The 57,671-nt window shown below is 56.6% G+C and carries 51 protein-coding genes (2 of these 51 cut by a window edge); 20 read left to right on the plus strand and 31 right to left on the minus strand.

What is annotated here, in order from left to right:
- A protein-coding gene (locus tag NR177_RS00485; RefSeq protein ID WP_096011406.1) for a glycoside hydrolase family 28 protein crosses the window boundary here: on the plus strand, positions 1–1,117 show its 3' portion. 215 nt of this gene lie to the left of the window's left edge; 1,117 of the gene's 1,332 nt are visible here — the last part of the coding sequence; its start codon lies beyond the left edge, outside the window; it ends in the stop codon at positions 1,115–1,117.
- A 1-nt stretch (position 1,118) separates the two neighbouring features.
- Here NR177_RS00485 and NR177_RS00490 read toward each other — a convergent pair whose 3' ends face one another.
- A complete protein-coding gene (locus NR177_RS00490; RefSeq protein ID WP_063878046.1) occupies positions 1,119–2,189 on the minus strand; it encodes a tartrate dehydrogenase in 1,071 nt (356 codons plus the stop codon).
- Between the two features lie 135 nt (positions 2,190–2,324).
- Between NR177_RS00490 and NR177_RS00495 the strand changes: the two genes are divergently transcribed.
- Positions 2,325–3,257 carry a LysR family transcriptional regulator gene (locus tag NR177_RS00495; RefSeq protein WP_063878047.1) on the plus strand — a complete coding sequence of 311 codons (933 nt, stop codon included), beginning with the start codon at positions 2,325–2,327 and terminating at the stop codon, positions 3,255–3,257.
- A 155-nt stretch (positions 3,258–3,412) separates the two neighbouring features.
- Entirely contained in the window at positions 3,413–4,849 is a 1,437-nt protein-coding gene (locus NR177_RS00500; protein ID WP_145394226.1) for a methyl-accepting chemotaxis protein, read from the plus strand.
- Between the two features lie 182 nt (positions 4,850–5,031).
- Here NR177_RS00500 and NR177_RS00505 read toward each other — a convergent pair whose 3' ends face one another.
- Both NR177_RS00505 and yghU read right to left on the minus strand, forming a co-directional pair.
- Entirely contained in the window at positions 5,032–5,322 is a 291-nt protein-coding gene (locus tag NR177_RS00505) for a DUF1330 domain-containing protein (protein ID WP_063878049.1), read from the minus strand.
- 11 nt (positions 5,323–5,333) lie between these two features.
- Complete coding sequence (gene yghU, locus NR177_RS00510) at positions 5,334–6,197, minus strand: glutathione-dependent disulfide-bond oxidoreductase (protein ID WP_256852044.1); 864 nt, start codon at positions 6,195–6,197, stop codon at positions 5,334–5,336.
- A gap of 230 nt (positions 6,198–6,427) precedes the next feature.
- Between yghU and NR177_RS00515 the strand changes: the two genes are divergently transcribed.
- Complete coding sequence (locus NR177_RS00515) at positions 6,428–7,345, plus strand: aminoimidazole riboside kinase (protein ID WP_145394227.1); 918 nt, start codon at positions 6,428–6,430, stop codon at positions 7,343–7,345.
- 186 nt (positions 7,346–7,531) lie between these two features.
- Here NR177_RS00515 and NR177_RS00520 read toward each other — a convergent pair whose 3' ends face one another.
- Entirely contained in the window at positions 7,532–7,738 is a 207-nt protein-coding gene (locus NR177_RS00520) for a hypothetical protein (protein WP_256852045.1), read from the minus strand.
- A 131-nt stretch (positions 7,739–7,869) separates the two neighbouring features.
- Between NR177_RS00520 and NR177_RS00525 the strand changes: the two genes are divergently transcribed.
- From NR177_RS00525 to NR177_RS00550, 6 genes are all read left to right on the plus strand, one after another.
- Entirely contained in the window at positions 7,870–10,956 is a 3,087-nt protein-coding gene (locus tag NR177_RS00525) for a beta-galactosidase (protein ID WP_256852046.1), read from the plus strand.
- Between the two features lie 49 nt (positions 10,957–11,005).
- Positions 11,006–12,250: an MFS transporter gene (locus NR177_RS00530; protein ID WP_109716740.1), complete on the plus strand. Its 1,245-nt coding sequence runs from the start codon at positions 11,006–11,008 to the stop codon at positions 12,248–12,250.
- 238 nt (positions 12,251–12,488) lie between these two features.
- Positions 12,489–14,006, plus strand: a complete 1,518-nt coding sequence (locus NR177_RS00535) for a carbohydrate porin (protein WP_256852047.1) — start codon at positions 12,489–12,491, stop codon at positions 14,004–14,006.
- A 66-nt stretch (positions 14,007–14,072) separates the two neighbouring features.
- The gene (locus NR177_RS00540; protein ID WP_109716738.1) at positions 14,073–15,443 is read left to right on the plus strand and encodes a sucrose-specific PTS transporter subunit IIBC; all 1,371 of its coding nucleotides are present in this window, start codon (positions 14,073–14,075) and stop codon (positions 15,441–15,443) included.
- Positions 15,443–16,852 (plus strand): sucrose-6-phosphate hydrolase, encoded by a 1,410-nt coding sequence (locus tag NR177_RS00545; RefSeq protein WP_256852048.1) that lies wholly within the window; start codon positions 15,443–15,445, stop codon positions 16,850–16,852. Before NR177_RS00540 ends, NR177_RS00545 begins: the two co-directional genes overlap by 1 nt.
- 29 nt (positions 16,853–16,881) lie before the next feature.
- Entirely contained in the window at positions 16,882–17,898 is a 1,017-nt protein-coding gene (locus NR177_RS00550) for a substrate-binding domain-containing protein (RefSeq protein ID WP_063878057.1), read from the plus strand.
- A 6-nt stretch (positions 17,899–17,904) separates the two neighbouring features.
- Here the strand turns inward: NR177_RS00550 and dsbG are convergent, their stop codons facing one another.
- From dsbG to NR177_RS00575, 5 genes are read right to left on the minus strand one after another with little or no spacing between them, the layout of a single operon-like run.
- Positions 17,905–18,657, minus strand: coding sequence for a thiol:disulfide interchange protein DsbG (gene dsbG / locus NR177_RS00555; RefSeq protein WP_256852049.1), 753 nt, complete (start codon positions 18,655–18,657; stop codon positions 17,905–17,907).
- A gap of 21 nt (positions 18,658–18,678) precedes the next feature.
- Positions 18,679–19,107 carry a DUF6691 family protein gene (locus NR177_RS00560; protein ID WP_256852050.1) on the minus strand — a complete coding sequence of 143 codons (429 nt, stop codon included), beginning with the start codon at positions 19,105–19,107 and terminating at the stop codon, positions 18,679–18,681.
- Positions 19,108–19,122: 15 nt separating this feature from the next.
- Positions 19,123–19,548 (minus strand): YeeE/YedE family protein, encoded by a 426-nt coding sequence (locus tag NR177_RS00565; protein ID WP_145394235.1) that lies wholly within the window; start codon positions 19,546–19,548, stop codon positions 19,123–19,125.
- 24 nt (positions 19,549–19,572) lie between these two features.
- The gene (gene blh / locus NR177_RS00570; RefSeq protein WP_256852051.1) at positions 19,573–20,868 is read right to left on the minus strand and encodes a bifunctional sulfur transferase/dioxygenase Blh; all 1,296 of its coding nucleotides are present in this window, start codon (positions 20,866–20,868) and stop codon (positions 19,573–19,575) included.
- 17 nt (positions 20,869–20,885) lie between these two features.
- The gene (locus tag NR177_RS00575) at positions 20,886–21,677 is read right to left on the minus strand and encodes a sulfite exporter TauE/SafE family protein (protein WP_063878062.1); all 792 of its coding nucleotides are present in this window, start codon (positions 21,675–21,677) and stop codon (positions 20,886–20,888) included.
- 185 nt (positions 21,678–21,862) lie between these two features.
- On the opposite strand from NR177_RS00575, the gene NR177_RS00580 reads away from it, so the two are divergent.
- Entirely contained in the window at positions 21,863–23,098 is a 1,236-nt protein-coding gene (locus tag NR177_RS00580) for an FAD/NAD(P)-binding oxidoreductase (RefSeq protein WP_256852052.1), read from the plus strand.
- Between the two features lie 10 nt (positions 23,099–23,108).
- Here the strand turns inward: NR177_RS00580 and NR177_RS00585 are convergent, their stop codons facing one another.
- Together NR177_RS00585 and NR177_RS00590 are read right to left on the minus strand one after the other, a co-directional pair.
- The gene (locus NR177_RS00585) at positions 23,109–23,429 is read right to left on the minus strand and encodes a hypothetical protein (RefSeq protein WP_256852053.1); all 321 of its coding nucleotides are present in this window, start codon (positions 23,427–23,429) and stop codon (positions 23,109–23,111) included.
- A gap of 220 nt (positions 23,430–23,649) precedes the next feature.
- On the minus strand, positions 23,650–24,159 hold the full coding sequence (locus tag NR177_RS00590) for a phenolic acid decarboxylase (RefSeq protein ID WP_256852054.1): 510 nt from the start codon (positions 24,157–24,159) through the stop codon (positions 23,650–23,652).
- A gap of 98 nt (positions 24,160–24,257) precedes the next feature.
- Between NR177_RS00590 and NR177_RS00595 the strand changes: the two genes are divergently transcribed.
- Entirely contained in the window at positions 24,258–25,127 is an 870-nt protein-coding gene (locus NR177_RS00595) for a LysR family transcriptional regulator (protein WP_063878066.1), read from the plus strand.
- Between the two features lie 183 nt (positions 25,128–25,310).
- Here NR177_RS00595 and NR177_RS00600 read toward each other — a convergent pair whose 3' ends face one another.
- Together NR177_RS00600 and NR177_RS00605 are read right to left on the minus strand one after the other, a co-directional pair.
- On the minus strand, positions 25,311–26,201 hold the full coding sequence (locus tag NR177_RS00600; protein WP_256852055.1) for a siderophore-interacting protein: 891 nt from the start codon (positions 26,199–26,201) through the stop codon (positions 25,311–25,313).
- Between the two features lie 15 nt (positions 26,202–26,216).
- A complete protein-coding gene (locus tag NR177_RS00605; RefSeq protein WP_145394241.1) occupies positions 26,217–27,428 on the minus strand; it encodes an MFS transporter in 1,212 nt (403 codons plus the stop codon).
- A gap of 132 nt (positions 27,429–27,560) precedes the next feature.
- Here NR177_RS00605 and iucA point away from each other — a divergent pair, with 132 nt between their 5' ends.
- The 6 genes from iucA to NR177_RS00635 all read left to right on the plus strand — a co-directional run bounded on the left by iucA (position 27,561) and on the right by NR177_RS00635 (position 37,369).
- Positions 27,561–29,285 (plus strand): aerobactin synthase IucA, encoded by a 1,725-nt coding sequence (gene iucA, locus NR177_RS00610; protein WP_256852056.1) that lies wholly within the window; start codon positions 27,561–27,563, stop codon positions 29,283–29,285.
- Positions 29,286–30,233: a GNAT family N-acetyltransferase gene (gene iucB / locus NR177_RS00615; protein WP_096011423.1), complete on the plus strand. Its 948-nt coding sequence runs from the start codon at positions 29,286–29,288 to the stop codon at positions 30,231–30,233. It begins immediately after the preceding gene.
- Positions 30,233–31,966: an aerobactin synthase IucC gene (gene iucC / locus NR177_RS00620; RefSeq protein ID WP_256852057.1), complete on the plus strand. Its 1,734-nt coding sequence runs from the start codon at positions 30,233–30,235 to the stop codon at positions 31,964–31,966. The genes iucB and iucC overlap by 1 nt, the downstream gene beginning before the upstream one ends.
- Positions 31,967–31,969: 3 nt before the next feature.
- Positions 31,970–33,304, plus strand: a complete 1,335-nt coding sequence (iucD, locus tag NR177_RS00625; RefSeq protein WP_096011425.1) for an NADPH-dependent L-lysine N(6)-monooxygenase — start codon at positions 31,970–31,972, stop codon at positions 33,302–33,304.
- Between the two features lie 27 nt (positions 33,305–33,331).
- Positions 33,332–35,527 carry a ferric aerobactin receptor IutA gene (gene iutA, locus NR177_RS00630; protein ID WP_372340324.1) on the plus strand — a complete coding sequence of 732 codons (2,196 nt, stop codon included), beginning with the start codon at positions 33,332–33,334 and terminating at the stop codon, positions 35,525–35,527.
- 180 nt (positions 35,528–35,707) lie between these two features.
- On the plus strand, positions 35,708–37,369 hold the full coding sequence (locus tag NR177_RS00635; RefSeq protein WP_256852059.1) for a methyl-accepting chemotaxis protein: 1,662 nt from the start codon (positions 35,708–35,710) through the stop codon (positions 37,367–37,369).
- A gap of 46 nt (positions 37,370–37,415) precedes the next feature.
- On the opposite strand, the gene NR177_RS00640 is transcribed toward NR177_RS00635, so the two are convergent.
- The 13 genes from NR177_RS00640 to NR177_RS00700 form a co-directional block, all read right to left on the minus strand.
- Entirely contained in the window at positions 37,416–38,489 is a 1,074-nt protein-coding gene (locus NR177_RS00640) for an acyltransferase (RefSeq protein ID WP_256852060.1), read from the minus strand.
- A gap of 266 nt (positions 38,490–38,755) precedes the next feature.
- The gene (locus NR177_RS00645; protein ID WP_063878076.1) at positions 38,756–39,274 is read right to left on the minus strand and encodes a DUF1440 domain-containing protein; all 519 of its coding nucleotides are present in this window, start codon (positions 39,272–39,274) and stop codon (positions 38,756–38,758) included.
- Positions 39,275–39,313: 39 nt separating this feature from the next.
- Positions 39,314–40,012, minus strand: coding sequence for an L-ribulose-5-phosphate 4-epimerase (gene araD / locus NR177_RS00650; RefSeq protein ID WP_256852061.1), 699 nt, complete (start codon positions 40,010–40,012; stop codon positions 39,314–39,316).
- Positions 40,009–40,869: an L-ribulose-5-phosphate 3-epimerase gene (locus NR177_RS00655; RefSeq protein ID WP_063878078.1), complete on the minus strand. Its 861-nt coding sequence runs from the start codon at positions 40,867–40,869 to the stop codon at positions 40,009–40,011. The genes araD and NR177_RS00655 overlap by 4 nt, the downstream gene beginning before the upstream one ends.
- Positions 40,866–41,522 (minus strand): 3-keto-L-gulonate-6-phosphate decarboxylase UlaD, encoded by a 657-nt coding sequence (gene ulaD, locus NR177_RS00660; RefSeq protein WP_096011430.1) that lies wholly within the window; start codon positions 41,520–41,522, stop codon positions 40,866–40,868. The genes NR177_RS00655 and ulaD overlap by 4 nt, the downstream gene beginning before the upstream one ends.
- Entirely contained in the window at positions 41,519–43,000 is a 1,482-nt protein-coding gene (locus tag NR177_RS00665; protein ID WP_256852062.1) for an FGGY-family carbohydrate kinase, read from the minus strand. The genes ulaD and NR177_RS00665 overlap by 4 nt, the downstream gene beginning before the upstream one ends.
- Complete coding sequence (locus NR177_RS00670) at positions 42,997–44,292, minus strand: MFS transporter (protein ID WP_063878081.1); 1,296 nt, start codon at positions 44,290–44,292, stop codon at positions 42,997–42,999. The genes NR177_RS00665 and NR177_RS00670 overlap by 4 nt, the downstream gene beginning before the upstream one ends.
- Positions 44,293–44,307: 15 nt before the next feature.
- Complete coding sequence (locus tag NR177_RS00675; protein ID WP_096011432.1) at positions 44,308–44,775, minus strand: YhcH/YjgK/YiaL family protein; 468 nt, start codon at positions 44,773–44,775, stop codon at positions 44,308–44,310.
- A gap of 10 nt (positions 44,776–44,785) precedes the next feature.
- Positions 44,786–45,784 carry a 3-dehydro-L-gulonate 2-dehydrogenase gene (yiaK, locus tag NR177_RS00680; RefSeq protein WP_063878083.1) on the minus strand — a complete coding sequence of 333 codons (999 nt, stop codon included), beginning with the start codon at positions 45,782–45,784 and terminating at the stop codon, positions 44,786–44,788.
- 251 nt (positions 45,785–46,035) lie between these two features.
- The gene (locus NR177_RS00685; protein WP_256852063.1) at positions 46,036–46,866 is read right to left on the minus strand and encodes an SMP-30/gluconolactonase/LRE family protein; all 831 of its coding nucleotides are present in this window, start codon (positions 46,864–46,866) and stop codon (positions 46,036–46,038) included.
- A gap of 14 nt (positions 46,867–46,880) precedes the next feature.
- Positions 46,881–47,981: a substrate-binding domain-containing protein gene (locus NR177_RS00690; RefSeq protein WP_063878085.1), complete on the minus strand. Its 1,101-nt coding sequence runs from the start codon at positions 47,979–47,981 to the stop codon at positions 46,881–46,883.
- Complete coding sequence (locus tag NR177_RS00695) at positions 47,978–49,078, minus strand: ABC transporter permease (RefSeq protein ID WP_063878086.1); 1,101 nt, start codon at positions 49,076–49,078, stop codon at positions 47,978–47,980. Before NR177_RS00695 ends, NR177_RS00690 begins: the two co-directional genes overlap by 4 nt.
- A 22-nt stretch (positions 49,079–49,100) precedes the next feature.
- The gene (locus tag NR177_RS00700) at positions 49,101–50,627 is read right to left on the minus strand and encodes a sugar ABC transporter ATP-binding protein (RefSeq protein ID WP_109716723.1); all 1,527 of its coding nucleotides are present in this window, start codon (positions 50,625–50,627) and stop codon (positions 49,101–49,103) included.
- Positions 50,628–50,946: 319 nt separating this feature from the next.
- Here NR177_RS00700 and NR177_RS00705 point away from each other — a divergent pair, with 319 nt between their 5' ends.
- Complete coding sequence (locus tag NR177_RS00705) at positions 50,947–51,759, plus strand: IclR family transcriptional regulator (protein ID WP_256852064.1); 813 nt, start codon at positions 50,947–50,949, stop codon at positions 51,757–51,759.
- Positions 51,760–51,806: 47 nt separating this feature from the next.
- On the opposite strand, the gene NR177_RS00710 is transcribed toward NR177_RS00705, so the two are convergent.
- From NR177_RS00710 to NR177_RS00730, 5 genes are all read right to left on the minus strand, one after another.
- Positions 51,807–52,334: a GNAT family N-acetyltransferase gene (locus tag NR177_RS00710; RefSeq protein WP_256852065.1), complete on the minus strand. Its 528-nt coding sequence runs from the start codon at positions 52,332–52,334 to the stop codon at positions 51,807–51,809.
- 187 nt (positions 52,335–52,521) lie between these two features.
- Positions 52,522–53,061, minus strand: a complete 540-nt coding sequence (locus tag NR177_RS00715) for an AAA family ATPase (RefSeq protein WP_256852066.1) — start codon at positions 53,059–53,061, stop codon at positions 52,522–52,524.
- Between the two features lie 87 nt (positions 53,062–53,148).
- Positions 53,149–53,460 carry a hypothetical protein gene (locus NR177_RS00720; protein WP_063878091.1) on the minus strand — a complete coding sequence of 104 codons (312 nt, stop codon included), beginning with the start codon at positions 53,458–53,460 and terminating at the stop codon, positions 53,149–53,151.
- A gap of 238 nt (positions 53,461–53,698) precedes the next feature.
- Positions 53,699–55,033: a carbohydrate porin gene (locus NR177_RS00725; RefSeq protein ID WP_256852067.1), complete on the minus strand. Its 1,335-nt coding sequence runs from the start codon at positions 55,031–55,033 to the stop codon at positions 53,699–53,701.
- A gap of 213 nt (positions 55,034–55,246) precedes the next feature.
- Complete coding sequence (locus NR177_RS00730; protein ID WP_256852068.1) at positions 55,247–56,209, minus strand: aldo/keto reductase; 963 nt, start codon at positions 56,207–56,209, stop codon at positions 55,247–55,249.
- 403 nt (positions 56,210–56,612) lie between these two features.
- Here NR177_RS00730 and NR177_RS00735 point away from each other — a divergent pair, with 403 nt between their 5' ends.
- On the plus strand, positions 56,613–57,671 hold the 5' portion of the coding sequence (locus tag NR177_RS00735) for an endo-1,4-beta-xylanase (protein ID WP_256852069.1). 60 nt of this gene lie beyond the right edge of the window; 1,059 of the gene's 1,119 nt are visible here — the first part of the coding sequence; it begins with the start codon at positions 56,613–56,615; its stop codon lies beyond the right edge, outside the window.

The raw sequence follows: 57,671 nt of genomic DNA on the forward strand, positions 1-57,671 counted from the left end.
TGACTATCAACAGTGCAAAACGCTCAGCTGTGCAGAAAAATCCCACAATGTCCTGCTGTATGCCCTGGGGCAGCGTAACCTGACGGTGAGTGGTAAAGGCCGTATTGAAGGGGACGCCGAAGCGTGGTTTGCGGTGGACCCTGACGAACAGGGCTACCGGGTGCCAAAACCCGACAGGCCGCGCATGATTGTGTTTGAAGATTGCGAGCAGGTCACGCTGAAGGACATCAGCGTTATCCATGCGCCGATGTGGACGGTGCATCTTGTCAGCTGCCGCCATGTGCACATTGACCATTTGACCATCGATAACGCCATGACGCTGCCCAACACCGACGCACTGGATATCGACAGCTGCGAGGCGGTTTTTATCAGCAACAGCTACTTCAGTGCCGCCGATGACGCGATTTGCATCAAAACCACCTTTAAGCCTGCAGGCCTGCGCCGACCGGCCCGACGGATAGCGGTCAGCAACTGCCTGCTACGCAGCGACAGTTGTGCCTTTAAGATTGGTACGGAAACCTGGGACGATATTGAAGACATTACCGTTTCAGGCTGTACCCTGTTTGATTCCAACCGCGGTATCGGCATTGTGTCACGCGATGGTGGGGCGATTCGGCGCGTGCTGTTCAGCGCTATCACCTTTAACTGTCACCATGTTGCCGCCTGCCACTGGGGCAAAGCCGATCCGCTGTTTATCTCGGTGCGCACCCGCGATCCGCTGGTGCCGCCAGGGATCGTTGAACAGATCCAGTTTACTCATCTCAGCGGTGTGGCAGAGGGGGCGATCAACCTGCATGCGGCGCAGCCCGGCTGGATACGTGATATCACTATCAACCATTTACAGCTGCGACAAGGTGTCGCGCAGGGTGTGCAGGGACAGTACGATGTGCGTCCACCCTGTAACCCGGATTCCCCGACGGGGATGGGGCTGGATAACGCTTACCGGCTGGATAAAACCACCGGCGACGCTTACGGTGTTGAGCGCTATCCCGGCGGCCTGCCGGGACTGTTTGCACGAGGCGTAGAGAACCTGCAACTGAACAACCTGACGATTCAGCGGCCTGAGCCGCTGCCGTCAGGCTGGCATCCGGACAGCGTCGTGCTGCTGGCAGAGTAAGTTACAGCGCCGCCGCGATCGCGGCACCCAACTGCTGCGTGTCGGCGCTGCCACCGAGGTCGCGGGTTAAGTGCTCACCAGCGGCCAGGGTACGCTCAATGGCATTCAGCACAGCATCACCGGCCTCTTTGTAGCCGAGATGCTCCAGCATCATGGCACCACACCAAATCTGTCCAATTGGGTTGGCGATATTTTTACCGGCGATATCGGGCGCGGAGCCGTGTACGGGTTCAAACAGGCTCGGGAATTTGCCTTCCGGATTGATATTGGCGGAAGGGGCGATGCCGATGGTGCCGGTACAGGCCGGGCCTAAATCCGACAAGATATCGCCGAACAAATTGCTGGCGACCACCACATCAAACCAGTCGGGATGCAGGACAAAATTGGCGGTAAGAATATCAATATGATACTTATCGACCCGGATATCAGGATAATGCTCACCCATCGCCTGAACGCGGTTGTCCCAGTACGGCATGGTAATCGCGATACCGTTCGACTTGGTGGCAGACGTCAGGTGTTTTTTGGGCCGACGCTGGGCAAGCTCGAAGGCAAACTTCAAAATACGATCGACGCCCACGCGGGTCATGACGGTTTCCTGAATGACCACTTCCCGCTCTGTGCCAGGGAACATGGTGCCGCCGACGCTGGAGTACTCGCCTTCGGTGTTTTCGCGCACCACATAGAAGTCGATATCGCCCGGTTTACGGTTAGCTAACGGCGCTTTAACGCCGGGCATCAGGCGCACCGGACGCAGGTTAACGTACTGATCAAACTCACGACGGAACTGCAATAGCGATCCCCACAGCGAAACATGATCCGGCACCACATCAGGCCAGCCTACCGCGCCAAAATAGATCGCATCGAACGTTTTCAGCTCAGCAAACCAGTCATCCGGCAACATTTTGCCATGCTGCTGCCAGTAATCGGCGCTGGCATAATCAAACCACTCCCAGCGCAGCGGAATGTTGAATTTTTCGGCCGCCGCGTTCATCACGCGCACGCCTTCTGGCATCACTTCTTTGCCAATACCGTCACCGGGGATCACGGCAATACGATGGATCTTCTCTGTCACAGGGCACCTCTGAGGTTGGTCGGGTTGGCCCGCCGGGGTTCAGTATGCTGTCTTTATGCAGCTTGATTTATAGCCGGGCGTTAGCGCAGTATAACTCTCCACCTGAGGTAAACAATTGGCCTGAAAGTTAATCCCATGTTAAATCAAAGTAGAGAATCACGAACCTCAAGCGACGATTTAGCGTTTTTTCTGCGCGTGGCATCTTTGGACAGTTTAACGGCGGCGGCGCGGGAGCTGGGGCTTTCTCTGGCGGCCGTCAGTAAACGCCTGAGCCTGCTGGAACAGCGGCTCGGTGTCCAGTTGCTGCGCCGCACCACGCGCAAGCTGGAACTGACGCCGGAAGGCCGCCGTTACCTGGAAGGCGCCCGTCCGCTGCTGGAGCAACTGGTGGCGCTGGAAGACGCGGTCAGTGGCGAAACGGCCCAGCTACGCGGCACGCTGAATATCAATGCCTCTTTCGGCTTCGGTCGCCGTCATATCGCGCCCTGCGTTTCTGCCTTTGCTGCCCTGCATCCTCATCTGGCGCTTTCCCTGCAGTTGAGCAGTCAGCCGCTGAATTTTCTTGATGCCCATGTGGATATCGACATTCGCGTCGGCGAACCGCCGGATTCGCGGCTGGTCGCGCGCAAGCTGGTGCAGAACCCACGTGTACTTTGCTGCTCGCCGGCTTACGCAGCAAAACATGGGCTGCCGGACAGTATCCGGGCGCTGGCGCAGCATAACTGCATTTTGCTGAGACAGCATGACAGCGACTTCGCCCTGTGGCGCTTTGTCAGCGATGCAGAGAGCCTGAGTCAGAAAGTGCGCGGAAACCTGGTGACCAACGATGGCGAAGTGGCGATGCGTATGGCGCTGGATGGCCATGGCATTTTGCTGCGCTCGTGGTGGGATGCGAAACACAGCATCGGCGCAGGGGCGTTACTGCACGTGCTGCCGGAATGGCGCTCGCCGGACGGCGATATTTATGCGGTCTGGCAGGCGCAGCGTCAGCAACCGGCCCGCATGATGGCGTTTGTCACCTTTCTGCAGGAGAACCTGCAGCTTGATACCGCATCAACCAACCTGTGATGATTCGCACAAATCCTCCACCTAAAACATCACCATCAGTAAAGTATTTTGACGCTTTGTCGATAGCGATCTGAGGTGTCTGCGCCCGTTGCGCCGACCATAATTGCCCGCGTTTCCGTCCGGAGGCGCGGTTTAACCTCTGGTGGAAGCGTAGCATGGATAAAAACCGATCACGCGCGGGGGAGGGCGTTTCGCTCCAGCGTATTGCACAGCAGGCCGATCGGCTGATGGTGGTGCTGTGTTGGATATTGTTGGTGATTTCAGTCATTGTGGGCAGCCTTTATCAGGCAACTCTGCTGGCGGTCATCGTGGGGGCTGGCCTGGCCCTGGTCGCCACGCTGGTGGGATGGCTGGCAAATGGCACGCTGTTTTCACGATTATGGCTGGCCTTCACGCTCATCGGTTTCGCGGGCTTACTGATTCAGCTGGGCCAGGGGGAAACTGAATTTCACTTCTCGGTGTTTGTCTTGTTGTCAGTGCTGCTGGTTTATCGCGACAGCAGACCGCTACTGATGGCCGCCGCGACAGGTGCAGTGCATCATCTGCTGTTCAACTATCTGCAGGAAAACGATCTATTTGGCATCGTGGTCTTTCATCATCCCGGCCTGAATATGGTGTTATTTCACGGGTTGTTCGTGGTGGTACAAACCGCGATGCTGGTGGTGATTGCGCGTCAGATGGCGGCAGACATGCGTTCGGCGAGCGAGGTCGCCCAACTGGCCGCCTGGATCAACCGTGAACCGGGTTGCCTGACGCTGTCGGCGGATACGCAACAGAGTCAAACGCCGTTCGCCAAAACCTTCAGCCAGACGCTGGGCACCATGCGCGGTACGCTAAATCAGGTCAGCCACGGCGTCTCCGCACTGCTGCAGGAATCCGACAGCATGCTGTCGCGCAACGCCGCCCTGTCGCAGCGCACCGACGAGCAGGCGCAGGCGCTGGGCGTTGCCACTGCAGCAATGTCGCAAATCAGCGTCGCCGCCAGTCATACGCGGGATAAAGCGCAAACGGCCTGCGACCTGGCCCGTGAAACCTGTCAGGTTACCCGCCAGGGACAACACAATATTCAGCAGGCAATGGCCTCCATGGCGCAAATTAACGTGGAGTCCGGGCGGGTCAAAACCATCCTTGAGCTGATCGACGGCATCGCGTTCCAGACCAATATCCTGTCCCTGAATGCCTCGGTGGAAGCCGCCCGCGCCGGGCAGGAAGGCCGTGGCTTTGCCGTGGTCGCCAACGAAGTACGCACCCTGGCGCAACGGTGTGAAAATGCCGCCCGTGATATTCGCCAGCTCATGGATATGTCCAGTTCCAGTGCCGAGCAGGGCACCGTACAGGTTGATCAGGCCGCCCAGACCATGCAGGCCATTCTCGTCAGTATCGACAGCCTTTCCCGGCTTGTGAACGAGCTGTCGGAGATGAGCGTGCAGCAGAATCAGAGTATCGAACAGATTCAGCACAGCATTAACAGCATTGACGACAGCGTGCATCACAACGTTAAACACGTGACGGAAACGCTTCAGGTGGCGCAGCAACAGCGTCAGCAGGCCAGTGCATTACAGCAGGCTATCTCACTGTTCCGTTTTAGTTAAGCGGGGCAGGCAGAAACGCGGTCGTGGGAGCGCGCGGCTGAGGGCTCAGGTGCAAACCCGGCCATTGCCGCGCAGAGTGGCGCGGGCGCGTCACTGACGTCGTATTGAGCCGCCGTAAATCAGCAGGCCAGCCAGCTTCACGGGCTGGCCTGCTGGACGACGGCTGTTTTCAGGGCAAACGGTTATTCGACGCCTTTCACCAGCAGAACACGGTAATTAGCGCCTTTCAGGCGGTGCTGTTTCGCCTCCTGATATTCTGGACTGTCATACCAGGCGTGGGCGGCGTCGGTGCTTGGGAATTCAATAATCACCACACCTTCCGCTTCAGGCCCTTCCAGGGTTTCCAGCTCGCCATAAAAGGCTAAAGGCTTGATGGGATGGTTGCCATGGGCCTTACCCGCTTTCTCAGCGTAGATGGCCATTTCATCCTGATTCAGGGTATTGTCACGAATAAATACAACGTAAGCGCTCAACGTGTTTCTCCTCAGGCTTTTTTATCTTGGGTTTGTGTATCAAAGTCCGATGCGTCATGACGCTCGCGCAGCTGATCGGCTGGATCGCCCATCACACGGTTTACTTTGCGGCCGCGTACAACGGCCGGACGCTGGGCGATCTCTTTGGCCCAGCGCACCACATTTTTGTAGGACTGCAGGTCAAGGAACTCTGCCGCATTGTACTGGTTGTAGAGCACCATGCTGCCGTACCACGGCCAGGTCGCGATATCCGCGATAGTGTAATCATCACCTGCCAGATAACGGTTGTCAGCGAGCTGACGATCCAGCACGTCAAACTGACGCTTCGCTTCCAGCGAGAAGCGGTTGATCGCGTATTCAATCTTTTCCGGTGCGTAGTGATAGAAGTGGCCAAAGCCGCCGCCAAGGTAAGGGGCAGAGCCTTGCAGCCAGAACAGCCAGTTCAGCGTTTCGGTACGTTGAGCCGGATCTCGCGGCAGGAAATAACCATATTTTTCCGCCAGATAGAGCAGGATGTTGCCGGATTCAAATACGCGAATGGGCGGGGTAGCGGAATGATCGCACAGTGCCGGGATTTTGGAGTTGGGGTTGATCTCAACAAAACCGCTGGTGAACTGGTCACCTTCACCAATATTAATTAACCAGGCATCGTACTCTGCATCGTTCACGTTCAGCGCCAGCAACTCTTCCAGCAGAATCGTCACTTTCTGGCCGTTAGGTGTGCCAAGAGAGTAGAGCTGCAACGGATGCTTACCCACTGGCAGGGCTTTTTCATGGGTAGGGCCCGCGGTAGGACGGTTTGTGCTGGCACCATTACCTTTCGCTTCCGGGTCCCACTTCCAGACTTTAGCGGGCTGATAGTGTTGTTCAGACATGATGAGGTTCGCCTTTTTGTGTTTGGAGTTTTCACGAGTGTAGCAGTTGCCAGCGCGCCGGTTTAACCCTGATGGCGGTGACTTTGTATCGCTTTACTACCGTGCTACAGACAGCTTTACCGCTTTTTGGCGTGCATTTTCCTGGCGCAAATCACATTCATTACGCCCGAGCGTTGCTATGCTAAAACGGTTTAGTAAACTTTTAGCTGCATCTGAGTAGGGAGAATAATATGTCAGCGCGAGTCTGGTGTCTGGGTGACGCCGTGGTGGATCTGCTTCCGGATGGGCCGGGGCATTTAATACAGTGTGCCGGTGGGGCGCCGGCGAATGTGGCGGTCGGGATTGCCCGTTTGCAGGGCAGCAGCGGCTTTATTGGCCGGGTCGGGGACGATCCTTTTGGTCACTTTATGCAACATACGCTGGCGACTGAGCAGGTTGATACCCGCTATATGACGCTCGACAGCGCCCAGCGTACCTCAACGGTGGTGGTGGCGCTGGATCATGAAGGTGAGCGGACTTTTACTTTTATGGTACGGCCCAGCGCAGATCTGTTTCTGGAAGACGGCGATCTCCCCACCTTTCAGCCGGGTGAATGGCTTCACTGCTGCTCGATTGCCCTGGCGGCGGAACCCTCGCGTTCCACCACTTTTTCTGCCATGCAGCAGATAAGTGATGCCGGCGGTTTTGTCAGCTTTGATCCCAATATTCGTCACGATCTGTGGCGTGACGACGTCCAGTTACGGGACTGTGTGAACCGGGCGTTGCAGCTGGCTGATGTGGTCAAGCTGTCTGAGGAAGAGCTGGTGTTTCTGACCCAGGATGCGCAAGGCGATGACAGTATGCAGGCGCTGGCTGAACGCTTTGCGATTCCGCTGCTGATGGTTACCCAGGGCAAAGCCGGGGTAAAAGTCTGGCATCAAGGGCAGCATTATCACTATCCCACGCTGCCTGTAGTCAGCGTAGATACCACCGGCGCAGGGGATGCGTTTGTCGCCGGGCTGCTGTGGGGCCTGGCGGAAAAAGGGATGCCGGCCAATGAAGCTGAGCTGGCGGCACGGCTCAGCAGCGCCCAGCAGTGCGGCGCGCTGGCGACCACGGCGAAAGGGGCCATGACTGCGCTGCCTTATCGTCATCAAATTGAAGGATAATTAGTCGATAACACCGCGATTCATGGACGAACCGCCATCGCCCGCATCAGGTCAGCCTGCGGGCGGTGTCCCGGTCAGCGTCAACCGGTCGCACGACGAAGATATTAACGGGCCAACCATTCCGGGTGGCTATGCAGCCTGTCGCGTCAGGCTACGGTTAACCGCGCTGCCCCTGGCTGTGCTGAATCACCGGCCGCTGGCGATAGGCAGCGTTAAGGCTGGGATTGCCAGCGCCAGGGTTCGCCCCTTTGCCTGTTGCAGGTCGCCAGGCGCCAACGGCGCAGCGCGACCGGTTTTAACCGCTGTCAGTCTGTTTCCCCGCCCATTTTTGGCCGCCCCCGCTTGTGGACGGCCCGTGCAGTCCGGTTCCGCAAGGACAGCGACACGGATCATAAACTTTATCGCCAGTCACGCTTTGCTGTGAGGCAGTTCACTCATTCGCCCTTCCTTGCTTTACATCCCCATCCCGGCCTCGTAATGTCAGCTTAATGTGAGCGGATAACAATTTTACGCAGGAGACTGCCATGACCCTGGATACACATTCACTAGCGGCCGTACTGGCCCGGCGCGACTGGGAAAACCCCGGCGTCACCGAACTGAACCGACTGGACGCCCATCCCCCATTTTACAGCTGGCGCAGCGCGGAAGCGGCGCACGAGAATGCACAATCTGCACAGCGAAAAAGCCTGAGCGGCGAATGGAGATTTGCCTTTTTTCCTGCGCCCGAGGCGGTGCCGGACAGCTGGCGCACCCACGACCTGAGCGATGCGGTTACTCTCGCCGTGCCGTCAGTCTGGCAGATGCAGGGCTACGATGTGCCGGTTTATACCAATGTGACCTATCCCATTCCGGTTGATCCGCCGCGCGTTCCAGCTGAAAATCCCACAGGATGTTATTCGCTCACATTTAATGTCGATGCTGACTGGCTGCAAAGCGGGCAAACCCGAATCGTGTTTGACGGCGTGAATTCCGCCTTCTATCTCTGGTGCAACGGACGCTGGGTGGGATACGGCCAGGACAGCCGCTTGCCATCTGAGTTCGATCTGAGCGAGTTTCTGATCGGCGGTGAAAACCGACTGGCCGTTATGGTGTTGCGCTGGAGCGATGGCAGCTACCTGGAAGATCAGGATATGTGGCGCATGAGTGGCATTTTTCGCGATGTCTCCCTGCTGCATAAGCCCGCCAGCCATATCCGTGACCTGCGCATTCGTACCCACTTTAACGACGATTTCAGTCGTGCCCGGCTGGAAGCCGAGGTGCGCGTAGCCGGGGCGCTGGATGACGACTTACGGGTTAGCGTGCAGCTCTTCGCGGCTGACCAACTGACCGGCGAAGCGACCTCGCCACTGGGCAGTGCAATTATTGACGAACGCGGCGCGTGGAACGACCGGGCCACGCTGTGTATCAAGGTCGATAACCCCGCGCTGTGGAGCGCCGAAACCCCGCATCTCTATCGGGCTGTTGTGCAGTTACATCGGGCAGACGGCACGTTGATTGAGGCGGAAGCCTGCGATGTAGGATTCCGTCACGTCAGCATTGAAAACGGCCTGCTGTTGCTGAACGGTCAGCCATTGTTAATCCGCGGCACCAACCGGCATGAACACCATCCTGAACGCGGTCAGGTGATGGATCGCGACACCATGGTGCAGGACATTTTGCTGATGAAGCAAAACAACTTCAACGCGGTGCGTTGCTCCCATTATCCTAACGATCCCTTGTGGTATCGCCTGTGTGACTATTATGGCTTGTACGTAGTCGATGAAGCCAACATCGAAACCCACGGCATGGTGCCGATGAATCGCCTGAGCGACGATCCCACCTGGCTGCCTGCGATGAGCCAGCGCGTCACGCGTATGGTGCAGCGCGATCGTAATCATCCCTGCATTATTATCTGGTCACTGGGCAACGAATCGGGCCACGGCGCGAACCACGATGCCCTGTACCGCTGGCTGAAAAGCGAAGATCCGTCCCGTCCGGTACAGTACGAAGGCGGCGGTGCGAATACGGCAGCCACCGATATTATCTGCCCGATGTATGCGCGGGTCGATCAGGATCAACCTTTCCCGGCCGTGCCGAAATGGTCCATTAAAAAATGGCTGTCTATGCCGGGCGAACAGCGTCCGCTTATTCTCTGCGAATACGCCCATGCTATGGGGAACAGTCTTGGCGGCTATGCAAAATACTGGCAGGCATTTCGTCAGTATCCGCGTCTGCAGGGCGGTTTTGTCTGGGACTGGGTCGATCAGTCATTGATTAAACATGACGATAACGGCGAACCCTGGTCCGCTTACGGCGGCGATTTTGGCGATACGCCCAACGATCGTCAGTTCTGTATGAACGGACTGGTTTTTGCCGATCGTACGCCCCATCCTTCGCTTTATGAAGCCCGTCACGCACAGCAGTTTTTCCAGTTCAGACTGCTAGCGGGCAGCGAACGCACGCTGGAAGTGACCAGTGAATACCTGTTCCGTCACAGCGATAATGAAATCCTGCACTGGTCGGTTACCCAGGACGGCAATCTGCTGGCCTCCGGTGACGTCACGCTGGATATCGCCCCGCAGGGCAGCCAGCAGATCAGGCTACCGGACGTGCCGCTGCCTGCATCCGCAGGCCAGCTCTGGCTGACGGTGCGGGTGGCGCAGCCTCAGCCGACCGCCTGGTCAGAAGCCGGTCATATCAGCGCCTGGCAACAGTGGCCGCTGGACGAAATTCTGAGCATCGCCGTACCCTCTCCGGCGGCGAACGCGCCTCAACTCAGCAGCAGCGAAGCCAGCTACAGCATTGCGCTCAACAACCAGCGCTGGGAATTTTGCCGTCATCAGGGCGCACTGATGCAGTACTGGATTGACGATAAGCCGCAGTTACTGACACCGCTGCTCGACCAGTTCACCCGCGCGCCGCTGGATAACGATATCGGTGTCAGCGAAGTCACCCGCATCGATCCCAATGCCTGGGTAGAGCGCTGGAAAGCGGCGGGCCACTATCAGGCTGAGATGATGAACCTGCAGTGCAGTGCTGAAACGCTCTCCAGTGCGGTCGTGATCACCACCGCCCATGCCTGGCAGTTCCAGGGCAAAACCCTGTTTATCAGCCGTAAAACCTACCGCATTGATGGATTTGGCGAGATGGCGGTAACGGTCAATGTGGAGGTGGCGAGTGGCACGCCTGATCCGGCCCGCATCGGTATGAGTTGTCAGCTGACCGAGATTGCCGACCGGGTGAACTGGTTAGGCCTGGGGCCGCATGAAAACTACCCGGATCGCCTGACCTCGGCCTGCTTTGATCGTTGGGATTTACCGCTGAGTGAGATGTACACCCCGTATGTCTTCCCCACCGAGAACGGGCTGCGCTGTGGCACGCGAGAACTCAGCTATGGCGCGCATCAGTGGCGCGGCAACTTCCAGTTCAACATCAGTCGCTACAGTCAGAAACAGCTGATGGAAACCAGCCATCGCCACCTGTTACAGCCTGAAGCGGGCACGTGGCTCAACCTTGATGGCTTCCATATGGGCGTCGGCGGAGATGATTCCTGGAGCCCGTCGGTATCACCAGAATTCCTGCTCAGCGCAGGACGTTATAGCTACCAGTTTATCTGGGGGCAGCAAAAATAATGCGCGGGCAGGCTCGCGCCTGCCTGATGCTTGCCTGAGGACGTCCGTTATGTACTATTTAAAAAATTCGAATTTTTGGCTGTTTGGTTTTTTCTTCTTCTTTTACTTTTTCATCATGGGTGCCTATTTCCCGTTCTTCCCTATCTGGTTGCATGATATCAACCACATCAGCAAAGGGGATACCGGCATTATTTTTGCCAGTATTTCGCTGTTTTCTCTGCTGTTTCAGCCGCTGTTTGGCCTGTTGTCCGATAAGCTTGGCCTGCGCAAACACCTGCTGTGGGTGATCACCGGCATGCTGGTGATGTTCGCCCCTTTCTTTATTTACGTTTTTGGCCCGCTGTTGCAGGTGAATATTCTGGCAGGTTCGATTGTTGGCGGTATTTACCTGGGCTTTATCTACAACGCCGGGGCACCGGCAATTGAAGCCTATATTGAGAAAGTCAGTCGCCGCAGCAACTTTGAATTTGGTCGGGCACGTATGTTTGGCTGCGTAGGTTGGGCCTTGTGCGCCTCTATCGTCGGTATCATGTTCACCATCAACAACCAGTTCGTGTTCTGGTTGGGCTCAGGCTGTGCCGTGATTCTGGCGCTGCTGCTGTTCTTCTCCCGTACCAGCACCTCGTCGTCAGCCACGGTGGCCCAGGCGGTTGGCGCGAATCAGTCAGGGTTCAGCCTGAAGCTGGCTCTGGAGCTGTTTAAGCAGCCAAAGCTGTGGTTTTTGTCGCTGTATGTGGTGGGCGTGTCCTGTACATATGATGTGTTCGACCAACAGTTTGCTAACTTCTTCACCTCTTTCTTTGCCTCCGGCGAGCAGGGCACGCGGGTATTTGGCTATGTGACCACCTTAGGCGAATTACTGAATGCCGCGATCATGTTTTTTGCCCCGTTGATCGTCAACCGTATCGGCGGCAAGAACGCCCTGTTACTGGCCGGAACCATTATGTCAGTGCGCATTATTGGTTCCTCCTTTGCCACTAGCGCCGTGGAAGTGGTGATCCTCAAAACGTTGCATATGTTTGAGATTCCCTTCCTGATTGTTGGCTGCTTTAAGTACATCACCAGTCAGTTTGAGGTGCGCTTCTCTGCCACGATTTATCTGGTGTGCTTCTGTTTCTTCAAGCAGTTAGCCATGATTTTCATGTCGGTTCTGGCAGGTAACATGTACGAAAGTATTGGCTTCCACGGTGCCTATCTGGTGCTGGGCTGTATTGCGATGGCCTTTACGTTGATCTCGGTTTTCACCCTCAGTGGGCCGGGGCCCTTGGCGCTTTTACGCCGTCAGGCTGCCTGACCTCACTGTCATAACCTGACCGGATGGGCTCGATGGCGCATCCGGTTGTCTGCTTTCTCACCGCTTTCCCGCCTTCTTTTTCTGCCGCATCGCTTCATTTTGCGAACTGTCTCACATTCATAAAATCGGTTTAGCAAATTACTTTGCCTGAAAATACATCGATGAATATCATCCGCAAACTAAACCGGTTTAGCAAAAAACAACATCACGACCCTTACCTTTTCTGGGATGTAAAACGATGAGAAAAAAGGCACTTGCCGTCACCGTTGGGCTGCTATTGAGTACGGGGCCGGTTCTGGCAGCAGAACCAAGCATGAGCAGTATTGAAGCACGGCTGGCAGCACTGGAGCAGCGGTTACAGGCGGCAGAACAGCGGGCGAATGCGGCAGAAAATCGCGCGGAAGCGGCAGAAAAACAGGCTCAGCAGCTTGCCAGCGCGCAGCAAAAGAGCCAGGCCACCGCGACACAGGTTGAACGGCGTACGGCGAAGCTTGAACAGAAAGCGAGTAGTGAAGAGGGTTTTGAATTTCACGGCTATGCCCGCTCTGGGTTGCTGATGAACAGTTCGGCGACGAAAACCCAGGGTGGCCCCACCGTGACGCCTGCGGGGGAAACCGGCGGGCACGTGGGACGTCTGGGTAACGAACCCGATACTTACGTAGAGCTGAATCTGGAACATAAACAAACGCTGGAAAACGGCGCGACCACCCGCTTCAAGGCGATGCTGGCCGACGGTCAGCGTACCTATAACGACTGGACGGCTTCCAGCAGCGACCTCAATCTGCGTCAGGCGTTTGTCGAACTGGGCCAGCTCCCGACCTTCACGGGGGCGTTCAAAGACACAACCGTCTGGGCAGGTAAACGCTTTGACCGGGATAATTTCGATATCCACTGGATCGACTCCGATGTGGTGTTTCTCGCCGGTACCGGGGCGGGTATTTACGACATGAAGTGGAGCGATCAGGCTCACAGTAACCTGTCGCTGTATGGACGTACGTTCGGTGATATTGAGAATAACGATAACACCGCGCAGAACTACATCCTGACCGCCAACAACTTTTACGGCCCGTTCCAGCTGATGCTGAGCGGCATGCGCGCGAAAGACAACGATGACCGACTGGATGTGAACGGCCTTAAAGTCAAAGGCGACGCCGCAAATAGCGGTGTCCATGCGCTGCTGGGGCTGCACAACGACAGCTTCTATGGCCTGCGTGAAGGGTCTGCGAAAACCGCGCTGCTCTACGGTCACGGTTTAGGCGCAGAGGTGAAAGCCATTGGGTCAGACGGGGCGCTGTTACCGGATGCCGATACCTGGCGACTGGCCAGCTACGGGATAACGCCACTGGGCGGTGACTGGCATATCGCGCCAGCGGTGCTGGCACAAAGCAGCAAGGATCGTTACGTCAAGGGCGACAGCTATCAGTGGGCCACCGCCAACATGCGTCTGATTCAGGGGATAACGGAGAACTTTGAAATGCAGTATGAGGCCACCTATCAGTATATGGATTTACGTCCAGAGGGCTTCAACCAGCGCAGTGCGGTCAGTGGTAACTTCTACAAACTGACCGTCGCGCCTACGCTGAAAGCCAGCAACGTAGGGGAATTCCTTAAGCGGCCGGAAATTCGCCTCTTTGCCACCTGGATGGACTGGGACCACCGACTGGATAACTACGCGCGCGGCGATGCCTTTGGCAGCAGCGGTTTTGAAGCCGGCGGTGAATGGAACTTTGGCGTACAAATGGAAACCTGGTTCTGACGAACCGGCCCTGCGGGGCCGTTTCTGGCGGGTTGACACCATCACACGATAACACAGAGGTTTTTTATGGATTTTGTACAAATCTCCCGTGCATTACTGCCGTTGCTGGGTGGCAAAGAAAATATTGCCAGCGCGGCGCACTGCGCGACCCGGCTCCGGCTGGTGCTGGTCGATGACGCCAAAGCGGACACCAGCGCAATTGGTAAGATCGACGGGGTAAAAGGCTGTTTCCGTAATGCCGGACAGCTACAGGTGATTTTTGGCACCGGGGTGGTCAACAAAGTCTACGCGGCCTTTGTCGCGGAAGCCGGTATCAGCGAATCGAGTAAATCTGAAGCGGCCGACATTGCCGCCCGCAAACTCAACCCGTTCCAGCGGATTGCCCGGTTACTGTCGAATATTTTTGTTCCGATTATTCCGGCGATTGTCGCATCCGGCCTGTTAATGGGCCTGCTGGGGATGGTCAAAACCTATGGTTGGGTTAACCCGGAAAATGCCCTGTATATCATGCTGGATATGTGCAGTTCGGCGGCGTTTATTATTCTGCCGATCCTGATTGGCTTTACGGCGGCGCGTGAGTTCGGCGGTAACCCATTTTTGGGGGCCACGCTGGGCGGCATTCTGACCCATCCGGCCTTAACCAATGCCTGGGGCGTGGCGTCCGGTTTCCACACCATGAACTTCTTTGGGATTGAAGTGGCGATGATCGGCTACCAGGGCACGGTGTTTCCGGTGCTGCTGGCCGTGTGGTTTATGAGCCTGCTGGAAAAACAACTGCGGCGCATTATCCCTGACGCGCTCGACCTGATTCTGACCCCGTTCCTGACCGTCATTATTTCTGGCTTTGTGGCGTTGCTGATTATCGGTCCGGCGGGACGCGCGCTGGGTGACGGCATCTCCTTCATACTCAGCACGTTAATTGCCCATGCTGGCTGGCTGGCTGGATTACTGTTTGGTGGGCTTTACTCGGTGATTGTGATTACCGGCGTGCACCACAGCTTCCATGCCATTGAAGCCGGACTGCTCGGTAATCCCGCTATCGGCGTCAATTTTCTGTTACCCATTTGGGCAATGGCGAACGTTGCCCAGGGTGGCGCGTGTCTGGCGGTGTGGTTTAAAACCAACGATCCTAAGATCAAAGCCATTACCTTACCTTCGGCGTTTTCGGCCTTACTGGGGATCACCGAAGCCGCCATCTTTGGTATCAACCTGCGCTTTATGAAGCCGTTTATCGCTGGATTGATCGGGGGAGCCATCGGCGGTGCCTGGGTGGTGTCCGTTAAGGTCTATATGACCGCCGTCGGGCTGACCGGCTTACCCGGTATGGCGATTGTTCAGGCCAGTTCGCTGCTGAACTACGTTATTGGTATGGTTATCGCCTTTAGTGTCGCCTTTGTGATCGCTTTCCTGCTGAAGTACAAAACGGATTCTGAATAATGGCCCTGAAAAACCTGCTGCCCGCCATGCTTAAGGCGGTGATGAAAGGCCAGCCCAACGCGCGTGAGGACAGCCACTATCCCGGCTGGCACCTGGCACCGGTGACGGGGCTGCTGAACGATCCCAATGGATTTATCCACTTCAACGGACAGTATCATCTGTTCTATCAGTGGAATGCACTGGGCTGCGAGCATAAGCACAAATGTTGGGGCCACTGGCGTTCAGCCGACTTACTGCACTGGGAACACGAGCCGGTCGCGCTGTTGCCCGATGAAGAGTATGACCGCAGTGGATGCTATTCCGGCAGCGCGGTGGACAACAACGGCGAGCTGACCCTGTGTTACACCGGTAACGTCAAATTCGAGGACGGCTCGCGCACCGCCTGGCAATGCCTGGCCGTGCAGAACAGCGAGGGCGGATTCGACAAGCTGGGACCGGTCATTCCGCTGCCCGAAGGCTACACCGGCCATGTCCGCGATCCTAAAGTCTGGCGGCATGGCGCGCACTGGTACATGGTGCTGGGCGCGCAGGACAGGCAGTTACAGGGCAAAGTCCTGCTGCTGCGTTCCAGCGACCTGCACCACTGGGAAAACCTGGGCGAAATTGCCGGTAGCGGCCTGGGAGGACTCGGCGCGGCAGGCTATATGTGGGAATGTCCCGACCTGTTTACCCTGGGAGCCTCGACGTTTCTGATCTGCTGCCCGCAGGGCATTGCCCGGGAAGAGAAGCGCTACCTGAACACCCATCCCTGCGCATGGCTCAGCGGCACGCTCGACTATGAGCAGGCGCATTACCAGCACGGCGCCTTTAATGAACTGGATGCCGGCTTTGAATTTTATGCCCCGCAGACCACGCTGACGCAGGACGGACGCAGGCTGCTGGTGGGGTGGATGGGCGTACCGGACGGTGAAGAGATGCGCCAGCCGACCGTGGCGTTTGGCTGGATTCATCAGATGACCTGCCTGCGTGAGCTGACGGAGCGGGAAGGCCGACTGTACCAACAGCCGGTCGCGGAGCTGCAGGCGCTGCGGCTGGACGAGCAGCGCTATCACGGCAGTGCGGACTGGGCACCCGAGATAGAGGCCCGGCGTCTTGAGCTGGTGCTGACGTCTGACGGCGATATCATGCTGGACTTTGCCGATACGCTGCGGCTGAGCTGGCATCAGGATGCGCTTTGTCTGGCACGCCGCAGTCTGGAAAACGGCGAATGGCTTTATCGTCACTGGTGCGGCCGCGCACGCAAACTGCATATTCTGTGCGACCACTCCAGCGTAGAGATTTTTATCAACGACGGAGAAGGTGTGATGAGCAGCCGCTACTTCCCGCAGCATCCTGCCCGTTTACACCTGAGCGGCAGCGCAGAAGTCACTGCCTGCTACTGGTCGTTACGATCCTGCATGGTAGAATAAGCCCTTGTTTCCTTAAACGAAGCACCGACGTGAAAAAAACAAAGCGCGTTACCATCAGTGATATCGCTGCGCTGGCCGGGGTGTCAAAAGCCACGGCCAGCCTGGTGCTCAACGGGCGCGGTAAAGAGCTGCGCGTGGCAGAAGAGACGCGCGATCGCGTCATGTCCCTTGCACAACAGCACCATTATTTGCCGAGTATCCACGCCCGACTGCTGCGCGAAAACCGCAGCCATACGTTAGGGCTGGTGGTACCGGAGATCACTAACTACGGTTTCGCCGTTTTTTCTCACGCGCTGGAAAACCTCTGTCGTGAGGCCGGGCTGCAACTGCTGATCTCCTGTACCGATGAAAATGCCAGCCAGGAAACGTTGGTGGTGAACAACCTTGTCTCACGTCAGGTGGATGGGCTGATCGTCGCGTCAAGTCAGCAAAGCGACAGCGATTACCTGAAGCTGAGTGAACAACTGCCGGTGGTGCTGTTTGACCGTCATGTGAATAACAGCAGTTTGCCGCTGGTGATCACCGATTCCATTACGCCGACCGCCGAGCTGGTAGAGCGCCTGGCGCGTGCGCATCCCGATGAGGTGTATTTCCTGGGCGGTCAGCCACGACTTTCGCCGACCAAAGATCGTCTGGCCGGTTTTATGCAGGGGCTGGAGCGCGCCGGTGTGAGTCCACGTCCGGAATGGATTATTCAGGGCAATTATCATCCCAGCAGCGGCTATGAAATGTTTGCTGCCCTGTGTGCCCGCCTTGGCAGACCACCCAAAGCGCTGTTTACCGCCGCCTGTGGCCTGTTGGAAGGGGTACTGCGCTACATGAGTCAGCACCGTCTGCTGGAGAGTGATATTCACATCGCCAGTTTCGACGATCACTACCTGTATGATTCGCTGTCACTGCATATCGATACCGTGGAGCAGAACGTCCCTCGCCTGGCGCAGGAGTGTTTTTCCGTCATTACCCAGATGATTCAGGGGCAGGAACCGGCGGACAAGCAAATTATCTTGCCCGCCAGGCTGCGTTACCGGTCATCTCTGGCGCGTTAACGCCGCTTAGCGACAGGCAGCCAGGTCCGCCATCTGCTGCTTATCAGGCAGGCCAACAATCTGTTGGAGTTTTTGGTCATGATTCAGGTAATAGATAGCGGGCGTGCCGTTGGCACCCAGCTCCTGCATCAGTGCCTGATTATGCTGAATCTGATCGAACAGCGCCCGTGGGGTGCTGTCCGGGAAGACCGGTCTGGTTTGCCCCTGCGAGCGTTCAAAATCCTGCCAGGCTTTGGCGGGATCGGCTGCCGCCAGAATGGCAGAAGCATAGCGCCCACTTTCAGGTTTAAGAATACCGACGAGCTGCGTTTTGATGCTGAGCGTGTTGTTCTGCACCCACGGCTGCCCCTGCTGCCAGAACGTTCGGCAGTAGGGGCAAAACGGATCGGCAAACACCACCACCTGACAGCGGGCTGTGGTGCTGCCTTCATTGATGCCCGGCATGGCCTGAAGCCGCTTCCACATTGCACGCCCGGCGGGCAGGTAAATTTCATCGTTGATGATTTTTTCGCTGAGGTTATTGCCCTGAGCATCGTACATATAGCCCGAAATCGCATGCTGACCGTCTGGCGTCAGGTAAACGGTGACGCCGGTGCCTTGATATTTACCTAACCAGCCCTGAACCCCGCCGGGGGCCGTAAAAGGTTTGATTATTTCCACGCCCTGTTTTTCAATTTGCTGGACGGGCGCTGGCAGCGTAGCCGCCTGGGTCGTGCTGCTAAACAGCACGGCGGAGATCGCTATCCTGAAGGTTTTCATTAATCCCTGTTTTGTGTGAATTCACGTTATGTTGGTGGATGAGCGGTGGTCGAACCACGCAAAAAACAGCATACCTGCCAGCATAGCCATCATGAAGACTGCGCCTTTAAGTACACCGCCGCCGATCAGTACCAGCGCCGGGCCGGGGCAGATGCCGGCCAGTCCCCAGCCGATCCCGAACAGGATAGCGCCGATGATAAGCCTTTTATCCAGTGCCCTGTTGGCGGGAAGATGGAAGGTTTCGCCCCATATCGGGCGCTTCCGGCGGGAAGCCAGCCAGAACGTCACTCGCCCGACGATAATCGCGCCGCCCATCACCAGGGCCAGAGACGGGTCCCAGGTGCGGGAAATGTCCAGAAAAGCCAGAACCTTAGCCGGATTCGCCATGCCGCTGACGAGTAAGCCCGTGCCAAATAACAGTCCACTCAGCAGAGAAAATAAAACGGCCATCGTGCCTCCTGGGTTTTACCCGTGACCCATCACGCCAACGGTCAGCATGGCGGTTAACATAAAGACCAGTGTCGCAACCAGTGAGCGCGGCGACAGCCGGGATAATCCACACACGCCGTGACCACTGGTGCAGCCTGAACCCAGACGCGTTCCCAGCCCTACCAGTAAGCCAGCAAGCACCAGCCGCCCCCACGAGGCGTCAATCTCGATTGACGGCAGGGCGCTGAACCGTTGATACACCAGCGGCGACAGGACCAGCCCCGCGATGAAGGCCAGCCGCCAGGATTTATCGGATGACCGGCGTTTAAGCAGACCGCCCAGAATGCCGCTGATACCGGCTATGCGGCCACAACATAGCACTAACATGCCCGCCGCCGCGCCAATCAGCAGCCCGCCCGCCAGGCTTTGCCACGGAGTAAAATGGATCAGGTCAATATGCATGACGCTCGACTCCTTATGCCCTGCTTACGTCTTAAGTGAAAAGCGGTTTAACGGGATTTTCAGATAGCGCTCGCCGTCGCTCTCCGGTTCAGGTAACCGTCCGCCGTTGATATTGACCTGCAGCGCCATCAGCATCAGTTCAGGAAGCGGGAGCGTGGCATCACGCTGCTGTCGCCGGGCAATAAACGTGTGTTGATGCTGATTCACAACCCAGGGATTGTTTTCCCGCTGCTGGCGTACCGTGCTTTCAAACTGCACGTCGCGCCCGTCAGGACGATAATCATGCCCGGTAAACAAACTGGTGTCGTCAGGTAACTGCAGGATGCGCTGCAGGCTGTCCCATAATACGGCAGCGCTGCCGCCGGGGAAATCAGCCCGTGCCGTGCCGCTGTCGGGCATAAAGAACGTGTCATGAATAAAGGCACAGTCAGCGATGTGGTAGGTTACCGACGCCAGCGTATGACCGGGAGACAAGATGACCTCGCCACGCAGGTTACCCACATAAAAGACATCGCCGTCCTTGAACAAGGTGTCCCAGATTTTATCCGCTGGATTAAGGTCGGGCAGGTGATAGAGTTTTTGCCACAGCCGTTGTACCTCCGCGACCTTTTCGCCAATGCCCGTGGGCGCAGCGGTTTGCTCAGCCAGCCAGGCTGCGGCAGAGAAGTGATCGGCATGAGGATGGGTATCCAGAATCCACGCAACCTGCCAGTTTTTTTGCTGAATGAAATCGAGTAGGCGTTGAGCCTGCTGGGTGGATACCGCGCCTGAGCGGCGATCAAAGTCCAGCACCGGATCGATAATGGCACAGCGTTTGGCCTGCCCGTCAGCGATGACATATTGCAGGCTTCCGCTCTCGGGTTCATAAAAATGATGGACTTCTGCCTGCGGCGGTTTGCGTACTCTGTTGGCATACCAGGTCAGGGCTTTGTCGGCGTCGGCACCGAACTGCTGGCATTGAGCGCGGAATTCGGCCTCATCAATCAGCCCTTCGCGTAAATCGTGCAGCAAAAACAGGCTTACGGAGCGCGCGCCGCTTCGACAGTGGGCAAGGATTTTCCCACCGCGTTCCACCCGGCGATGAAAAGCATCCACATCTTCCCAGCTCAGCGTGTCAAACGTGAACGGCATATAGACATAGTCCATGCCCAGTTGCTCAGCCAGAGCTTTCTCCTGTTGATGGTGAAGAAAGGGGCCGTCTTCCTCATCAGGACGATTATTCACCACGATCTGATAGCCCAACTGATGCAACTGCCGGAAATCCTCTGCAAGCGGGGCATCGGCGAAGGCGATTTGCGCATTAAAATGGCGAATATTCATCAGGTTTTCCCGTTTTTTCAGAGATTTTTAAGCAACATGTAACTGGCCATCACCATGAGCATGGTCGAAAAGACCGCGTTAATCGCGCGCTCATTCTTCTTCAGACGGTTGGCCACCGCCACACCCAGTAAGCCGCCCAGCAGGCCGCCCGCAATCAGATAAGCGGTCATGACCAGCGACACTTTTCCGGCCAGGGCGTAGCTTGCGCTGGTTGAGATCCCCATGGCGAATACCACCATCAGCGACGTCGCTATCGCCTCCACCACGGGAAAACGAAACAACCAGACAAGCACCGGCACCACTAAAAATCCGCCACCGATGCCCATAAATCCGGCCAAACTGCCCAGCAGCAGCACGCTTCCCCAGACGAGGATGGGGGAAACGTGTTTCTCATGTGCAGGTGCGTCGGGCGAATGACGGTGTTTCCTCAGCATCATCAGCGCCACGGTAAACATCAAAAGCGAAAACGGCAGTAACAGGTATTGCCCACTGACGATTTTCCCCAGTTCGGCGCCGATCAGCGCGCCGCACACCGCCACGAGCGATATCGTCGCGCCCGTCGCCCATCTGACATTTCCCTTTCGTCCGTGGGCAAAAAGATTGATCAGGGCACTTATTGCCACGGCGATAGCGCTGGTGCCGATGACCCGATGTGTGTCGGGGACTTTCACCAGGTACAGCAGCAACGGCACGCACACGACCGATCCGCCCCCGCCGGTCAGCGCCAGAAAAAAGCCCACGGCGATACCTGTTGCGATTAGCAGGCACATCGTGAGGGCAGAAAGATGGGTAAATTCCTGAATGACCATTTTCATTCCTGACGCTATTTTTAAGGTATTAAAGAGGGGCGACAAATAACTGTCAATCTATTATTTCTTTTTGCTATATCATATAGCTAAATATTATAAGTGATTTTTTTTATAACTTTAAAGTCTATTGATTCGCTTTATCTCTGTGCCGCAATCCACTACGGTTAAACGAAAGGGAGGCCTGCATGAACGATAAAAATAATCCCCATCATCCTCATCTTGTTGTTATTGGTGGTGGATCAGCTGGAATTGGCGTCATCGCAAGTATTAAGAAACGCATTAAGAACATCAAAATAACCCTCATTGAGCCTAAAAAAGAGCACTATTATCAACCTGCCTGGACGCTGGTCGGCGCAGGATTATTTTCCGCTGAAAAAACCCGCAGACAGATGGATGATGTTATTCCGGCAGGGGTGAACTGGATTAAGGATGCGGTAACCCATATATCACCTGAACAGAAATATATTGAAACTACCTCTGCCCAAAAAATAGATTATGACTACCTGATTATCGCCAGCGGTCTGGTCCTGCGCTGGGATAAAATCAGTGGTCTGAATGAAACCCTGGGCCGCAATGGCGTAACGTCAAACTATCGATACGATCTGGCGAGCTACACCTGGGAACTGGTGCAAAATCTGAAGCAGGGGAAGGCTATTTTTACCCAGCCGGGGATGCCGATAAAATGCGCGGGTGCGCCGCAGAAAGCGCTCTATCTCTCTGCCGATCGCTGGCAGCGTCAGGGTTGTCTGGCGCAGATTGATATTCAATTTTGTCTGGCGGGTCAGGTGGTCTTCGGCGTGCCCGAATTTGTTCCACCGTTAACGGCTTACCTGGAGAAATACCGGGCGCAGGTGAATTTCGGCCATGTCCTTACCGGCGTCGATGGCATGAATAAGCAGGCGATATTTACCGTCACCGATGCTGACGGCAGCACGCGTGACGTTACCCTGCCGTTCGATATGCTCCATGTTGTCCCGCCTCAGGCCGCGCCTGAGTTTATCGCCGAAAGCGGTCTGGCGGATGCTGCTGGCTGGTGTGATGTCGATAAAGAGACGCTGCAGCACAGCCGCTGGCCAGATATTTTTGCTTTGGGCGATTGCTGTTCAACACCGAATGGCAAGACGGCCGCCGCCGCCCGTAAACAGATCGTGGTGGTGGCGGAAAACCTGAGACAGGTCATTGACGGAGGTGTGCCTGAAACGCGTTACGATGGTTACGGCTCCTGCCCGCTCACCGTGGAGAAAGGCAAAGTCGTGCTGGCGGAGTTTGGCTATGGCAACCGCCTGCTTCCGACTTTTCCGCTCCATTCAGCCCGACCCAGTCGCGCCGCATGGTGGTTAAAAGCCTGGTTTTTGCCGCGTTTCTATTGGGCTGGGATGCTGCGCGGAATTGAGTGGTTTGCTAAAAGTAAGCCGCTGTAGAGCAAGCCGATCAGGGGCGAATGTATAATGCGCCCTGCGACTGCTGGTCGATAATATAGGTAATCGCTGCCGGAACCACGTGAAAGGTTACTGGCAGCATGCTGACGTCAATATGTTGCGCATTAAGGCTATTCTGACAGAGTAATAATGTGACGGTCGGTGCCTGCTTAAGGGCGTCAGAAATAATCCTGCCAATAACATCGCTAACCGCGTCGCCATTAAAGACAATGGCAATGTCGCCGTTAAAATCCGCTTCTTTAAGCAGGTTGCCTGCATTAGCAAAAGCATTGTCAATTCGGTTTTTATCGGGGACGTGCAAAATAATCTTCATTCTGTGCCTCGGCGGTATTTACCGCAACGGAAAAAGACGTCGATGGCACAGGATAAAACATCAACAGGGACAGATGAATTTGACGATTGAAAGCAAATATGTCGTCGGCGATTCGCGTTAAATAAAAACAGAAACGCTTGTTGTATTATCGCGGTAATAACCGGGGGATTGCTATATGCGTCTTTCCAACAGGAAAAGGGGCATTGCCCCTTTGTTCAGATTAATTTTTCAGATTTTCAGGAAAATTTGCGGGTAATTCACTTGCGGCACAGGCAATCACGTCTTCGTTATTTTTTCCCGCGTCACGCACAAAGGTGATGGTGGCAAACTCATCAATCACTTCTATTGGATAGGTTGGGCCGGCTTCGCGGTACTTCGCCATTTCTTCCAGGTGGTCGTTCTGGAAACACACGGTACGCTCAGGATTGTTGATGACCCAGCGCGGGAAGAAGATGGTGCCGTGGAACAGTTTATCGCCCAGGTTAGCAATCAGGCTGACGCTGGTGCCGGTCGGCTCAGTCCAGGAGACTTTATAGATATCTTCACCGACTCTGACAACGTAAACATGCTGATTTTTGACCCAGCGGTTGCCCACCATGCCGCTGTGAATGCGGTAATCGATGGTGTCTTCATTTTTAATATACAGCTCGTAGTTCCAGCCGTTGTCATAGGTATAAACCAGATGTTTACCGATAAAGCCGTCAAGATTGTGTTTGTCAAAGCTGCTCATAATTTGTTCTCCTCTTTGGTTGAACCCAGCTTAACCATTCACTTTATGAATTAAAAACGCTAATTTACGATGAAATTGATTCAAAAATTGGATGGGTTATGCACAAGACGACGCTGGAGCAGTGGAGTTTGCTGGACAAGGTGGTGCGCGAGGGCAGCTTTGCCAGGGCCGCGATGCTCACCAATCGCAGCCAGTCCTCCGTGAGCTATAACCTTGCCATGTTGCAGCAGCGCATTGGCATTACGCTGTTGCATACCGAAGGACGCAAGGCCGTGCTGACGCCCGCAGGGGAATTGCTGCTGGCGCAGGTGCGACCATTACTTAAAGCCTTCCATTCGCTGGAGGCGTTTGCAGGCTCAATACGCAGCGGCGTCAGGACAAAGCTGGAACTGGTGGTCGACAGTATCTTTCCGCGTCGTCGCCTGTTTTCCGTCCTGAAGGCGTTTCAGCAATGCCATCCGCACACCCAGATCAACCTTACCGAAGTGCTGGAAACCGACACCGACTACGCCGAGGCCGATGTGATGGTGGTGACTCAGCGCCAGGATATGGCCGGGCGGGGTGAGTGGTTAATGAACGTGGATTTCGTTGCCGTGGCTCACCGTGACCATCCGTTGCACCATCGCGGGGTGACGCTCGACGAAGAACAGCTGGCGCTGTATCCGTTGATTCGTATCGCCGACCGGGAACATTTCACCGTGCAGGATGAGAGCAGTAATGGCGACTACTGGTCGTTTTCGACCATCGAGGCGGCAGTAGAGGCGGTGATGCATCAGGTGGGCTATGGCTGGATTCCGCATGAGCGCATCGAGCAGGAACTGGCGCAGGGAACACTAAAAATATTGCCCTTACAGCATGGCGTCCGTCGCGCCACCACGCTGCATTTACTGATTAAGAAAGACATCCTGAGGCTGGACCCGCAAATCGTCACTCTGCTCGATCTGCTGAAAAAGGCTACCCTGACCTGACCGGCCAGCTAAACGGGTCTGCGTTAACGAGCGTGGCCAGATTATGGCCCGTGCCGGTCTGACGGCGACACAGCAAACTGTGACAGCGGTCGAAATGGCTGGGTTTGTGGGCCAGCCTGAACACCACCGCTGCGCATAAACAGCGTCCAGAAATCCCCCAACGCGCCACTCTCGACAGGGCGTTTAGTGGGCCCGTTTTTTGGCCCAGTAAGCCATAAAGTTGATCGCTTCACGATCGACGCCGCGCTCACCAATCAGGTGACGGCGTAATAACTTCACCACGGTCGACTCGGCGGCGACCCAGCCGTAAAACTCGCTGTTGCGGGCCTGAGCGCGATCCCACAGTAATTCGCCTTCTGCCTCTTCCTGTACGTCCTGCTGATGACCGCCATCAGGCACCTTAACCCGGGATTTTATCGCCTCGACCAGGCATTCGCCGTGTGAGGCAAAAGCGGGTTTGCGCGGCAACCAGGTGATGTCGGCAAATGCATAAGCCTGTAAACCGACGCAATCCTCCGCATCCGGGACTTCAAAAAAGGCCTGTACTCGCGGCGGATTTTGCTGGCGGGACAGTTTTTCCAGGATGCCTTTCGCCGCGGGTAACGCGGTTTCATCGGCAATCAGTAACGCGTTGCGCAGCGCGTCCGGCGGCGTCCATTCATATCCGCCGCTGTCAGATGCATAGGCCGCATTAGGCGCAACGATCACCAGGCTGTCACCCGGCTGGGCGTTGATCGCCCAGGCTGATGCCGGGCCTTCGGTTCCGTGGCTGACAAACTCGATGGTGAGTTCCTGCTGGTCAGGATCGAGATGGCGCAGCGTATAGGTGCGCAACAGGGGACGCTGCTCTTTTGGCAGCGACAGAATGGTCTGATACCACTCACCGTTGTCAGGGAGCGTGGGCATGCTGCCATCTTCGGCAGGCAGCAAAATTTTAATTCGCTGGTCAGGCGCATCAGATTTCATCTGTGCGATGTCGGGGCCGTTAAACACCAGGCTCAGCATAGAGGGAGAAAGATGACGCTTGCGTGCCAGTTTTACGTCAAACAGGCGGTAGCTATGGACTTCAGCCATCGTCGTTCCTTTTAGTTAATAAGCCGATAAGGTGGAGCGGCGGCGTGCGCGCCAGATCAACGCTGACATCGCCATAAACAGCAGGGCAGCAGCGAAGGCGGCACCGATCAGCGCTGTCTCGCCATGCGACTGCGATACCAGTGGTACCAGCAGCGCGCATAATCCGTAGCCTAAGGTATGGCTGGTGGCTATCCAGCCCGCCCCCGCGCCGTCTGCCAGCTTGTCATTTAACAGCAGCTGATAGGCTGGCGTGCCCAGTGCAGCCCCAAACGAAAGCAAGGCGCAGCCGGTATAAAACAGCCAGAGCGGCGGGCTCAGCATCATCCCCAGCCCCAGAGACATCAACAGCCCTGCGCTCAGCAACAGCGCAAGCGGCGTCAGTAACTGAGGGCGCAACACCGTGAACTGCGCGCCGAGTGAGGCGATCGCCGCCACGCTCAGAAGCCAGGCTACCTGATGGCTAATCGCGGCGGTATCACCAACAAACTGTCTTGCCAGCGCCGGGGACAGGCCCAACTGCATCAGGCTCACCGTTGCCGCCAGCAGCAGAGCGCACAGCAGATAGGGCAGACACTCGATGCGTAGCCGGGCATTGTTACGCGCCACGGCCGGTTGCGGCGCGTTACCGCGCAAAGGCAGTAACATCATCAGCGCCAGCAACGGCGCAACCACTAACAGTACCAAGGGGGCAAGGGGATGAATCACTAACATTCCGGCGGCACACAGCGGGCCAAACAGCCTGCCACAGCTCAGGCCGGAACTGATGGTGGCGAGTGCCGTCATGCGCTTACCTTCACCGGCCCGGTGTAGCGCCCATACCTGGCACGCCGGCACCATTGCCGACACCATCAGGCCATAAATAACCCGGGCAATAATTAGTATGCCTAATCCAATCGAGGGGCTAATGGACTGCGTGGAAAGAAGCGTACAGCCGATGCCCAGCAGCAAAAAACTGGCGCCATAACCGGCCAGTGACCACAGCACGACCGGTTTACTTCCCACGCGTGCGATCTGTTTTCCCCACCATGGCGAAGAGGGCAAAAACAGCATTGAGCCAAGCGTTAACAGTCCTGCCCACACCGACAAGCTCAGACTGGTCTGCGCAACCAGCATCGGGATAGCCACCAGCAAACCATTCTGGCCGATGCCCAGCAATCCGGCGCTTATCGCTAAGGGCCAGTTAGATAAGGCTTTTTGCGGCGTCGCGGTCAGTTCAAGAGATGTCACGATGTTGCTAACCCGTATCTTTGTTGTATGTATTTGTAAAATTTATTCCGCCAATTCTAACAATTGTCGTTGATAATGAGAACTGTTATCGGCAGAATTCGCATTATCATAACGCCTGGAAATTGTTTGATAATGATTCAATCAACACACGAGGGAGCCTGGGATGTGGCAGCACAGTGCTTCCTGAATTCTCTGATCCGTGAAACCAAGGACTGGCAACTCAGCCAGGGTGAACCCGCAGAATTAGTGATTCCGTTGGACGATGAGAAGGCCCTACACTTTAAGGTGGCTTACTTTTCTCCCACCCAGCACCACCGTTTTGCTTTCCCGGCCCGACTTGTCACGCATCGCGACAGCCAGCCAGTGGCGTTCGCGACCGTTGCCAGACTGATTGTCGATAAGCTGCAAAACCAGCAACAGCTGCCCGCCGCTGGCTGTGAGGCGTTTTACCAGCGTGTTATGGAAAGTCACGCCCATACCGGTGAGGCAATCGCTGCCCGTCATGACTGGAACGGCCTGCGTGAGCAAGCCCTGAACTTTGCCGAGGCCGAGCAGGCACTGCTGGTCGGGCACGCCTTCCATCCGGCACCCAAGTCACATGAACCCTTTACGCAACCGCAGGCCGAACGCTACCTGCCTGATTTTGCGCCACATTTCCCGTTACGCTGGTTCGCGGTGGATAAAGACCACCTGGCGGGCGACAGTCTGCAGCTGACTTTACAGCAGCGCCTGATGCGCTTCGCGGCTGAAAACGCGCCGCAGTTACTGCATGCGCTGACCGATCGGCAGTGGCTGTTCCCGCTCCATCCCTGGCAGGCGGACTATCTGCTCCAGCAGACCTGGTGTCAGCAACTGGTGGAGAAAGGCCTGGTGACTGACCTGGGGGAAGCCGGTGCGCCCTGGCTGCCCACCACGTCATCGCGTTCGCTGTACTGTGCGACCAGCCGGGACATGATCAAGTTTTCCCTGAGCGTGCGGCTGACTAACTCCGTCCGCACCCTGTCGGTGAAAGAGGTTAAACGCGGCATGCGCCTGGCGCGGCTGGCGCAGACCGAACGCTGGCAGGACATGCAGGCGCGTTTCCCGACGTTTCGTGTCATGCAGGAAGATGGCTGGGCCGGACTGCGCGATGCGCAGGGCAGGATCATGGAAGAGAGCCTGTTCGCGCTGCGTGAAAACCTGATTGTCGACAGGCCGCAGAGCCAGACCAACGTGCTGGTTTCCCTGACGCAGTCCGCGCCGGACGGCGGCGACTCACTGCTGTCTGCGGCGGTGAAACGCCTGAGCCAGCGTCTGAACATCAGCGAAAAACAGGCCGCCCATGCCTGGGTCGACGCCTACTGTCAGCAGGTGCTGAAACCGCTGTTCACTGCGGAAGCTGATTACGGTCTGGTGCTGTTAGCCCATCAGCAAAATATCCTGGTGGAGATGGCGCAGGATCTGCCGGTTGGCCTGATCTATCGCGACTGCCAGGGCAGCGCCTTTATGCCACATGCCGCAGGCTGGCTGGACGTGATTGGCGAAGCCCAGGCGGAAAACGTCTTTAGCCGCGAACAGCTGCTGCGCTATTTCCCCTACTACCTGTTAGTGAATTCCACCTTTGCCGTGACGGCAGCACTGGGTGCGGCAGGCATGGACAGCGAAGCCCATCTGATGGCACGGGTACGTGACGCGTTAAGCGCGCTACGAAACGAGGTGACGCACACAGACTGCCTTGACTACGTGCTGACAAGCCCGCACTGGAACGTCAAAGGCAATTTCTTCTGCTACCTGCACGATCACAATGAAAACACCATCGTCGATCCCTCGGTGATCTACTTTGACTTCATCAACCCACTGCTGTCTCAGGAGCGCTAAATGTCTCAGGCAAAGATTGTTCATAGTGGCCACGGCCTGCGCTGCGAAAAGTCAGGCAACACGCTGAATCTCGGCTGGGGACAGGACAACAGTGCGGTGCTGCATTTTTCCGGTCCGCTTGCCGAAGGCTGGCTGCGTGACGCGCTGGACCAGATGTTTATCGCGGCCCCGCAGCTTTCCGCCGTGGTGCTGCCCTACGCAGAATGGCGCGAAGAGCCACAGGCGCTGGCGCTGTTTGACGCACTAAAGAGCGATATCGTGCATCGCGATATGTTCTGGCAACTGCCGCTGTGGCTGTCTGCCCCGCGTCAGCAGGCCTCCGGCGAGATGACGTTTGATGCCGAGCGTGAGATCTGTTTTCCCCAGCGCCCGCCGCGCCCCAACGGCGAAGTTTATCGCCGTTACGATCCACGCGTGCGCCGTACGCTGAGTTTTCGCGTAGCCGATCCTGCCCGGGACGCAGAGGCGTTCACCCGCTGGATGAACGATCCGCGCGTAGATTATTTCTGGGAGCTGAGCGGATCGCTGGCGGTGCAGACCGCCTACCTTGAACGCCAGCTGACCAGCAGTTATGCCTTTCCGCTGATTGGCTGCTTTGATGATGAGCCTTTTAGCTACTTTGAAATCTACTGGGCGGCAGAAGACCGCATCGGACGGCACTACAGCTGGCAGCCGTACGATCGCGGTTTGCATCTGCTGGTGGGTGAGCCGCAGTGGCGCGGGCCGCACTTTGTGCAGAGTTGGCTGCGCGGCATCAGTCACTATCTGCTGCTGGACAACCCACAAACCCAGCGCCTGGTGCTGGAACCCCGGGCCGATAATCAGCGCCTGTTCCGCCATCTGGCACCGGCGGGCTACAGCACCGTGAAAGAGTTTGATTTTCCGCACAAGCGCTCCCGGCTGGTCATGACCCAGCGCGCGCGTTTCTTCGGCGAGGTGGGCCTGTGATGAATCTGCACGCATGGGACGCCGTTAACCGTCAACTGGTCGCGAAAATGCTGGCTGAGCTGGAGTACGAGCAGGTCTTTCAGGCGCAGCCTCAGGGCGAGAACCGTTACTGCATCAGCCTGCCGGGAGCCGAGTGGCACTTCACCGCCGAACGGGGCATCTGGGGCTGGTTGTGGATCGATGCGCAGAGCCTGCGCTGTGCGGAGGAGCCGATACTGGCTCAGACGCTGCTGTATCAGCTGAAGCCGGTGCTGTCGATGAGCGATGCAACGGTGGCGGAACATATGCAGGATCTCTATGCCACATTGCGCGGCGATCTTCAGCTTATGCAGGCACGTCAGGGCCTGGATGCGAACGCGCTCATTGATATGGATGCCGACCGCCTGCAGTGCCTGCTCAGCGGTCATCCTAAGTTTGCCTTCAATAAAGGCCGTCGGGGATGGGGACAAGAGGCGCTGGAGCGCTATGCACCCGAATACCTGAATACCTTCCGCCTGCACTGGCTGGCGGTGAAGCGTGACCATATGGTCTGGCGCTGCGACAGCGCGCTGGATGTCCAGCAGTTGCTGCATGCCGCGATGGACAGCGGTGAATATGCGCGTTTCACTCAGGCCTGGCAGGACCACGGGCTGGACGACAGCTGGTTGCCGTTACCGGTTCATCCCTGGCAGTGGCAGCAAAAAATTGCCCTCGATTTTGTGGCGGATCTGGCGACAGGCAAGATGGTCTCGCTGGGAGAATTTGGCGATCGCTGGCTGGCACAGCAGTCACTGCGCACGCTGACCAACGCCAGTCGTCAGGGCGGGCTGGATATTAAACTGCCGCTCACCATTTACAACACCTCCTGCTATCGCGGTATTCCGGGCAAATACATCGCCGCAGGCCCGCTGGCATCCCGCTGGCTACAAAACGTCTTTGCCATGGACACGACGCTGCAGCAAAGCGGGGCGGTGATCCTGGGTGAACCTGCCGCCGGTTATGTTTCCCATCAGGCTTACGGCGCGTTGGCCGAAGCACCGTATCGCTACCAGGAAATGCTGGGCGTGATCTGGCGCGAAAACCCCTCACGCTGGCTGCACCCGGACGAAACGCCAATCCTGATGGCAACGCTGATGGAGTGCGATGAGAACCATCAGCCGCTCATCGGGGCTTACATCGCCCGCTCTGGCCTGAGCGCAGAAGCCTGGTTACGCCAGATGTTTCGCGTCTCTGTGGTGCCGCTTTATCACCTGTTGTGCCGTTATGGCGTAGCGCTGATCGCACACGGGCAAAATATTACGCTGGCGATGAAGGACGGTGTGCCTCAGCGCGTGTTGCTGAAAGATTTTCAGGGCGATATGCGGCTGGTGAAGGACGATTTTCCAGAGATGGATTCTCTGCCTCAGGACGTCCGTGATGTGACGGCACGCCTGAGCGCTGACTATTTGATTCATGACTTGCAGACCGGCCATTTTGTCACGGTCCTGCGGTTTATTTCGCCGTTAATGGCGCGCCTTGGCGTACCAGAACGACGCTTTTACCAACTGCTTGCCGCAGTGTTGAGCGACTATATGCAGGACCATCCGCAACTGTCGGCGCGTTTTGCGCTTTTCTCACTCTTCAAGCCACAAATCATTCGTGTAGTGCTGAATCCGGTAAAACTCACCTGGCCCGATCAGGACGGTGGAAGCCGTATGTTGCCCAATTACCTGGAAAATCTGCAAAACCCGCTGTGGCTGGTCACCAAGGACTGAATCATGACAAACACTGTTGATTTTATTGGCGTTGGCATTGGCCCGTTCAACCTGAGTATCGCGGCGCTGGCTCACGAGGCACAAGGGTTCACCAGCCAGTTTTTAGACAGTCGCCCCGATTTTGCCTGGCATCCCGGCATGCTGGTCCCGGACTGCCATATGCAGACCTCGTTCTTAAAAGATCTGGTGTCGGCGGTCGCGCCCACCAGCCCGTTCAGCTTTGTGAACTACCTGGTCAAGCGTAAAAAGTTTTACCGCTTTATGACCACCGAATTGCGCACCGTTTCAAGGGATGAGTTTTCCGACTATCTGCGCTGGGCCGCCGAGGGCATGGATAACCTGCGCTTTAATCAGACGGTAGAACGCATCGATTTTGACGACGCGAATAAACGTTTTGTGATTCACAGCAACGGCGGCGAAAGCTATGCCCGCAACATCTGCCTGGGCATTGGCAAGCAGCCCTACCTGCCGCCCTGCGTGAACCGCATCAGCGCCACCTGCTTCCATGCCAGCGAGATGAGCCTGCGCAAGCCCGACCTGCGCGGCAAGCGTGTGGCGGTAATCGGCGGCGGTCAGAGCGGTGCCGATCTGTTCCTCAACGCCTTCCGGGGCGAGTGGGGCGAACCGGCTGAGGTCAGTTGGGTATCGCGCCGCAACAATTTCAATGCCCTGGATGAAGCCGCTTTCGCCAACGAATACTTCACCCCAGAGTACGTTTCCAGCTTTGTCGGCCTGAACGAGCCTGCCCGGCAGAAAATGCTGGCTGAACAAAAGATGACCTCGGATGGCATTACGGCTGAGTCTCTGCTGACGATTTATCGCGAGCTGTATCACCGCTTTGAAGTGCAGCGACTGCCGCGCAATGCCCATTTGCTGCCGAGCCGTTCGGTGATTGAACTCAACAGCCATCATCAGGGCTGGCAGCTTCAGTTACAGCATCAGCTCGACCAGGGTTACGACCTGATCGACTGTGATGTAGTGATTTTTGCCACCGGCTATCGCCCGGCGCTGCCGGAACTGCTCTCTCCGCTGATGAGTCGCCTGACCATGAAAGACGAGTGCACGTTCAGCGTGCGTGAGGACTTCACGCTTGAGTGGAACGGGCCAAAAGACAATAACATCTTTGCGGTGAACGCCAGTATGCAGACTCACGGTATTGCTGAACCGCAGCTCAGCCTGATGGCCTGGCGCTCCGCCCGTATTCTGAATCGCGCACTGGGGCGTGATTTGTTCGATCTCAGCACGCCGCCCGCTCTGATCCAGTGGCGCAGCGTCAGCCGGGAAAAACCGCAGCATGGCGCTGCTTCCACCAAAAACTATACCGAGTCCTTGGGGTAAGTCTTAACCTCGCACGCAGGAACGATGATGAAAGCTAAAAACAAGAATATCTGGCTGCTCAATCCGCTGCTGTTAGCCATGATGGCACCGGCGGTTGCACAGCAAACCAGCGAAAATGAAATGGTCGTTTCGGCCAGTCGTACGCACCGTACGGTGGCTGACATGGCCCAAACCACCTGGGTAATTGAGGGGGCCGAACTGGAGCAGCAAGTCCAGGGCGGCAAAGAGTTTAAAGATGCGCTGGCGCAGCTGGTGCCGGGTCTGGACGTCAGTAGCCAGGGCCGAACCAACTACGGCATGAACATGCGTGGCCGCGCGATAGTGGTGCTGGTGGACGGCGTTCGCCTCAACTCTTCACGCACAGACAGTCGCCAGCTGGATTCGATCGATCCCTTCAACATCGATCACATTGAGGTGATCTCGGGGTCGACTTCCCTGTACGGCGGTGGCAGTACCGGTGGCCTGATCAACATCGTGACCAAGAAAGGCCAGCCGGGCACGCAGTTTGAGTTTGAAACCGGCACCAAAACCGGCTTTAACAGCAGTAATGATCACGACGAACGCGTGGCGGGCGCTATCTCTGGCGGTAACGACCGCGCCTCAGGACGGCTGTCTGTCGCTTATCAGAAGTTTGGTGGCTGGTATGACGGCAACGGCGATTCGGTTCTGCTGGATAATACCCAGACGGGGCTGCAATATTCCGACCGTCTGGATGTGATGGGCACCGGGACGCTGGAAATTGATGACCACCAGCAACTGCAACTGGTAACGCAATACTACAAGAGCCAGGGTGACGATGATTATGGTCTGAATCTGGGCAGAAACTTTTCGGCAGTAACCGGTAACGGCAACGCCTACACCAGTAAAGGGCTGGACTCGGACCGTATTCCCGGCACCGAGCGCCACCTTGTCAGCCTGCAGTACTCCAATACCGATTTCCTCGGTCAGGAGCTGGTGGGGCAGGTTTATTACCGGGACGAGTCACTGACGTTTTATCCGTTCCCAACCGTTTCTGGCGGACGCGTGACCAGTTTCTCCTCCTCCGAACAGAACACCGATCAATATGGTGGCAAGCTGGCGATAACCAGTAAGCCCGTCGATGGGCTGGCGTTGACCTACGGTGTGGACGCCGATCACGAGCGTTTCAACGCTAACCAGATGTTCTTTGATTTGGGCCAGTCGGCAGCCTCGGGCGGGCTGAACAATCAGAGCATCTACACGACCGGTCGCTATCCGGGTTATGACATTACCAACCTGGCGACCTTCCTGCAGTCCAGCTACGACATTAATGATACCTTCACGCTGAGTGGCGGCGTGCGCTATCAGTACACCGAAAACAAGGTGGATGACTTTGTTGGTTATGCGCAGCAGCAGGCGATTGCCAACGGCACTGCCCGCTCAGCCGATGCGATCCCGGGTGGCTCAACCGATTACGATAATTTCCTGTATAACGCCGGTATCCTGATGCATATCACCGAGCGGCAGCAGGCCTGGTTTAACTTCTCGCAAGGCGTTGAACTGCCGGACCCGGGTAAATATTACGGACGCGGCACCTATGGTCGGGCGGTTAACGGCAATCTTCCGCTGATCAACAGCGTCAACGTGGATGCCAGCAAATTGCAGGGCATCAAAGTCGATTCGTGGGAGCTGGGCTGGCGCTATACCGGTGACAATCTGCGCACGCAGCTCAGCGCCTATTATTCGCTCTCAGACAAGAGTGTTCAGCAGAATCAGGATCTGACCATCAGCGTCGTTGACGATAAGCGTCGGATTTATGGTGTTGAAGGTGCCGTGGATTACTTTATCCCGGATACCAACTGGAGCACCGGTGCGAACTTCAATGTGCTGAAGACCGAGTCGAAAGTGGATGGCAGCTGGCAAAAATATGACGTGAAAGTCGCCAGTCCGTCGAAAGCAACCGCCTATGTTGGCTGGTCGCCCGATCCCTGGAGCCTGAAAGTCCAGAGCACCACCTCGTTTAATCTGAGCGATGATGCGGGCTATAACATTAACGGCTACACCACCGTTGATTTGATTGGCAGCTATGAGTTGCCCGTCGGCAAGCTGAGCTTTAGCGTTGAGAACCTGCTGGATCGCGACTACACCACGGTGTGGGGACAGCGCGCACCGCTGTTCTACAGCCCTACCTATGGTTCACCGTCTCAGTACCAGTACAAAGGCCGCGGTCGCACCTTTGGTCTGAACTACTCCGTGCTGTTCTGATTCCTGCTTCTGTGCCCGGCACTGTCCGGGCCTGTCTTTTACATTTTTTCCCCTTTATCACAACAGGTTGCGACAAAATAAAGTTAGCTACCTAATGAATTGTGTAATATTTCATCGCCAGATGCCGATAGTAGAAACATCCTCCACACAATGTTTCCTCTACATCAGGTGAATAAAGCTATGACCATTACCCAGAGACTGTTTCTGACCTTCTCGTTGCTTGCTGCCTCACTGGCTGCCTTAGCCGTGGTCGCTATCCTGGTCGTGACCGGCTTTCAGTCACGCTTTGACTATGTTCAGCAAAATACCATTCCGTCGATTATCGACCTGAACAAGCTGGTGGACAGCAGTAACGCCCTGACGGTTATGCTCTACCGCCACCAGAGTGCCACCGATCCCCGTAAGCAGGCACAGTTCGAAAAAGATATTGGCTCGACGATCAACGACTTAAAGAAACTTAACCAGTATTACCTGGAACACGATATCTCCAGTACTGAAGATAAGTCGTTAGCTGAACAAGCCTTTGGCACGATGAAAAACATCGAAACCAGACTGCCGGCGTTTTTAGCCGGTTCCCGTGCACAAAACGATGTCGTTTCCCTCGGCGCTATTCAGAGCGACAGCGGGGTTGGACAGGGAATACGCGATCTGCTGAAGGGATACCAGAAGCAGCTGGCGCTGAATGTGGCTATCGGTGAGATGTACAGTAAGGAAAACGGCAAGGCGTATCAGAAAACCCTGTGGGGCATGTCAGGGGGATCGATAGCGATTATCCTGCTGCTCGGCGCGTTTTCGGTTAAGACGATTTTCAGCATCCGTCGTCAGCTTAACGCCATTCGCGCTACCATGGAACACGCCAGTGAGCGGCTTGATCTGACGCTGCGCGCAGACGATGCACGTCGTGACGAGATTGGCTTAACCGCCAGGGCTTACAACCTCCTGGTCAACAATGTGGCGCAGTCGCTGTCATCGGTTGAGCAGGCGTCCCACTCGGTCAGTTCTGCCTCGTCCCAGATTTCAGCCGGTAACGACGATCTCTCTTCCCGCACGGAACAGCAGGCGGCGTCGCTGGAGGAAACGGCGGCCAGCATGTCTGAACTGAGTGAAACCGTACGCCAGACCGCCGAAAACACCCGACTCGCCAGCCAGCTATCCAAAAACGCGCGTGAAATCTCGGAGGACAGCTCAGGCAAAGTCAAAACGATGCTGGGCACCATGACCGATATCAGAAGCAGCTCGGCGAAAATCAACGACATCATTGCATTGATTGAAGGTGTGGCCTTCCAGACGAATATTCTGGCGCTGAATGCGGCGGTTGAAGCGGCCCGGGCGGGTGAGCAGGGGCGCGGTTTTGCCGTAGTAGCCGGTGAGGTGCGTAATCTGGCACAGCGTTCATCTTCTTCTGCCCGTGAGATCAAAGCGTTAATCGAGTCATCGATGCGCTACGTAGCAACCGGTGCCGCGCAGGCTGAAGAAGTCGGACAGAATATGGACCGGATGAACGATGCCGTGCGCCAGGTCAACGATCTGGTGGATGAAATTGCGGTAGCGGCCCAGGAGCAGTCGCAGGGCATTAGTCAGGTGCATGAAGCCGTCAACCAGATGGACAGCGTGACCCAGCAAAACGCCGCACTGGTGGAACAGGCTTCTGCCGCCGCGCGTTCGTTAACCGAACAATCCACTTCGCTGCAACAGCTGGTGGCTGCCTTTACTATCCATTCTGCCCAGGCTGTGGTGGATAAGCGTCCACCTGTCGCCGTGACGGCTGCGCCCGTGCTTAAGCGCCCACAGCTTGCGACAGCCGGTGCCGGTGCGCAGGAAGACAACTGGCAGAGCTTCTGATAGCGAAAAAACAGTGGCCCGTTAAGAGGCCACTGTTTGCCGCAGGCTATGAACTTTTGTGCGGCGTCAGCGGCGTCGATAACCAGCGGGCGACGTGCTTACCTGCCTTAATGGCGGGCTTTTCAATCCAGAAAAACATCACTGACGCCAGCGCCACGCTGATGCTGATGGACAACACAAAGATCATAAAATTATCCGTCCAGGCTTTATCGGCCAGGCTGTTCATCAGCAATATCATGAGCGGGTAATGGATGAGATAGAGCGAATAAGAGATATCACCAAAGAAAATCAGCGCGCGGTTATGACCCCTTTCGCTACGATAACCGAGCATCACCGTGATGCTCATGATTGCCGCGGCCAGCCAGAAACCCCCGTGCAGGCCAAACGGCTGCGGCCCAATCATCAGCGCCGTCGCGAATGCCAGCACCAGCCCGACCTGCAGTATTCTGCGCCCCTGAGGCGTCAGCTCAGGCAGCTTCTGCTTCACGATTAACTCCGCCAGCATCATGCCTAAGATAAACTCCATGCAGATGGTATTGCTGATGAGTTTGATCCACGCCTGCCACCAGTGCGTCACCGCCATATGGGGCGATACCTGGGATGAAAAAGCAAAACTGCCGTTGTAATACAGCTGAAAACCCACGCTGGAGGCGAGAAAAATCAGCGCACACAAATAGCTACGATAGCGGTAGTTGATGCACATCGCGACGGTGAACACGGCGTAAAACAGGATTTCGTAGGACAGCGTCCAGGGCGGACCCAATGCGCTAAACCCAAAGGTCGGGCCGGGACTACTGTAATCCTGCAGACAGAAATAGAGTGCGCAGGACATGTCCTGAAGTGAACGATCGTGGTAAACCACCACGAACGAGAGCAGCCAGACCACGAAGAATACCGGCCAGATGCGGAAAAAGCGTTTCACCATGAACGAGGTCGGGGCTTCGTTAAACTGATGGGTAATAAAGGTCATGATGAAGCCGCTGATAATAAAGAACACGTCCACGCCCAGCGCGCCGGGAATGTGCCGGGTCCAGTGGCCTTCTAACAGCGATGAGTTGTGTGCCAGCACCACGAGTAACGCAGCGAGACCGCGCAGATACTGGATTGAGACGATTTTCATGAGCGTTACAGGCCTGTCGGTTTACTCAATAACGGCGATTGCCTAAGCGAGCCGATTAAGGTTAAGCGTAGGCCGTATTGTAAAAACGACTTAACGATTATCAACCCTCATTTCCAGGTGGGGTAAAATAATTAACGCGGGTTTCGGTTATTTTGCGGAAGATGAGGCTGATATCGCAGTAGTTTGGCGCACAGGATAAAATGTGCGCCGCAGGGATTTCAGAGGGTTCTTAACTAAAGGTTATGTCTGGCGCCCCGGTCTTGCGCTCAGAGAGGCTGGCGTCGCCGGGCCTGTTCGCAGAAGGCGCGTCTGAATATCTCTATCGTCCACATCCAGAGAATATGCCCCAGGGTTTCCGACGCGATTTCCGCGAGCGGCAGGTGCCATAACGCCGGTGCCCAGCCGTTCATCGGCAGTATTACGCCGTGAAACGCCAGCGTGATGACGATGGCGAAAGCGACACCCTGGCCCAGGGTGACTGCCGGGACGATCTCCGCGAGTGCGCAGTAGAGCAGAGCAAAGAAAATGGAGAACAGGTGATGTACACCGGCAATGCCCCAGTTCACCACGTGATCGGAATAGTGATAAACCAGGCTGCTGACGTTGATCCCCATATCATGCAGCATCTCAGCAGGCGGAATCGCCCTGTCAGGCGTTCTGGGTGGAAAGGGATTTTCGGTTCCCCATTTTACAAAACTGGCGACATTGCCGCCGCAAAATCCTGCCCACAGCGCCAGACCATAATGCCGGTCGGCAGGGGATGTCAGATGAAACAACCTGTTCATAGTCAACCGCTCCTGCTGAGTGTGATAAAAAAACGTGAATTACTGACCGTAATAGGCATTCGCCCCATGCTTTCGGAGAAAGTGCTTGTCCAGCAGGGGCTGCTGCATGTGCGTGATACCGGGCGTCAGCTGGCGGGAGAAAATGCCCATATAGGCGATCTCTTCCAGCACCACCGCGTTGTGTACCGCGTTGTCGGCGTCTTTCCCCCAGGCGAATGGCCCGTGAGCGTTAACCAACACGGCGGGGATCGCGACCGGACTGATACCACGCGTGCGGAAGGCTTCGATGATCACTTCGCCGGTATTGTGTTCGTAATCGTGGGCGATTTCGGCCTCCGTCATCAGTCGGGTGCAGGGAATCGCGCCGTAGAAATAGTCAGCATGGGTGGTGCCCCAGGCGGGCAGATCCTGACCGGCCTGTGCCCAGATGGTGGCGTGGCGCGAATGGGTGTGCACAATGCCACCAATGTCGTCAAAGGCCCGGTAGAGCGCCAGGTGCGTCGCGGTATCTGATGAGGGCTTTTTGCTGCCGTCCACCACCCGTCCGCTCTCCAGTTCCACCACGACGATGTCGTCCACTGTCATACCGTCATAGTCCACGCCGGACGGCTTGATCGCCACCAGGCCCTGGGCGCGATCGATAGCGCTAACGTTGCCCCAGGTAAAGGTCACCAGTTGATGGCGCGGCAGCGCCAGGTTGGCGGCCAGCACCTGCTCTTTCATTGCGGCTATGCTCATACTAAACCTCCTTCCTGCATTTTCTGTTCAATCCAGCGCCGGGCCTGGACGATTTCGGCAACCGGTTCTTCGGCTTTTTCTGTCCACATTTCAATCAGGAACGAGCCGCGATAATTCAGCGCCTTGAGTGTGCGGAACACGCCGACAAAGTCGACGCAGCCTTGACCAAAGGGCACGTCACGAAACTGTCCTGGTGAGCTTGCGGTCACGGGTTGAGTATCTTTCAAATGAATGGCGGCGATGCGGTCAATGCCCAGGGTCAGCTCGGCGGTCACATCGTTGCCCCAGGCGCTGAGATTGCCCACATCCGGATACACGGAAAACCACGGTGAAGCCTGCTGCTGCTCCCAGACTTTCCACTTGCTGATGGCGTTCATAAACTCGGTGTCCATGATCTCAACCGCCAGCATCACCTGGGCCGCGGCGGCGCGCTGCACCGCGCGTGACAGCCCTTCGGCAAAACGCGCCACGGTGCTTTCATCGTGGGGTTCGTAATACACGTCGTAACCCGCCAGCTGAATCGTGCGGATACCGACGTCCTTTGCCAGCTGGATAGCCCGATCGATCAGATCGTCCGCGCGCTGGCGGATCGCCGGATCGTGACTGCCAAAGGGAAAGCGGCGGTGTCCCGACAGGCACATGGAGGGAATGGTGACGCCGGTTTCAATCGTGGCATTCACCAGCGACAGCCGCTGCTCTTTGCTCCAGTTCAGGCGAGCCAGCCGCGCGTCGGTTTCGTCCACCGACATTTCCACAAAATCAAAACCACAGGCTTTTGCCAGCGCCAGGCGTTCAGGCCAGGTGAGGTTCGCGGGCAGGGCTTTCTCGTAAATACCTAACGGATGCTGGTGTTTCATACGGTTCCCCAAATGCTGGCAATGGCCTGATGGAATTCTGCGGCGCGCTGGATGCCGCTGGCGGGATCGCTGAGGGCGCGTCCGGCGATAAACGCCTTAACGTCAACGTCTTTAAATTGTGAAAGATCCTGAGGCGTAATCCCGCCGGTGATGGAGAGGGCGAAACCCAAATCGGATAAGGCTTTCATGGTATCCAGGTCGTGCTGATTCCACTGCTGACCGCTGGCCTGCGCATCCCGGCCACGGTGATAAATGGCCTGTTTTAGCCCCAGTTGCCGCCATTTTCGCGCATCATCCAGCGTCCAGTTGCCAAACAGTTCAATCTGAATATCGCCCTGGTGCTGCTGTGCCACCTCCAGCGCGCTGGCAAAGGTCGCCAGCGGGGCGGCACAGATGACCGTCATCCAGCTTGCGCCCGCCGTAAAGGCCATGTCTGCCAGGGTGCCGCCGGCATCTGCCACTTTATAGTCAGCCACCAGGGTTTTCTCCGGGTGCTGCTGGCGCAGACGGCGCACGGCTTCCACCCCGCAGCTCAGGCACAGCAGCGTACCGGCTTCGATAATATCTACATGCTGATGCAGCTGTTGTGCGGTACTCAGCGCTGCCTCCAGCTCGGTATGATCCAGCGCCAGCTGGAGTAAGGGCAGGCTCATAAGGTGGCTCCTTGTGCATCACTCAGGACGCGGATCAGATGCTGATAACGCTGATACTTTTGCTGATAACGGGCATGTCTTGTGCTGTCTGGCTGCCAGGTCACGATATCCGGCGCTAAGGCCTGCTGCGCCTGTTGCAGCGAGGCGTAAGCGCCCGTCCCGGTTAGCGCGACCAGGGCCGCACCCAGACAGCCGCTTTCGCTGATCTGCGGCACTTCTACCGTGAGGCCGCTGGCATCGGCAAACATCTGCATCCAGGGGGCGGATCGCGTGGGACCGCCGCTCAGACGCAGGGCGGTAACCTGAGGAAAGCGTTGCAGAATGCGGTTAAGATGCGTCAGGTGGGAAAACACCACACCTTCGTAGATGGCCTGCACCAGATGGGCGCGGGTGTGACCCGCCTGCAGGCCAAAGAAGCTGCCGTGCAGATCGGCCCCGGCGTTGGTGCCGTACAAAAAAGGCAGAAACAGCAGCGCGTTGCTGGCGGGTTCCAGCTCGGTGACCCACTGGTTTAGCTGGTCGTAATCGCTAATGCCCCACTGTTCACAGAACCATTCCAGGTTGGCCGCCGAGGTCGGGCTGGCTTCATGGATCAGGTACTGGCCCTCGATGGCATAGCGGCCATAAACGTAGGGATAGTCTGCTTCATCGCTGATGCAGTCGGTAATGCCGCTGGTTACCGACCAGGTGCCCATCACCGCGTTCAGGCGCGTTGCGTCATTCAGCCCCGCACACAGGGCAGTGGACATCACGTCAAACAGACCGCCAACCACGGGCGTACCGGGCAGCAAACCGCATGCGGCGGCAGCCTGCGAGGTGACATAGCCGGCAATCTGCGTCGACCCAATAATCGGGGGCAGCGCGGGAACGATTTCGCTGATATCCAGCATCTCAGCCAACGCCGGCGACCAGTCGGCGGCCTGCATGTCGTACAGATTGGATTCCGAGATATTGGTTTCTTCACAGGCCAGCTCACCGGTCAGACAGAAACGCAGATAGTCGTGGGCCATCAGCACGCTACCAATCGCGGCATAGCGCTGCGGCTGATGCTGCTTTAGCCAGCGCAGGAGTGAAACCGGATGGCCGGTCCACAGCGTCTGTCGCGTGAGCGGGTAGAGCTGCTGCGGCAGGCCTTCCCGCTGCCACTGTTGGACCAGGCGCAGGGCGCGACGATCGGAGGATAAGATGCCATTCCCAAGCGGATTGCGATCTTTATCCAGCAGAAACAGCCCTTTACCCTGAGCAGAGATGCCTAATCCAGCAACGTCGGCGGCATCCTGACCGCTACTGGTCAGGACCTCGCGAATCACCGCTGCCGCTTGCTGCCAGAGCAGCGTCATATCGCGTTCAGCATAACCCGGCTCTGGCACCAGTATCGGCAGGTTTTGCCGTGCAACGGCCAGCTCGCGGCCCTGCATATCGTACAGCCCGGCTTTAATAAAGGTGCCGCCACAATCCAGTCCCAGCCAGCGTTTCATACTGCCTCCCGTTTCGCAGAATCACAGCGGGCAGGCAGCGTCATGGCCAGCAGCGCCGCCAGCGCCAGCGAAATGGCCAGGCTGTAAACCCCGGCATCTTTGCTGTAGAACGCAATCAGCATGCCGACCATATAAGGCCCGCAGAAGCCGCCAAGGTTGCCCAGCGCGTTGATCAGGCCGCGCGCCCCGCCCGCGACCTCGGCATTGAACAGGCGCGGCGGAATACTCCAGAACACGCCCGCCGCAGACTGAATAAACACGCCACAGCCCACCAGCGCCGCGTAGGACCACCAGATGTGTGCTTTGAGCAACACCGACAGCGCCATGCACAGCGCAAAGCCGGCCAGTGGCAGCGCGACAAACAGCTTGCGCCGACCGGTTGCATCCGACAGAACAGAGAACAGAAACATGCCGAAGATCGCCCCGACATAGGGCAGGATGGCCAGCATACCGACCTGTTCGACGTTGCCGTGGGTCAGCTCTTTCAGAATGGTGGGCAACCACAGGGTGTAACCGTAAATACCGGTCTGATAGAAAAAATTGACCAGAATCAGCCGCCACATCACGGGTTCGCGCATGACCCGCAGCAGAGAGGCATTACGCACGTTCTGCCCTTTGATCATCAGCTGTTCATTGTGCAGGGTGGTGATCAGATACTGCTTTTCAGCCGGAGAAATCCACGTGGCTTCCTGCGGCCGGTTGCTGATGGTGAAATGCCACAGGGCCATGACCACCAGGGATAATGCGCCTTCCACGTAAAACAGCATGCGCCAGTCCCAGGCGGTAATGATCCAGCCGGAGAGCGGGGCGGTAATGATCCCGGCGATCGGCACAAACATGATCACAATGGCATTGGCGCGACCGCGTTCGGCATCCGGGAACCAGTTGCCGATCATCGTCAGCACCACCGGCAACATGCCGCCTTCGGCGATCCCTAACGCGAAGCGCAGTGCCAGCAGTTGATACTGACTGGTTGCCATACCGGTCAGCATCGAGATGATCGCCCAGGCCAGCAGTGACCAGCCGATAAAGCGTTTGCCATTGCCATACACGGCCAGCTTGCCGCCCGGCACCTGCAAAAAAAGATAACCAATAAAGAAAATGCCGCCCGCCAGTCCGGCCATCGACGCGCTGATGCCCAGTTCGGCGTCCATGCCGCCCGGCATGGCAAAGGCAATATTGACCCGATCCATATAAGAAATGATGCAGGTGATCAGGATCGGCGGAATGATCCTTAGCCAGCGCAGGGCGGGGATCTTCTCACGATTAACGGCGGTCGATGTCAGACTCATGGCATTCCTCCTTGCCTAAACCAGATCGCGGGTGGGGATCTTGACCACCACTTTGCGAATCGGTCCGGGCTTGCCCACCGCGCAATTTGGGCGGTGAATATCCTGCGGGAAAAACACGGCGAAGGTGCCTGGCAGCATGCGCACCAGGGTTTCTTCCGGCGCGTGCTGGTAAAAGATGATGTCGCGCTCGCTGTCGTAAGGCTGATGCACCGGTAAATCCACGGGCTGCGTGGCGACGCCGATGACTTCTTCCCCTGCCACCAGATACTGCACATCAATATGCAGGCGATGCGCTTCCGGGTAGTTCTCTTCAGGCGCGGCGGTGTGCAGATCCAGTACCTGCATGGTCCAGCCCGTTTCGCTGTCCTGGTAACGTCCCGCAGCCATAATGGTCAGGTCGTGGCGGGCGAGACAGGCGATCGCTTTGGCAATCGCCGGGGGATAGTGACGCGGGTCGGTGTTCGCAATATGTCCGGTGATCATGGTTTCCCCCTTACAGCGCCTGAATACGCGCCCAGATGCGATCGTCCACTGGAATACCAAGACGCTGGTTTTCAGCCCGCAACGGCGGAAACTTATCGCCGGGCAGGCGAATGGCCTGCTCGCTGTCGGCGCGTTCAGCGTTGATAATCGATGCCCGGATACGGTCAAGCTTGTGCTGGCGGGTTTCACCATCAATGAGCCGGTCGACATCAATCGCGATAAAGACCTGCGAGATGCCGAATTCATCGCCGTTGTCATGTGTCACTTCGGTGACGGAGGCACCGTTGGAGAGCAGGGTGGCCAGCATGTCCAGCACGACCGACAGCGCGGAGCCTTTCCAGTAACCCATAGGTAAGATGCGGCGGTTTTGCTCAAGGGTGGCCGGATCGCGGGTGTAATTGCCTTCATCATCAAATCCGCCATCGACCGGCAGGCTTTTACCGGCCAGACGGTTCACTTCCAGCATGCCGTAGGAGAACATCGACATCGACATATCCACCATGGTGATCGGCTCGCCCGGCACGGCGATGATCAGCGGGTTAGTCCCGATCGCCCCGCTTTTCGCGCCCCAGGGCGGCATCACGGCAATAGAATTCGTCCAGCAAATGCCCACAAAGCCCTTTTCCGCCGCCTGCCAGCCGTAACTGCCGCCGCGCATCCAGTGATTGGCATTACGCAGCGCCACCAGCCCAATCCCGTGGTCGGATGCCACGGCCATAGCGCGTTCCATCATACTGTGCGCGGTGATGTTGCCGATGGCACGCTGGGCATCCCATTGCTCGATCGCGCCCAGCGACAGGACTTTTTGCGGCTCGGCGTCGGGAACGATATGGCCCGCGTCCAGTTGCTGAATAAAACGTGGGAAGCGGTTTACGCCGTGGGAATACACACCGTTGAGGCTGGTTTCGGTAAACATATGCGCACAGGCTTCGGCTTTATCCTGGGGCACGTTACGACTCGTGAGTACGCGGAGAAACTCCTCATACAACTGCTGATAGCTGATTCTCATACGACTGATACTCCCAGCGTTGCCGCTTATTTCATAATGTGGAATGTCATTTCAACTAAATGCTATGGGGAAAAGACAGGGCAGTCAAAGAAATGACTGAAAAATTAATCATTAAAAATCATGTAGTTATATTTATTGCTGGCTTTTGTGATCTCAGGCTTATTTGCCAGATTTTGCCCACAGAGGGGCCGGTCAGCCACAGACGCGCTGACCTGACAGGTCCTTCTTGCCGTTCTGCCTGCGCAGCCGGTTTAGCGCAACGTTACCCGGTAGAGCGAGGTGTTGGCTGTGATATAAAGTTCATTATTATCCGGTCCACCAAGCGTGCAGTTGGATACCGTCTCAGGGATCGGGATTTTGCCTTTACGCGCCCCCTGAGCGTCAAAAATAATCACGCCGTCCGCGCAGCTACAGTAAATGTCCCCGTTGGCATCGACACAAAAGCCGTCCGGAAATCCCGGCGTGACATCGGCAAAAAATTTCCCCGGCGATAGCTCCCGTCCTTCAACCTGGTAAACCCGGAGCTGATGGCGTCCCAGCGTCGGGAAGTCCACCACCGACATATCGGCCACATAAAGCAGGCTCTCATCGGGTGAGAATGCCAGCCCGTTAGGGCGCTGCAGATCGCTGGCCGCAATACTGAGCTGCCCGCTGACGGGATCAAAACAGTAGAGATAGCAGCCAATCACCTGGCTGGGGGCCAGATAGCCTTCGTGATCGTTAACGATCCCGTAAGGTGGATCGGTAAACCAGATGGTGCCGTCAGAACGGATCGCCAGATCGTTGGGCGAGTTAAAGCGTTTGCCCTCGACTTTGTCGATCAACACGTTGACCGTGCCGTCTGATTCGGTCCGGCTGATAGCCCGGCGGCCATGTTCGCAACTGACGACGCGTCCCTGACTGTCCCGGGCATTGCCGTTGGCATAGTTAGCATGATGACGCCAGATGCTGAGTTCACCGTTGCGCTGCCAGCAGTACATGCGGTTGCCTTTCACATCGCTGAACACCACCGCATCGAGCTGCGGCAGCCATACCGGGCCTTCGGCCCAGATGGCAGGGGAACACAGTTTTTCTACCTGCATGCTGCTGGCCTCCGTTACTTCACGCCCCAGATGGTTTTGTAATGCGCCTGATAACCGTTTTCGGGATCGTAATTGTTCTGCGGCCCGCCATCGCGGCTAATGTTTTCCTGGGTAATTAAATGCGCGGGCGTCACATAGCCCGAAGGCGGTTGACCGGCGAAGGCGCGGTTAAACTCATCCAGCAACTGCCAGCCGTGCAGTTTTAACGGTTCAGCCACGGTGGCGACCTGGCTTTCCCCATTGCGAATGCGCTGGAAGGCCGAGATGGACCCATCACCTGCGGAGATGTTGTAAGGCGCGTTTTTACCGCCTTTGCCTGCGGTTTTCAGCGCCGGTGCCATAAAGTCGAAATAGAGATCGTTGATCGCCAGCGAATACTGCCAACGGTCGCCGTACTTCTGTAACAGGCTGAAGGTCAGCGACGGCATACGATTAGAGGTATCGGCCAGTGGCGTATCAATAAAGTCGATGACCTTACACTCGCTGCATTTTTCAATTTCCTGCTTCATCGCATTGGCCTTATCCAGCGCGATTTTATACAGCGAGTCGGTAAAGATAATGACCTGAGCTTTGCCGCCCGATTTCACCACGGCGTACTGTGCCGCCAGGCGGGCCACCTCGTTTGAGTCCGAGGTAATATTATCCGTAATGCCGTACTGCTTAATCGGCCCCGGGGCGGGTTCCGCATGCCACGCCATCAGCACAATCTTTTGCTGCACGGCTTTTTTGAGCGGCATTTTGGCGACGTTGGGGTTCCAGCCGCCAATAATGATGCCGTCAGGCCGTTGGGCGATAGCCTGATTCAGGGCAGCGAGCTGATCTTTCACCGATCCCGCGCCGTCCAGCGTATCCAGCTTCCATCCGGCGACTTTCGCCGCCTCGCTCAGCCCCTGTTGCACGCCCTGTACGCCGCCGTTTTTCATATCAGAGGCAATAAAAATCAGTTTCTTATTCGCCTGGAGCTTAGGACCTGTGGTGGGGCCGTCCCAGGTGGTGGCGCTGGACGTGGCTTTGGCGACGGCCGCGGTGGCTTGTTCCAGATAGCTGTCTGCATGTGCGGGCAGAGAGGCTACCAACATGGCAACGAGAGAAAGACCAAATACCGGATTTTTCATAATGAGTTCCCTGGTGTGATGGTTTTTTGCTGTGGGTCAGGTGTGGTCGCTGGCGTGCCCTGACTGCGCACGACGGCTTTTTGGTTCAACATACGGCGACGCTGGGCGTAGCCGGCAAGCGTAATCGACAGCAGCAACGTGGCGCCGTTAAACAAAGGCTCGACCCAGAAGGCCCCGCCAAATTGCTGGATACCGGCGATACCGATAGCCAGAATGGCAATCCCCACCACGGTGCCCCAGACGTTAACCCGTCCCGGGCGAATAGTGGTGCTGCCCAGAAAGGCGCCCACTAAGGCAGGCAGCAGGTAATCCATGCCGACGCTGGCCTGGCCGACGCCCTGTTCGGCGGCGATCAGCACGCCGCTAAAGCCGGTAATGACGCTGGAGGCGATAAAGGAGCCAATCACGTATTTATTAACGGCAATCCCGTTGAGTCGGGCCGCTACGGGATTACCGCCCACGGCATACATGCATCTGCCCAACGGCGTATGCTCGGTGACCAGCCATAACACCAGCGCCAGGCCCAGCACATAAAATGCGCCAATCGGGATGCCAACAATTTCCGTGCTGTGCAGGGCACTGAAGGCGTCCGGCAAGTCGCCCACAATTTGTCGTCCGCCGGAGTGCCACAGCGCAATGGCATACAGCACCGTGCCGGAGCCGAGCGTGGCGACAAAGCTGTCAATATCTGCCAGCGCCACCAGAATACCGTTTAGCAGGCCATACAGCGCTGACAATACCAGCACCGTCAGCACCGCCATCTGCCAGGAAAAACCGTATTCCACCTGCAGCGTAATGGCCAGAATGTGCCACAGCACGATGCCAAAGCCGACGTTCAGGTCGATTTTGCCAACGATCATCGGCAACGTGGCCGCCAGCGCCAGCAGTGCAATTTTTGCCTTACTGGACAGAATCGCCTGCACGGTTAACATCGAGGCAAAAGTGGGGGACAGGACTGAAAACATTAACGCTAACAGCACGCACAACAGCAGTAACCCGTAGCGGGTGAGGATCTGCATCGACCACGGCGCAAAGCCATGCTGGGCAAGGCTGACCCGTTGTTCGAGTGCGGTAGATTTCACCGAGGTTTTAGACATATCGTTTCTCCTGACTGCCTGTTCAGACGGTAGCTAATGGGGCAGCAGAACTGGCTGAGGCCAGCTCCAGTAAACCTGCAAAGGTAACCTGTTCATTTCTCAGTTCACCGACCACCTGGCCCCGGTTAAACACCAGGGCGCGGTTGCAGATATGAGCAATTTCTTCAAGGTCATTGGAAATCACCAGCACCGCCACGCCTTCAGCGAGGGCTTTATTGAGCAGGTGATAAATCTCTTCACGTGCGCCGACGTCCACACCGGCAGTGGGATCTTCAAGAATCAGCAGCGGCGCATTCAGGTGCATCCAGCGTGCCATCACCACTTTCTGTTGGTTGCCGCCGGACAGGGCGCTGATATCCAGGTTCACGTCTTTGGGACGTACATCGAACAGCTGGACTTTCCACCAACTGGCCCCGACCTCAGCGCGGCGACCGTAATGGGACATCAGCCGATGACCGCTGGCGCAAGGATTAATAAACAGGTTCTCGCGCACGCTCATCGACATCACCAGGCTTTCGCCGGTGCGATCGCCCGCCACAAACGAGATGCCCGCGGCCATCGCCTCACGCGGGGAGCGCGGGTGGCAGGGTTGGTCGCGGAAGATAACCTCCCCGCTGGTGGACTGCTTCAGACCAAACAGCATCCGACCAATCTCTTCCTGACCGGCACCGCGCAGGCCTGCCAGCGCCAGCATCTCGCCGGGTTGCAGGCTGAAAGAGACCGGGCCGACTTCATCGATGCACAGCTTGTCCAGCGACAGTACAGGCGGGCGGGCTTCGGGCAGGGCAAGGCGCTGATTGCTTTCCAGCGCCTCGCCCACAATCATTTCGACCAGATCGTGAAGCTGGTAATCTGCCGTTACGCCCTCTGCCACCCGTTTACCGTCACGCATCACGCAAATACGGTCGGCAATCTCAATCACCTCATCCAGGCGATGTGTCACATAAATCATGCCGACGTTGCGGCTTTTCAGGCGTTCTATTACGCCAAACAGATGACGCACGTCATTGGCGGGCAGCGAGGCGGTCGGCTCATCCAGCACCAGCACTTCGGCGTTGACCGCCACGGCACGGGCGATGGCCAGCAGCGATTTCTCGGTGCGCGACAGTTCAAAGACGCGGGCATCGGGGTCCAGCTGAATGCCCACTTCTTCCAGGGCCAAACGCGCTCGTTCACGCACCGCCCGCCAGTTAACCAGGCCAAACCGGCGGCTGAATCCCATGACCAGCGCCATATTTTCCGCCACGGTCATCCACTCAATCAGTCCGAGATCCTGATGAATAAACGCAATGGGTTGGGTGGTGGCGGTTTTTAACGCGGCGGCGGATGCCGTGACGTTGCCCTGAAAGGTAATTTGCCCTTCATCACTGGTGTACACGCCAGCCAGCACTTTGATCAGCGTGGATTTACCTGCGCCGTTTTCCCCCAATAGCGCCACGACTTCGCCGGGGAAAACGTCCAGGCTCACATCGTTAACCGCAGCGTTACCGCCGAAGCGTTTAGTGATATGGCTGAGTGTAAGAACCGGTTTATCCGGATGAGGTTGCATTCCTGCCTCCCGTGACGCCTGGTGAGTATCAGCAGCAAGAGCGGCGACCGCTCGTTGCTAATTTCAATATGTGAAATACTATTCCAAAAAATAGTATTCCTGCCGCCGGGGAAAAGCAAAGAAGCAGGGCGGATATTTATTCATAAGAAACAGTAAGTTAAAATATTGTTTTGAATTTGTGATGAACAACGCACTTCTGCCAGGACGGAACAGACCTGTCCGGCCACACTAAAAAAGCGAAAGATTCCCAGCCGCTATGCCATGAGTTAACATCATGCGTTAGCGCGTTCAGGAAGTGAGAAACGGAGAGGATCGGTGGATGGCGGTGAAAGTGGATAAAGCAAAGGAAACGAAGGGCGATAAGCCATTAGGGACACAGAGCCTGTTTCGTGGCCTGCAATTAATTGAATTATTGAGTAATTATCCCAACGGTTGCCCGCTGGCCCATCTTGCTGAACTGTCTGGAATGAACAAAAGCACCGTACACCGCCTGCTGCAGGGATTGCACAGCAGTGGTTACGTGACGCAGGCACCTTCGCCTGGTAGCTATCGCTTAACCACCAAGTTTATTTCGGTCGGGCAGAAGGCGCTGTCGTCACTCAATATTATTCACGTCGCCGGGCCACATCTGGAAAAACTGAATCTGGACGTGGGCGAAACCGTGAACTTCTCCAGCCGTGAAGATGACCACGTAGTCCTGATCAACAAGTTAGAACCCACGACCGGCATGATGCGTACCCGTGCCTATATCGGTCAGCATATGCCGCTTTACTGTTCGGCCATGGGAAAAATCTTTCTGGCCTGGGGCAGCGAAGAGTACCTGCTGCAATACTGGCAAAATCATCAGGACAGCATTGAGCAACTGACGAAAAATACCATTACCACGCTGCCTGAGATGCAGCGGGAACTTAACGATATTCTTCAGCAGCGCACCGCGATGGATCGTGAAGAAAATGAACTGGGCGTCACCTGTATTGCCGCGCCGGTATTTGATATCCAGCAGCGTGTCCCTTATGCGGTATCGGTCTCGCTGCCGACGGCGAAGCTGCAACAGATTGGTGCGAAAAACCTGATGACGAAGGTGGTTGCCACGGCGCAGGCCATTTCAGAGGAGCTGGGTTGCACCGCCTGAGGACGGCCTTTTCAGGCTGTCGCCAGCCGCAGGTTGTCACCACGGCGTTATGCTTCGTTTTCGGGCAGCGAGCCGTCCCCGGCACCGAGCGCGCGCTGCATCAGCACCGTATCCAGCCAGCGGCCGTGCTTGAATCCCACTGACGTCAGCGTACCGATCACGCTGAAACCGGCGGCGCGGTGCAGGGCAATGGAGGCTGCGTTGGCGCTGTCACCCACATTCCCCACCATCTGGCGAAAACCGCGCGTTTCAGCCCAGTCGATAGCATGGGCCAGCAGGCGTTTACCGATGCCTTTTCCCTGAAATGCCGGATCGATATACAGAGAGTCTTCAAGGGTAAACCGGTAGGCATAACGGGGCCGGTAAAAGCCCAGATAGCAGTAACCACAAACCTGTCCTTCACTCACCGCGACGAACCAGGGCAGCCCGGCGGCGCGAAGTTTTTCCAGTCGGCTGGCTATCTCTGCCTCGTCGGGCGGAACGATTTCAAAGCTGCCTGTACCCTGTAAGACGTGGTAGGCGTAAATCTGGTGTATTGCCGGAATATGGCTGTCTTCTGCCAGGATGATTTTCATTTCCCTGTTTCCCTGCCTGTTGCGTTGCAAAAGCGCAGCGGCAGCAGAATATATATGGCCGCACGCTGCGTTCACTAACCGAATCTCTCCCCGGCTTGCAGCACGCAAGCGGTGGGCGCGTCACGCTGCGCACCTCCCCCGGACCCATGGCTCGGTGTGGCAGTGAATATCAAGAAGAATACGCAGGTCAGGCTGACAAATTCCAGCGTCTGTAGGCATCATCAATGGCCTTTTGGCCCTGCAAAAAGCATTTTGGCAGATCGAGGCCCGAGTACAGTGTCTGGTAGCGCCTGCGGTTTGCGGGGGTAATCAACGCGATGTGCTTTATCATTGCCCCTTTCACGCTATCCACCCCGCCCTCAAGCCCGCCCTGGCGGGGGGAACTGGCGTAGCAACGTCTGAAATAACGCAGCAAACTGACGAGCGTGGATACATCAAGAAGAATGTAGCCGGTTGCCCGCGCCAGCCTTGCGTTAAGACATTTGGTGTAGTTGCCGTCCATCACCCAGCAATCCTGATGGATGGCCTGATGATGTAAATGCAAAAACTCAGCCTCATCTCTTGGCTGCCAGTCGGTATGGGGCAGGTGATAAAGTTGATCAAGATGAATGGCAGGCAGGGCGGTTTTACGTGCGAGCGCGCTCGCAAGCGTTGATTTCCCGCTGTTAGACGGCCCCATAAAACAGATGCGCGGCCCCAGATTTTCAAGCGTTATTAATGCGCTCATGGCGGCGACCTTCTGTCTGCTGGCCCTGCGGCGGGCGGCTGTGGCGGATGGCACACCGCCAGGCGCGCGGGGCAAAACTCAGGAAGATTATACTGACCCTTCTTTTTCAATCACCAGCACTCTTGCTTCACCCTGCGGATGGGCGACGTGCTCGGTTCCTGTGCTGGCATAAAAAATATCGCCCGTTTCTAAGCGGATTTTCTTTGTTTCTCCCGCTTCCCGATAATGCATGTCTACGCAGCCATCCATGACGGCAAACACTTCCTGACCATCATTGATATGCCATTTATAGGGCTTATCCGTCCAGTGAAGCCGCACGGTGGTGCCCTCAAAATTGGCAATGTCGACGGCACCCCAGGCCTTTTCGGCGGTGAAAGCTTTGCTGATAAACGTTTTCATCTGTTCCCTGCTGGTCTGAACGCATGTGAGGCGAGTTATAGCGCATCAGCCTGGGCGTGACTTGCAAAAAATTGCGGATATTACGGGCAAATGTGGTGGGGAAGGCCGAAACCCCCGCACGGGCGAATCTCAGCAAACGCGGCATGCGTGAGGTTCATAGCAGGGCTTGCCTGTCGCCGAATGCAGTAAAACATGCCTGTCGGCTGACGTGAATGAGCCGACAGGCATGAGGCGCAAATCAGAAGTTCACGTTAGCGCTGATGCCGCCGACAAAGGCATCTTTCACCTCACTGACGGCACCCGGTGCAACCACATATTGCAGGTTCGGACGCAGCTGCAACCATTTGGTCAACTGGGCGTTATAGTAAATTTCATAGTTGTACTCCGCACCCTCCTGAATCGGCAGGTAGGTGGGACTGTTGAAGTCGGTCTGACCGCTGGCGTCATTCTGCTGACGCAGCGCACGGGAATAGGCGCTGTTAACATGAATGCGCGCCGCACCGACACCTATTTCATCCCGCGGACGCGCATCAAACGGCCCTTTCCAGGTGAAGCTAATGGACTGGTAGTTATCGGTTTTAGCGGTTTTGTGATCGTTCATGACCGCCTGAACGCTGACGCCCAGGCCGCGGCTGGCATCGCCACCCTGTGCGGTAAGCTGCTGCTGTAACAGCACATAGCCGCCATAAGCATGATCTTTGCGCTGGTAAGCGCCATCTTGCCAGCTACCGTAGTTGTCGCCATTCGCGGACGAATAGTAGTAGCCGATGCGATAATTACCCGGCAGATTCTCTGGCCCGAAAGTCGGTTTCCAGCCCAGTTCGACCGGCACCAGATTGCCTTCTGAGTTGTTGGTATCAAGGCGGAAACCGTCGCCGCGATCGTAGTTAGCGCGGTTCTGATTGTAGAAACCGACCTGGAAAAATACCTCAGGGGTAAAGTTAACTTTTACCCGTCCGCCCCACTGGGATACCGGCCAGTTAAACCAGCGATCGCCGCGCCAGTTACCGGCCTGACCGCTGCCGAATGCCAGGTTCTGAAACTTGCTGTCAAAGTTATCGAAGTCTTCCCCGACGGTAACCCGGCCGGCTTTAACATTGACCGTGTTATCGAACAGGCCTTTGCTTAACCAGAACTGCGTCAGTCGCCAGGTCTGACCGCGGCCGTACACTTCCTGCGTAGAGGAGAGCATCCCGGTGCGGCGATCGGCAACCTGATCGGAGATATTACGGCCATTACGATCGGTGATGGTCACCTGGAACTGCGTATCCTGCCAGTCGAGGAGCTTTTGCAGATCGAAATTGGCACCGAATGCCCACTGATCGCTGTAACGCATCGACGTATTGGTATCGGCTCCGCCGCCAAGATTCGCCGCGCTTTCCATGGTGTAGTTAACGTCGAATTTGATGCCGTCTTGTTCCAGTTGTGTCCGCGAGCCGTTCCAGTCACCGAACATATAGGGGGAATCATAGCTAAAGGCATCGGCGGCCAGCGCGGAGGCGCTCAGCATCGCAAACATCAGGCTGCCCGCGGCCAGACGAGGCATAAACTGCACTGCTTTTTGAGTATTCATGATCGTTATTCTTGTGTGAATGACAGTAATTGACCGGGCAGAGGATAGTGCTGGTGAAATGTCAGTTTTTGCAAATCCGTGCGTATATAACCTCAAAACAATAAACGATTAACGCAATTGTGACAGGTCTCTCTGAACGAATATGTTTTTAACAGAAAAGGCATTTAATGCGAGGAAGCATAAAAAAAGGGATGCCGTAGCATCCCCTTTGACTCAGGCCTTGCTGGCGCGGGAAAGCTCTTCGATTTCTTGCTTACTTAGCATCAGTTCCGTGGCCTTGACCAGTTCATCGAGCTGTTGCAGTGAGGTGGCGCTGACAATCGGTGCCGTAATGCCTGGACGCGCAATCAGCCAGGCCAGAGCGACCTGCGTGGCTGAAGCATCATGTGAGGCGGCCACGTCTTCTAACGCCTCAACGATGCGCAGGCCGCGTTCATTCAGGTATTTATCCACAATTCCCTGACCGCGCTGACTCTTGGCGGCATCCTGCGGTTTCTTGTATTTACCGCTCAGAAAGCCGCTGGCGAGGGCGTAGTAGTTGATGACGCCCAGATGATTGTCGCGGGCGACCTGCTCCAGCTCACTTTCATAGCCTTCACGGTCATAAAGGTTGTATTCCGGTTGCAGGGTTTCATAGCGCGCCAGCCCCTGCTGTTTGCTGATGTCCAGCGCCTCCTGTAACCGCGTCGCGCTGTAATTGGAGGCACCGATGGCCCTTACTTTGCCGGCTTTAATCAGCGCATCGAAGGCATTAAGCGTATCGGCCAGTGGGGTGGTTTCGTCGTCACGGTGTGCCTGGTACAGATCGATCACATCCGTTTGCAGGCGGCGCAGTGAATCCTCTACAGCCTGGTGGATATAGTCAGGTTTCAGGCCCTTTTTCTCCGGTGACATTTCGATACCGACTTTGGTTGCCAGGACGATCTTGTCGCGCTTACCGCTTTTTTTCAGCCACTTGCCGATAATGGTTTCTGACTCACCGCCTTGATTGCCGGGCGCCCAGCGCGAATACACGTCTGCGGTATCGATAAAGAACAGACCTTTTTCTACCAGCGCGTCGAGCAGGGAAAACGAGGTTTTCTCGTCAACCGTCCAGCCAAAGACGTTGCCGCCAAAAGTCAGAAGCGGCACGTTAATACCACTGTTGCCGAGCTGGCGGGTTTTAAGCTGCGTCATAGCATTCTCCTTGGTTAAACGAATCAGGTATGCCTTTCAGCTTAGCAAAGGAAAATCCCCGTTATTTAATTCTGGTTATCAACCTGTGCGGCAGGCTAATGCAATGCGCCCGTGAGGCAATTGATGACACCGCCTTTTTTGCCTGTTTCAGGCAGAGATGATGACGTGTATTCCTGTCACTTTTTTCTTGATGGGCCTGAAGACAGGGAACGCGATGACGGTCGGGTGGGCCGTATTGTTATCAGGCGGGATCTCAGATTCACGGCTTTTTTACAGTCTGAAACGCATCTTAACCTCAATGCAAACAATCCCGGCAGACGGCGAGGTGGGTTAAGGCTATAAAAAGTGAGGGCAGGACAACCGTGCCCTTAATGTCATTCATTGGGCATCTGGAGGCGTCGTCGTGCTGCGTAAAACTGCTTTCATGTCGTCAAACCGACGTGGGTTTCTAAAAAACAGCGCCGCGCTCATGCTGGGTGCCGCACTGCCGCTACCTGTTTTGGCGTCTTCTGCGCCCTTTCCCGCCTTAAAAACCGTTGCCGCCCGCCGTCATCTGCTGTTTGGCTTTGCCGTCAGGCCCGACAGTCTGCAATCCGATGCGCGCTATCGGCAGTTTGTCGCGAGTCAGGCGAGCATTATCGTCCCGGAAAACGCACTAAAATGGATTGCCGTCCATCCCGCGCGCGATCGCTACGATTTCACCGGCCCTGATGCTATCGCCGCCTTTGCCCGCGAGCAGGGGATATTGCTTCGCGGGCACACGTTCTGCTGGCATCGCGCCCTTCCTGGCTGGGTTCAGGATATTGCCGATCCGACCGAACTGGAAAAGGTGCTGAGGCAGCATATTTTCACCGTTGCGGGCCGCTATCGTGGGCAGATACAAAGTTGGGACGTGGCTAACGAAATCATCAATCCCGCCGACGGACAACCCGGCGGATGGCGCAACAGTTTCTGGTATCAGCGGCTTGGTACGCGTTATATGGATATTGCCTGCGAGGCGCTGCATCAGGCCGATCCCCATGCGGTAATCTGCTACAACGATTACGGGCTTGAAAGCGACGATGCCAATGGGCAGCGAAAACGGGCGGCGGTACTGGCGATGCTGCGCGACTTACAGTCCAGACATATTCCGATTGGCGCGCTCGGTATCCAGTCTCATCTCAAAGCCGGTCCCCATCCCGCTTTTGGGCCGGGGCTGGCGGCATTTATTCGCGACGTGAAATCGCTTGGCCTGAAGGTGTACATCACCGAACTGGACGTGGATGACAGCAGCGTGCCGATGGAGCGCCGACCGATGGCGGTTGCCGGTCTGTATAAACGCTATCTTTCACTGGTTCTGGAGGCGGGCGTTGCCGCTATTTTAACCTGGGGCGTTTGGGACACGCCGCACCGCACGGCTGCGACACCGAAGGCGGGGGACGCGCTGGCGACCGGGCCACTGCTGTTTGGTAAAGACGGCAGC

Origin of the sequence: Pantoea sp. Fr+CA_20 (genome assembly GCF_024520835.1) — a bacterium.
Lineage (GTDB): Bacteria > Pseudomonadota > Gammaproteobacteria > Enterobacterales > Enterobacteriaceae > Pantoea > Pantoea allii.

Excerpts from the sequence above, each read along its gene's own strand:
- blh (WP_256852051.1), bottom strand. The coding sequence starts at position 20,868 with ATGAATATTCGCCATTTTAATGCGCAAATCGCCTTCGCCGATGCCCCG.
- NR177_RS00720 (WP_063878091.1), bottom strand. The coding sequence starts at position 53,460 with ATGAAAACGTTTATCAGCAAAGCTTTCACCGCCGAAAAGGCCTGGGGT.
- NR177_RS00665 (WP_256852062.1), bottom strand. The coding sequence starts at position 43,000 with ATGAAACGCTGGCTGGGACTGGATTGTGGCGGCACCTTTATTAAAGCC.
- NR177_RS00590 (WP_256852054.1), bottom strand. The coding sequence starts at position 24,159 with ATGAGCAGCTTTGACAAACACAATCTTGACGGCTTTATCGGTAAACAT.
- NR177_RS00545 (WP_256852048.1), top strand. The coding sequence starts at position 15,443 with ATGGCCCTGAAAAACCTGCTGCCCGCCATGCTTAAGGCGGTGATGAAA.
- NR177_RS00520 (WP_256852045.1), bottom strand. The coding sequence starts at position 7,738 with ATGATCCGTGTCGCTGTCCTTGCGGAACCGGACTGCACGGGCCGTCCA.
- NR177_RS00645 (WP_063878076.1), bottom strand. The coding sequence starts at position 39,274 with ATGAACAGGTTGTTTCATCTGACATCCCCTGCCGACCGGCATTATGGT.
- NR177_RS00500 (WP_145394226.1), top strand. The coding sequence starts at position 3,413 with ATGGATAAAAACCGATCACGCGCGGGGGAGGGCGTTTCGCTCCAGCGT.
- NR177_RS00635 (WP_256852059.1), top strand. The coding sequence starts at position 35,708 with ATGACCATTACCCAGAGACTGTTTCTGACCTTCTCGTTGCTTGCTGCC.
- iucC (WP_256852057.1), top strand. The coding sequence starts at position 30,233 with ATGAATCTGCACGCATGGGACGCCGTTAACCGTCAACTGGTCGCGAAA.
- NR177_RS00670 (WP_063878081.1), bottom strand. The coding sequence starts at position 44,292 with ATGAGTCTGACATCGACCGCCGTTAATCGTGAGAAGATCCCCGCCCTG.
- NR177_RS00530 (WP_109716740.1), top strand. The coding sequence starts at position 11,006 with ATGTACTATTTAAAAAATTCGAATTTTTGGCTGTTTGGTTTTTTCTTC.
- NR177_RS00585 (WP_256852053.1), bottom strand. The coding sequence starts at position 23,429 with ATGAAGATTATTTTGCACGTCCCCGATAAAAACCGAATTGACAATGCT.
- iucB (WP_096011423.1), top strand. The coding sequence starts at position 29,286 with ATGTCTCAGGCAAAGATTGTTCATAGTGGCCACGGCCTGCGCTGCGAA.
- NR177_RS00640 (WP_256852060.1), bottom strand. The coding sequence starts at position 38,489 with ATGAAAATCGTCTCAATCCAGTATCTGCGCGGTCTCGCTGCGTTACTC.
- iucA (WP_256852056.1), top strand. The coding sequence starts at position 27,561 with ATGATTCAATCAACACACGAGGGAGCCTGGGATGTGGCAGCACAGTGC.
- ulaD (WP_096011430.1), bottom strand. The coding sequence starts at position 41,522 with ATGAGCCTGCCCTTACTCCAGCTGGCGCTGGATCATACCGAGCTGGAG.
- NR177_RS00685 (WP_256852063.1), bottom strand. The coding sequence starts at position 46,866 with ATGCAGGTAGAAAAACTGTGTTCCCCTGCCATCTGGGCCGAAGGCCCG.
- NR177_RS00580 (WP_256852052.1), top strand. The coding sequence starts at position 21,863 with ATGAACGATAAAAATAATCCCCATCATCCTCATCTTGTTGTTATTGGT.
- NR177_RS00705 (WP_256852064.1), top strand. The coding sequence starts at position 50,947 with ATGGCGGTGAAAGTGGATAAAGCAAAGGAAACGAAGGGCGATAAGCCA.
- NR177_RS00695 (WP_063878086.1), bottom strand. The coding sequence starts at position 49,078 with ATGTCTAAAACCTCGGTGAAATCTACCGCACTCGAACAACGGGTCAGC.
- NR177_RS00575 (WP_063878062.1), bottom strand. The coding sequence starts at position 21,677 with ATGGTCATTCAGGAATTTACCCATCTTTCTGCCCTCACGATGTGCCTG.
- iucD (WP_096011425.1), top strand. The coding sequence starts at position 31,970 with ATGACAAACACTGTTGATTTTATTGGCGTTGGCATTGGCCCGTTCAAC.
- NR177_RS00655 (WP_063878078.1), bottom strand. The coding sequence starts at position 40,869 with ATGAAACACCAGCATCCGTTAGGTATTTACGAGAAAGCCCTGCCCGCG.
- NR177_RS00730 (WP_256852068.1), bottom strand. The coding sequence starts at position 56,209 with ATGACGCAGCTTAAAACCCGCCAGCTCGGCAACAGTGGTATTAACGTG.
- NR177_RS00525 (WP_256852046.1), top strand. The coding sequence starts at position 7,870 with ATGACCCTGGATACACATTCACTAGCGGCCGTACTGGCCCGGCGCGAC.
- araD (WP_256852061.1), bottom strand. The coding sequence starts at position 40,012 with ATGAGCATAGCCGCAATGAAAGAGCAGGTGCTGGCCGCCAACCTGGCG.
- NR177_RS00565 (WP_145394235.1), bottom strand. The coding sequence starts at position 19,548 with ATGCATATTGACCTGATCCATTTTACTCCGTGGCAAAGCCTGGCGGGC.
- NR177_RS00710 (WP_256852065.1), bottom strand. The coding sequence starts at position 52,334 with ATGAAAATCATCCTGGCAGAAGACAGCCATATTCCGGCAATACACCAG.
- NR177_RS00700 (WP_109716723.1), bottom strand. The coding sequence starts at position 50,627 with ATGCAACCTCATCCGGATAAACCGGTTCTTACACTCAGCCATATCACT.
- NR177_RS00600 (WP_256852055.1), bottom strand. The coding sequence starts at position 26,201 with ATGGCTGAAGTCCATAGCTACCGCCTGTTTGACGTAAAACTGGCACGC.
- NR177_RS00540 (WP_109716738.1), top strand. The coding sequence starts at position 14,073 with ATGGATTTTGTACAAATCTCCCGTGCATTACTGCCGTTGCTGGGTGGC.
- NR177_RS00560 (WP_256852050.1), bottom strand. The coding sequence starts at position 19,107 with ATGGCCGTTTTATTTTCTCTGCTGAGTGGACTGTTATTTGGCACGGGC.
- NR177_RS00675 (WP_096011432.1), bottom strand. The coding sequence starts at position 44,775 with ATGATCACCGGACATATTGCGAACACCGACCCGCGTCACTATCCCCCG.
- yiaK (WP_063878083.1), bottom strand. The coding sequence starts at position 45,784 with ATGAGAATCAGCTATCAGCAGTTGTATGAGGAGTTTCTCCGCGTACTC.
- NR177_RS00715 (WP_256852066.1), bottom strand. The coding sequence starts at position 53,061 with ATGAGCGCATTAATAACGCTTGAAAATCTGGGGCCGCGCATCTGTTTT.
- NR177_RS00595 (WP_063878066.1), top strand. The coding sequence starts at position 24,258 with ATGCACAAGACGACGCTGGAGCAGTGGAGTTTGCTGGACAAGGTGGTG.
- iutA (WP_372340324.1), top strand. The coding sequence starts at position 33,332 with ATGAAAGCTAAAAACAAGAATATCTGGCTGCTCAATCCGCTGCTGTTA.
- NR177_RS00690 (WP_063878085.1), bottom strand. The coding sequence starts at position 47,981 with ATGAAAAATCCGGTATTTGGTCTTTCTCTCGTTGCCATGTTGGTAGCC.
- NR177_RS00495 (WP_063878047.1), top strand. The coding sequence starts at position 2,325 with ATGTTAAATCAAAGTAGAGAATCACGAACCTCAAGCGACGATTTAGCG.
- NR177_RS00725 (WP_256852067.1), bottom strand. The coding sequence starts at position 55,033 with ATGAATACTCAAAAAGCAGTGCAGTTTATGCCTCGTCTGGCCGCGGGC.
- NR177_RS00515 (WP_145394227.1), top strand. The coding sequence starts at position 6,428 with ATGTCAGCGCGAGTCTGGTGTCTGGGTGACGCCGTGGTGGATCTGCTT.
- NR177_RS00535 (WP_256852047.1), top strand. The coding sequence starts at position 12,489 with ATGAGAAAAAAGGCACTTGCCGTCACCGTTGGGCTGCTATTGAGTACG.
- dsbG (WP_256852049.1), bottom strand. The coding sequence starts at position 18,657 with ATGAAAACCTTCAGGATAGCGATCTCCGCCGTGCTGTTTAGCAGCACG.
- yghU (WP_256852044.1), bottom strand. The coding sequence starts at position 6,197 with ATGTCTGAACAACACTATCAGCCCGCTAAAGTCTGGAAGTGGGACCCG.